53 protein-coding genes, 1 other RNA gene and 1 pseudogene (2 of these 55 running past the window's edge) are annotated in these 55,189 nt (G+C 64.3%); 21 read left to right on the top strand and 34 right to left on the bottom strand.

The window, feature by feature from the left end; translation table 11 throughout:
• The 3 genes from DU505_RS05890 to DU505_RS05880 all read right to left on the bottom strand — a co-directional run.
• Positions 1-216: the beginning of a TRAP transporter small permease gene (locus DU505_RS05890; RefSeq protein ID WP_114478066.1), read on the bottom strand. Its footprint begins 363 nt before the window's first position; only the first 216 of its 579 coding nucleotides appear in the window; it begins with the start codon at positions 214-216; the stop codon falls past the left edge of the window.
• A 181-nt stretch (positions 217-397) separates the two neighbouring features.
• Positions 398-1,414, bottom strand: a complete 1,017-nt coding sequence (locus tag DU505_RS05885) for a TRAP transporter substrate-binding protein (protein ID WP_114478065.1) — start codon at positions 1,412-1,414, stop codon at positions 398-400.
• Positions 1,415-1,516: 102 nt separating this feature from the next.
• Positions 1,517-2,107 carry a TIGR02444 family protein gene (locus DU505_RS05880; protein WP_245947785.1) on the bottom strand — a complete coding sequence of 197 codons (591 nt, stop codon included), beginning with the start codon at positions 2,105-2,107 and terminating at the stop codon, positions 1,517-1,519.
• Positions 2,108-2,293: 186 nt separating this feature from the next.
• Here DU505_RS05880 and DU505_RS05875 point away from each other — a divergent pair, with 186 nt between their 5' ends.
• Positions 2,294-4,258: an ATP-binding cassette domain-containing protein gene (locus DU505_RS05875; protein WP_114478064.1), complete on the top strand. Its 1,965-nt coding sequence runs from the start codon at positions 2,294-2,296 to the stop codon at positions 4,256-4,258.
• A 197-nt stretch (positions 4,259-4,455) separates the two neighbouring features.
• On the opposite strand, the gene dtd is transcribed toward DU505_RS05875, so the two are convergent.
• The 3 genes from dtd to thiD form a co-directional block, all read right to left on the bottom strand.
• Positions 4,456-4,893 (bottom strand): D-aminoacyl-tRNA deacylase, encoded by a 438-nt coding sequence (gene dtd, locus DU505_RS05870; protein WP_114478063.1) that lies wholly within the window; start codon positions 4,891-4,893, stop codon positions 4,456-4,458.
• A gap of 51 nt (positions 4,894-4,944) precedes the next feature.
• Positions 4,945-5,790 carry a universal stress protein gene (locus tag DU505_RS05865; RefSeq protein ID WP_114478062.1) on the bottom strand — a complete coding sequence of 282 codons (846 nt, stop codon included), beginning with the start codon at positions 5,788-5,790 and terminating at the stop codon, positions 4,945-4,947.
• Positions 5,791-5,872: 82 nt separating this feature from the next.
• Positions 5,873-6,685, bottom strand: coding sequence for a bifunctional hydroxymethylpyrimidine kinase/phosphomethylpyrimidine kinase (gene thiD, locus DU505_RS05860; protein ID WP_114478061.1), 813 nt, complete (start codon positions 6,683-6,685; stop codon positions 5,873-5,875).
• Positions 6,686-6,730: 45 nt separating this feature from the next.
• Between thiD and DU505_RS05855 the strand changes: the two genes are divergently transcribed.
• On the top strand, positions 6,731-7,162 hold the full coding sequence (locus DU505_RS05855; protein WP_114478060.1) for a YqaA family protein: 432 nt from the start codon (positions 6,731-6,733) through the stop codon (positions 7,160-7,162).
• Positions 7,163-7,191: 29 nt separating this feature from the next.
• Here DU505_RS05855 and DU505_RS05850 read toward each other — a convergent pair whose 3' ends face one another.
• The 5 genes from DU505_RS05850 to DU505_RS05830 form a co-directional block, all read right to left on the bottom strand.
• Positions 7,192-8,595, bottom strand: a complete 1,404-nt coding sequence (locus tag DU505_RS05850; RefSeq protein ID WP_245947797.1) for a TRAP transporter large permease — start codon at positions 8,593-8,595, stop codon at positions 7,192-7,194.
• A gap of 10 nt (positions 8,596-8,605) precedes the next feature.
• Complete coding sequence (locus DU505_RS05845; RefSeq protein WP_114478059.1) at positions 8,606-9,154, bottom strand: TRAP transporter small permease subunit; 549 nt, start codon at positions 9,152-9,154, stop codon at positions 8,606-8,608.
• 92 nt (positions 9,155-9,246) lie between these two features.
• On the bottom strand, positions 9,247-10,083 hold the full coding sequence (locus DU505_RS05840; protein WP_114478058.1) for an endonuclease/exonuclease/phosphatase family protein: 837 nt from the start codon (positions 10,081-10,083) through the stop codon (positions 9,247-9,249).
• A gap of 15 nt (positions 10,084-10,098) precedes the next feature.
• A complete protein-coding gene (locus DU505_RS05835) occupies positions 10,099-10,749 on the bottom strand; it encodes a thiol:disulfide interchange protein DsbA/DsbL (protein ID WP_114478057.1) in 651 nt (216 codons plus the stop codon).
• Between the two features lie 179 nt (positions 10,750-10,928).
• Entirely contained in the window at positions 10,929-11,549 is a 621-nt protein-coding gene (locus DU505_RS05830) for a c-type cytochrome (protein WP_114478056.1), read from the bottom strand.
• 262 nt (positions 11,550-11,811) lie between these two features.
• Here DU505_RS05830 and yihA point away from each other — a divergent pair, with 262 nt between their 5' ends.
• Positions 11,812-12,429, top strand: coding sequence for a ribosome biogenesis GTP-binding protein YihA/YsxC (gene yihA / locus DU505_RS05825; protein WP_114478267.1), 618 nt, complete (start codon positions 11,812-11,814; stop codon positions 12,427-12,429).
• Positions 12,430-12,510: 81 nt separating this feature from the next.
• Here the strand turns inward: yihA and DU505_RS05820 are convergent, their stop codons facing one another.
• The 7 genes and pseudogenes from DU505_RS05820 to argH all read right to left on the bottom strand — a co-directional run bounded on the left by DU505_RS05820 (position 12,511) and on the right by argH (position 18,645).
• On the bottom strand, positions 12,511-13,266 hold the full coding sequence (locus DU505_RS05820; RefSeq protein WP_114478055.1) for an HAD family hydrolase: 756 nt from the start codon (positions 13,264-13,266) through the stop codon (positions 12,511-12,513).
• Positions 13,267-13,271: 5 nt separating this feature from the next.
• Entirely contained in the window at positions 13,272-14,186 is a 915-nt protein-coding gene (locus DU505_RS05815) for a tyrosine recombinase XerC (protein WP_114478054.1), read from the bottom strand.
• On the bottom strand, positions 14,179-14,898 hold the full coding sequence (locus tag DU505_RS05810; protein WP_114478053.1) for a DUF484 family protein: 720 nt from the start codon (positions 14,896-14,898) through the stop codon (positions 14,179-14,181). Before DU505_RS05810 ends, DU505_RS05815 begins: the two co-directional genes overlap by 8 nt.
• 36 nt (positions 14,899-14,934) lie before the next feature.
• Entirely contained in the window at positions 14,935-15,768 is an 834-nt protein-coding gene (gene dapF, locus DU505_RS05805) for a diaminopimelate epimerase (RefSeq protein ID WP_114478052.1), read from the bottom strand.
• Entirely contained in the window at positions 15,768-17,051 is a 1,284-nt protein-coding gene (gene lysA, locus DU505_RS05800; protein ID WP_114478051.1) for a diaminopimelate decarboxylase, read from the bottom strand. Before lysA ends, dapF begins: the two co-directional genes overlap by 1 nt.
• A gap of 47 nt (positions 17,052-17,098) precedes the next feature.
• Positions 17,099-17,212: pseudogene (gene lptM / locus DU505_RS05795) on the bottom strand (LPS translocon maturation chaperone LptM); the annotation flags it as partial.
• Complete coding sequence (gene argH, locus DU505_RS05790) at positions 17,209-18,645, bottom strand: argininosuccinate lyase (protein ID WP_114478049.1); 1,437 nt, start codon at positions 18,643-18,645, stop codon at positions 17,209-17,211. The pseudogene lptM and the gene argH, both read right to left, overlap by 4 nt.
• A gap of 263 nt (positions 18,646-18,908) precedes the next feature.
• On the opposite strand from argH, the gene hemC reads away from it, so the two are divergent.
• From hemC to DU505_RS05770, 4 genes are read left to right on the top strand one after another with little or no spacing between them, the layout of a single operon-like run.
• The gene (gene hemC / locus DU505_RS05785; RefSeq protein WP_114478266.1) at positions 18,909-19,847 is read left to right on the top strand and encodes a hydroxymethylbilane synthase; all 939 of its coding nucleotides are present in this window, start codon (positions 18,909-18,911) and stop codon (positions 19,845-19,847) included.
• Positions 19,847-20,644 (top strand): uroporphyrinogen-III synthase, encoded by a 798-nt coding sequence (locus DU505_RS05780; protein WP_114478048.1) that lies wholly within the window; start codon positions 19,847-19,849, stop codon positions 20,642-20,644. The genes hemC and DU505_RS05780 overlap by 1 nt, the downstream gene beginning before the upstream one ends.
• Positions 20,645-20,650: 6 nt before the next feature.
• Positions 20,651-22,204: a uroporphyrinogen-III C-methyltransferase gene (locus tag DU505_RS05775; protein ID WP_114478047.1), complete on the top strand. Its 1,554-nt coding sequence runs from the start codon at positions 20,651-20,653 to the stop codon at positions 22,202-22,204.
• A complete protein-coding gene (locus DU505_RS05770) occupies positions 22,201-23,460 on the top strand; it encodes a heme biosynthesis HemY N-terminal domain-containing protein (protein ID WP_114478046.1) in 1,260 nt (419 codons plus the stop codon). The genes DU505_RS05775 and DU505_RS05770 overlap by 4 nt, the downstream gene beginning before the upstream one ends.
• Before the next feature lie 96 nt (positions 23,461-23,556).
• Here DU505_RS05770 and DU505_RS05765 read toward each other — a convergent pair whose 3' ends face one another.
• From DU505_RS05765 to ybiO, 3 genes are all read right to left on the bottom strand, one after another.
• Entirely contained in the window at positions 23,557-25,698 is a 2,142-nt protein-coding gene (locus DU505_RS05765; RefSeq protein WP_114478045.1) for an outer membrane protein assembly factor BamB family protein, read from the bottom strand.
• Positions 25,695-26,096, bottom strand: a complete 402-nt coding sequence (locus tag DU505_RS05760) for a hypothetical protein (protein WP_114478044.1) — start codon at positions 26,094-26,096, stop codon at positions 25,695-25,697. The genes DU505_RS05765 and DU505_RS05760 overlap by 4 nt, the downstream gene beginning before the upstream one ends.
• A gap of 208 nt (positions 26,097-26,304) precedes the next feature.
• Positions 26,305-28,632 carry a mechanosensitive channel protein gene (ybiO, locus tag DU505_RS05755; protein ID WP_422667001.1) on the bottom strand — a complete coding sequence of 776 codons (2,328 nt, stop codon included), beginning with the start codon at positions 28,630-28,632 and terminating at the stop codon, positions 26,305-26,307.
• Positions 28,633-28,929: 297 nt separating this feature from the next.
• Here ybiO and DU505_RS05750 point away from each other — a divergent pair, with 297 nt between their 5' ends.
• A complete protein-coding gene (locus DU505_RS05750; protein WP_114478042.1) occupies positions 28,930-29,322 on the top strand; it encodes a fluoride efflux transporter FluC in 393 nt (130 codons plus the stop codon).
• A complete protein-coding gene (locus DU505_RS05745) occupies positions 29,319-29,726 on the top strand; it encodes a fluoride efflux transporter FluC (protein ID WP_114478041.1) in 408 nt (135 codons plus the stop codon). Before DU505_RS05750 ends, DU505_RS05745 begins: the two co-directional genes overlap by 4 nt.
• Before the next feature lie 2 nt (positions 29,727-29,728).
• On the opposite strand, the gene pgi is transcribed toward DU505_RS05745, so the two are convergent.
• From pgi to pyk, 3 genes are read right to left on the bottom strand one after another with little or no spacing between them, the layout of a single operon-like run.
• Positions 29,729-31,378, bottom strand: a complete 1,650-nt coding sequence (pgi, locus tag DU505_RS05740) for a glucose-6-phosphate isomerase (protein ID WP_114478040.1) — start codon at positions 31,376-31,378, stop codon at positions 29,729-29,731.
• 49 nt (positions 31,379-31,427) lie between these two features.
• A complete protein-coding gene (locus tag DU505_RS05735) occupies positions 31,428-31,910 on the bottom strand; it encodes a methylglyoxal synthase (protein ID WP_114478039.1) in 483 nt (160 codons plus the stop codon).
• Entirely contained in the window at positions 31,907-33,373 is a 1,467-nt protein-coding gene (gene pyk, locus DU505_RS05730) for a pyruvate kinase (RefSeq protein ID WP_114478038.1), read from the bottom strand. The genes DU505_RS05735 and pyk overlap by 4 nt, the downstream gene beginning before the upstream one ends.
• A gap of 283 nt (positions 33,374-33,656) precedes the next feature.
• Here pyk and gap point away from each other — a divergent pair, with 283 nt between their 5' ends.
• Positions 33,657-34,679, top strand: coding sequence for a type I glyceraldehyde-3-phosphate dehydrogenase (gap, locus tag DU505_RS05725; protein WP_114478037.1), 1,023 nt, complete (start codon positions 33,657-33,659; stop codon positions 34,677-34,679).
• Positions 34,680-34,802: 123 nt separating this feature from the next.
• On the opposite strand, the gene DU505_RS05720 is transcribed toward gap, so the two are convergent.
• The 3 genes from DU505_RS05720 to DU505_RS05710 all read right to left on the bottom strand — a co-directional run bounded on the left by DU505_RS05720 (position 34,803) and on the right by DU505_RS05710 (position 38,639).
• Positions 34,803-36,104, bottom strand: coding sequence for an aspartate kinase (locus DU505_RS05720; protein WP_114478036.1), 1,302 nt, complete (start codon positions 36,102-36,104; stop codon positions 34,803-34,805).
• A gap of 156 nt (positions 36,105-36,260) precedes the next feature.
• Positions 36,261-37,433 (bottom strand): carboxynorspermidine decarboxylase, encoded by a 1,173-nt coding sequence (nspC, locus tag DU505_RS05715; RefSeq protein WP_245947784.1) that lies wholly within the window; start codon positions 37,431-37,433, stop codon positions 36,261-36,263.
• Between the two features lie 6 nt (positions 37,434-37,439).
• Positions 37,440-38,639: a saccharopine dehydrogenase family protein gene (locus DU505_RS05710; protein ID WP_114478035.1), complete on the bottom strand. Its 1,200-nt coding sequence runs from the start codon at positions 38,637-38,639 to the stop codon at positions 37,440-37,442.
• Positions 38,640-38,915: 276 nt separating this feature from the next.
• On the opposite strand from DU505_RS05710, the gene DU505_RS05705 reads away from it, so the two are divergent.
• Positions 38,916-39,659 (top strand): Crp/Fnr family transcriptional regulator, encoded by a 744-nt coding sequence (locus DU505_RS05705; RefSeq protein WP_245947783.1) that lies wholly within the window; start codon positions 38,916-38,918, stop codon positions 39,657-39,659.
• Positions 39,660-39,696: 37 nt separating this feature from the next.
• Here DU505_RS05705 and DU505_RS05700 read toward each other — a convergent pair whose 3' ends face one another.
• The 4 genes from DU505_RS05700 to DU505_RS05685 form a co-directional block, all read right to left on the bottom strand.
• Positions 39,697-41,151: an aldehyde dehydrogenase family protein gene (locus DU505_RS05700; protein WP_114478034.1), complete on the bottom strand. Its 1,455-nt coding sequence runs from the start codon at positions 41,149-41,151 to the stop codon at positions 39,697-39,699.
• On the bottom strand, positions 41,148-42,779 hold the full coding sequence (locus tag DU505_RS05695) for a 5-guanidino-2-oxopentanoate decarboxylase (RefSeq protein ID WP_114478033.1): 1,632 nt from the start codon (positions 42,777-42,779) through the stop codon (positions 41,148-41,150). The genes DU505_RS05700 and DU505_RS05695 overlap by 4 nt, the downstream gene beginning before the upstream one ends.
• A 36-nt stretch (positions 42,780-42,815) precedes the next feature.
• On the bottom strand, positions 42,816-44,549 hold the full coding sequence (locus DU505_RS05690) for an amidohydrolase (protein WP_114478032.1): 1,734 nt from the start codon (positions 44,547-44,549) through the stop codon (positions 42,816-42,818).
• A gap of 107 nt (positions 44,550-44,656) precedes the next feature.
• A complete protein-coding gene (locus tag DU505_RS05685; protein WP_114478031.1) occupies positions 44,657-45,580 on the bottom strand; it encodes a LysR substrate-binding domain-containing protein in 924 nt (307 codons plus the stop codon).
• A 93-nt stretch (positions 45,581-45,673) separates the two neighbouring features.
• On the opposite strand from DU505_RS05685, the gene DU505_RS05680 reads away from it, so the two are divergent.
• From DU505_RS05680 to DU505_RS05650, 7 genes are read left to right on the top strand one after another with little or no spacing between them, the layout of a single operon-like run.
• Entirely contained in the window at positions 45,674-47,278 is a 1,605-nt protein-coding gene (locus DU505_RS05680; protein WP_114478030.1) for a zinc-binding metallopeptidase family protein, read from the top strand.
• 32 nt (positions 47,279-47,310) lie between these two features.
• On the top strand, positions 47,311-48,357 hold the full coding sequence (dctP, locus tag DU505_RS05675; RefSeq protein ID WP_181872738.1) for a TRAP transporter substrate-binding protein DctP: 1,047 nt from the start codon (positions 47,311-47,313) through the stop codon (positions 48,355-48,357).
• A gap of 14 nt (positions 48,358-48,371) precedes the next feature.
• Positions 48,372-48,941 (top strand): TRAP transporter small permease subunit, encoded by a 570-nt coding sequence (locus tag DU505_RS05670; protein WP_114478028.1) that lies wholly within the window; start codon positions 48,372-48,374, stop codon positions 48,939-48,941.
• Entirely contained in the window at positions 48,928-50,250 is a 1,323-nt protein-coding gene (locus tag DU505_RS05665; RefSeq protein WP_114478027.1) for a TRAP transporter large permease, read from the top strand. Before DU505_RS05670 ends, DU505_RS05665 begins: the two co-directional genes overlap by 14 nt.
• A gap of 8 nt (positions 50,251-50,258) precedes the next feature.
• Positions 50,259-50,567, top strand: a complete 309-nt coding sequence (locus DU505_RS05660) for a cupin domain-containing protein (RefSeq protein WP_114478026.1) — start codon at positions 50,259-50,261, stop codon at positions 50,565-50,567.
• Position 50,568: 1 nt separating this feature from the next.
• Complete coding sequence (gene speB / locus DU505_RS05655; protein ID WP_114478025.1) at positions 50,569-51,519, top strand: agmatinase; 951 nt, start codon at positions 50,569-50,571, stop codon at positions 51,517-51,519.
• A gap of 10 nt (positions 51,520-51,529) precedes the next feature.
• A complete protein-coding gene (locus DU505_RS05650; RefSeq protein WP_114478024.1) occupies positions 51,530-52,477 on the top strand; it encodes a CobW family GTP-binding protein in 948 nt (315 codons plus the stop codon).
• 213 nt (positions 52,478-52,690) lie between these two features.
• Here DU505_RS05650 and ssrA read toward each other — a convergent pair.
• Both ssrA and smpB read right to left on the bottom strand, forming a co-directional pair.
• Positions 52,691-53,070: a transfer-messenger RNA gene (ssrA, locus tag DU505_RS05645) on the bottom strand.
• 87 nt (positions 53,071-53,157) lie between these two features.
• On the bottom strand, positions 53,158-53,649 hold the full coding sequence (gene smpB, locus DU505_RS05640) for an SsrA-binding protein SmpB (protein ID WP_114478023.1): 492 nt from the start codon (positions 53,647-53,649) through the stop codon (positions 53,158-53,160).
• A gap of 128 nt (positions 53,650-53,777) precedes the next feature.
• Here smpB and DU505_RS05635 point away from each other — a divergent pair, with 128 nt between their 5' ends.
• Positions 53,778-54,212, top strand: coding sequence for a type II toxin-antitoxin system RatA family toxin (locus DU505_RS05635; protein ID WP_114478022.1), 435 nt, complete (start codon positions 53,778-53,780; stop codon positions 54,210-54,212).
• Positions 54,193-54,513 carry an RnfH family protein gene (locus DU505_RS05630; RefSeq protein ID WP_422667000.1) on the top strand — a complete coding sequence of 107 codons (321 nt, stop codon included), beginning with the start codon at positions 54,193-54,195 and terminating at the stop codon, positions 54,511-54,513. The genes DU505_RS05635 and DU505_RS05630 overlap by 20 nt, the downstream gene beginning before the upstream one ends.
• A gap of 13 nt (positions 54,514-54,526) precedes the next feature.
• Here the strand turns inward: DU505_RS05630 and DU505_RS05625 are convergent, their stop codons facing one another.
• On the bottom strand, positions 54,527-54,994 hold the full coding sequence (locus DU505_RS05625; protein ID WP_114478263.1) for an outer membrane protein assembly factor BamE: 468 nt from the start codon (positions 54,992-54,994) through the stop codon (positions 54,527-54,529).
• A gap of 72 nt (positions 54,995-55,066) precedes the next feature.
• Between DU505_RS05625 and fur the strand changes: the two genes are divergently transcribed.
• Positions 55,067-55,189 carry the start of a ferric iron uptake transcriptional regulator gene (gene fur, locus DU505_RS05620; RefSeq protein WP_114478020.1) on the top strand. Its footprint extends 294 nt past the window's final position, so only the first 123 of its 417 coding nucleotides appear in the window; its start codon is at positions 55,067-55,069; the stop codon falls past the right edge of the window.

The following is a 55,189-nucleotide window of genomic DNA, read 5'->3' as shown; positions in this document are numbered from 1 at the left end:
GATCATCACGATCAGGATACGATTCACCTCTTCGGAAAAATGCAGGCTCTCGCCGAGCAGAAAGCGGCTGATCACGTTGGCCACCGTGTTGATGGCCATCAGTATCACCCCCATGGCCAGGATCGTTGACTCGGCCTTGCTGATCCAGGTATCGACCATGCCCAGGGGGCCGGGGAGCGTCGAGCGATAATTCTTCTCGGATTCTTCTTCTGTCATGCGACCGGACTCCTGAGTGTTCCCTGCGAAGGGAGTGAGTGTCCTCTCCACCGTCAAGGACAACCGTTTCACCAAACAACAAGTCATCAAACAGCACGTCACCAGGCAACCCGTCATCAAACAACGAGGGGGTAGCCGGCCGGCTACCCCCTCGCACGCTCACGATGAGTTGCCCGAAAGCTTACTCGCCGGTCACGGCTTCCAGGTCGGCCTTGAACTGCTCGAGCAGCTCCTGGCCGCGGTCACCGGTCATTTCGATGAAGCGCTCTTCGACCTGCGGAGCACGCTCGCGGAAGGCCTGGATCTGGTCTTCGTCGAGGCGGGTTACAGTAACCTCGTCGGATGCCTCCTGGATCTTTTCCAGGGATTCATCGGCGAGCCCGGAGATGTGGTCGATGATCTGTTCATAGGCCGCATCGCTGGCGTCACGCACCAGTTGCTGTTCCTCTTCGGAAAGACCGTCGAAGAAGTCCTGATTGGCCATCATGGCGGTGGTGAACCAGCCATGGCCGGTGAAGACCAGGTGCGGAGAGACCTCGTAGAGACCACCGGATTCGATCCAGAAGATCGGGTTTTCCTGGCCCTGGATGATGCCGGTCTGCAGGCCGCCGTACACTTCACCCCAGGGCAGCGGGGTCGGGGTGGCGCCGAAGGCACGATAGGTTTCCGAGAGCAGCGGGTTGGTCATGGTGCGGACGTTCTTGCCGCGCAGATCGTCAGGGCTGGTGAAGGGCTCGTCCAGCGTGACGACCATTTCGCCTTCCGGGTACATCTGCAGAAGCTCGAGGCCTTGCTCGGCATAGAGCTCCGGGAACATCTCGTTGATGGCCTTGCTGGTATTGAAGAACTCGACGACCGCGTCCTGGTCGGTGGGCAGCAGATAGGGAATGAAGAAGATCTGCGCCTCGGGAATCAGCGCACCGGTGAAGCCGGGCGACTGATTGACGAACTGGAGAATACCCGCCTGGGTCTGCTCCATGATGTCGTCGGACTCGCCCAGCTCGCCGAAGCGATAGACCTGGACGGTATGGTCGGAATTTTCCTCGATATATTCCTTGAAGGCGATAGCGAACACGTCTTGGACATCACCCTCGAATTCCTCATGCGCATAGCGCCACTCGGCGGAATGTGCGGCAGCCGACATGCCGAACATCAGCGCGCCGATACTGGCAGTGGTCAACAGCTTGGTTGCCTTCATTATTGTGTTCTCCTCGCAGGTTAGGCCTGTGAAACTCGATCACATCTCCAGGCATCGCGCAGCCTCATGGACTGCATAGCTTTTTTCAGGCTAGCGTGGCACCTAGGGGGGGTCAAGCTGGCATTCGATGGTTTGAAGCGCTAAAAGTTGTGGTTTTTTCTGCAATTGCCAGCGCGATGCAAGGAAAAATGCCAGTTTTGAGCGAGAAGTCGAATGACGGACGAGACCTTCACCGCGTTCTGCCAGGGCCTGCAGGCGGGCGAGGGTTTCCTGCTCGGCGGCAAGCTCGGTGCGCTTCAGTCGACGACGGACATCGGCCACGCCAGTGCTTTTTCCCGCCTCGCCTTTCAGGCGTCGGCGCAGGGCGCGCAGCACCGATGTGACCTCCCGCTGCCACTGGCGGATCGCCACGAGCCCCTCGGGTTCCGTTTCCAGAGCCAGACCATGATGGTGGAGCCAGCAGTGCCACAGCAGCTCACAGACGTCCACGCCGGCCTCATCCTGCAGTGTCAGGCAGGCGGCCTCCACGCCGGGGCGTGCATAGAGCGCCAGGGCAAAGTCCCACAGCGAATCCGCCGCCAGCTGGCTCCGCAGAGCCGTCTCCAATCGGGTAGAATCGTCACTCATGATCAGGCTGTCGCCACTTGCCGTTACCGCCTTCTGTTGGGAATTGCCGCCGACGGGCGACAGCATCGTTATCTGCTAAGGAAATGCTGAACAAATCGACGAGCGAGATGAAGCGCAAGGCGCACGGAGCACAGGAACCGGAGCATATGGGGTATATGTGAGGATTCCGACCGGGCTGGCGCACCAGCACCGCGCAACGAAGCGATTCGCTCGCACAGTCATTTGTGCAGTGTTTCCCTAATTGGAGTCTGCATGATTGCACTGCGCCAGGTCACCCTGCAACGCGGCACCCAGACCCTGCTCGAGGGGGCAGAGCTGACCCTGCACGCCGGCCACAAAGCCGGGATCGTCGGGCCCAACGGTGCCGGCAAGTCGAGCCTGTTCAGCCTGCTGCTGGGCAGCCTCGCACCGGACAGGGGCGAAGTCGAGATGAGCGGCGGGCAGCGCATCGCCCACATGGCCCAGGATGTGGCGGCGCTCACGCGTCCCATCGTCGACTATGTGCTCGATGGCGACCGGGAGCTGCGCCAGACCGAAGCGGCCCTGGCGCGGGCGCAAGAGCAGGGCGAGGCCCATCGAGAAGCCGAACTGCACGGTGCCATCGAGGCCCTCGACGGCTACAGTGCCCCGGCCCGCGCCGCCCAGCTGCTGATCGGCCTGGGCTTTGCCCAGGCCGACCTCGAGCGCCCGCTATCGGATTTCTCCGGCGGCTGGCGGATGCGCGTCAACCTGGCGCGCACGCTCTTCATGCCGTCGGACCTGCTGCTCCTCGACGAGCCCACCAACCACCTGGACCTGGACGCGCTGCTGTGGCTCGAGCAGTGGCTGACGCGCTACCCCGGAACGCTGCTGCTGATTTCCCACGACCGGGACTTCCTCGATGCCGTCTGCGACCATATCGTGCACTTCGACCGCTGCTCCCTGGTGCTCTACCGTGGAAACTACTCCACCTTCGAGCGTACCCGAGCCGAGAAGCTGGCGCTGCAGCAGGCCGAAGCCGCCAAGCAGCAGGCCCGCCGCGCGGAGATCGAGCGCTTTGTGGCCCGCTTCCGGGCTCAGGCCACCAAGGCGCGCCAGGCCCAGAGCCGCCTGAAGATGCTCGAGCGTATGGGCGACATCGCCGTCGCCCATGCCGATTCACCCTTTCACTTCAGCATTCCCTCCTCCGACAAGACCTCGCATCCGCTGCTGGTACTCGATGAGGCCCGGCTCGGCTATCGGGACGAGTCGGGCAGCGAGCCAGGAGGGGAGAGGGTGCAGCTCGACGGGGTGAAGGTGAGCCTGCTGCCGGGACAGCGAATCGGCCTGCTGGGCCCCAACGGAGCCGGCAAGTCGACGCTGATCAAGTCGCTGACAGGCGACCTGCCGCTGCTGGCCGGCAAGCGCATCCCGGGTGAGCACCTGGCCATCGGCTACTTTGCCCAGCATCAGCTCGAGAGCCTGGACCTGACCTCCACGCCGTTCCAGCATGTGCTGCGACTCTCGCCCACGGCAAGCGACCAGGCGATCCGCAACTTCCTCGGTGGCTTCGGCTTCCACGGTGATACCGTCTTCGCCGAGGTGGGAAGCTTCTCCGGTGGCGAGAAGGCGCGTCTGGCGCTGTCGCTGGTGGCCTGGCAGAAGCCCAACCTGCTGCTGCTCGATGAGCCGACCAACCACCTCGACCTGGAGATGCGCGAGGCGCTGACCGAAGCCCTGGCCTCCTTCGAGGGCACGGTGATCATCGTTTCCCACGACCGCCACCTGCTGCGGGCCACCGTGGATGAATTCTGGTGCGTGGCGGACCACCGGGTCGAGCCCTTCGACGGTGACCTGGAGGATTACCGCGCCTGGCTCAAGGCGCGCCTGGAGGGCGTGCGGCGTGACGCGCGGGCCGACAAGGCCGAGCGACAGGCGGAGAGCGCCGCACCGAAAGAGGATCGCAAGGCGGCCCGACGCGCCGCCGCCGAGTTGCGCGAGAAGCTACGTCCGCTGAAGAAGGCGCGCGACCGCGCCGAGCAGGCCATGGAGAAGGTCCAGGGCGAGCTCGCCACGGTGGAGGAAGTGCTGGGCGATGCCGAGCTCTACACCGACCCGGCGCGCAAGGCCGAGCTCACCGAGCGGCTGGCGCGCCAGGGCGAGCTGAAGTCGCGGCTCGATGCCCTTGAAGCAGAGTGGCTGGCCGCCGAGGAGGAGCTGGAAGCGATGGAGGCGGAGCTGCAGGAGAGCGGGGCCTGACTCACCGGCTATGTCACCGACCGTCAGCAGAGCGAGCCGTGTCTGGGTGGCCCGCGGCTGATCCGGCGTCAGGCCCCGGGGCGCCGGACCGTCGATGAGGCGCTGTGAACCCATCCCTGGGCGCTACATTTGCCATCCATGGCAAATGACCTCCTCTTCGGCCTGCCCCCGGCGCCGCTCGTTTCGGCGGCGCTGCTTCAGCTCTCCAGCAGAAACGTCACCGGCCCGTCATTGACCAGCTCCACCTGCATGTTGGCGGCGAACTCACCGCAGGCGACCTTCGGCCAGGCCGACTGGGCACGCTCGAGCAGGTAGTGGAACAACCGCTCGCCCTCGGCCGGCGGCGCGGCGCTGGAGAAGCTGGGGCGCAGCCCCTTGCGGGTATCGGCGGCCAGGGTGAACTGGGAGACCAGCAGCAGGCCGCCCTCGACCTGCTGCAGGTCGAGGTTCATCTTGTCGGCCTCGTCGGCGAAGACCCGGTAATGCAGCAGCTTGTGCAACAGCTTGTCGGCAGCGGCCTCGTCGTCCCCCTTCTCCACGCCGACCAGGGCCAGCAGGCCTCGATCGATGGCTCCCACGGTCCGCTGGTCGACCACTACGCTGGCGCGCCGTACACGCTGTATCAGGGCTTTCATCCGGCAAGCTTCCCTCTGGCTTGAGTTGGCCGAAGGGTATCACGCACCTCTCTACCAGGCGCGGCACAACATGATGTCGCAATGTGGCTCGGAGAGCAGCGCCTCGGTGATATGGCTATGGCGGCCCAGCTGGCCACGGCAGCTCAGCGCCAGCAGGTCCGGCGGCTGGCGGCGCAGCCGGGTCAGCAGCACTTCCAGGGGATCGCCCTGTTCCAGCACCAGCTCCAGGTCCGGCACGCTGTCGAGCTCGCTCATCAGCTGGTCGGTCTCGCGCTCCAGCTGGCAGCGCAGGCGTTCCACCTCCCGGTCGCGCCAGCGGGCATACTCCTTGTCCGATCCCAGCTCCCGCTCGCCGGGAATGTCCCAGGCGTGCAGCAGCGTCAGTCGCGCCTCCGGAAAGCGCTTGAGCGTCTCGCGCAGGATATGGCGGCTGCCCAGCGAAAAATCCACCGGGACGAGGATATCCTGCCAGTCGCGGTTGGCCGGCTGGCTGACCGAGAGCACCGGGCAGGGGGCGCTGCGCAGCACTCGTGCCAGGGTGGTGCCGGCGACCAGGTCGGGCTGGCCGCGCTTGCGGTGGGAGCCGAGTACGATCATGTCGACTTCACGGTCATGGGCCTCGCGGATGATCTCGGCATAGGAGGCCCCGGCCACCGTCTGCAGCAGGGTGCGCGGCTCGGGCAGGGCGTAGTCCTCGCGGATATCCGTCAGCATGGCCTGCATGTCGGCCACGACCGCTTCCTCCAGGTCATGGAGCACCCGGCGCGGCAGGTAGGGGTCGAGTACATGAATGACATCGAGCCTCGCGCCACTCTCATGGGCCAGACGAATGGCTCGTGCGTAGGCGGCGCGATTCTCTTCCGAGAGGTCGCAGGCAAACAGCAGCGTCTGGGTCATGATGTCTCTCTCCGTGACGGTGGGCCTGACGGGGACAGATTTCAGCATGGGTGGGAGCCGGCAAGCACGCAAGGCGTGTTTGCTACCACCAGCGGTGAAAGTGGTGCACCGGACCGTGGCCACGGCCCACATCAAGCCGCGAGCTCTCGGTCAGCGCCGTTTCCAGCCACTGCTTGGCATTGGCCACGGCCTCGGGCAGCGGGTCGCCCAGAGCGAGGCGAGCTGCAATGGCCGACGAGAGCGAGCAGCCGGTGCCGTGCAGGTTCGAGGTCGCGATGCGGGAGCCCTCCAGCCAACGGGTCTCGCCAGTGGTTATCAGCAGGTCGGGGCAACTCTCACCCTGCAGGTGCCCGCCCTTGAGCAGCACGGCACCGGCGCCCAGGGCGGCCAGTTGCGGAGCCATGGCCTCCATGTCGGCACGTGTCATGGGCGCACCGCAGCCCAGCAGTACCGCGGCTTCGGGGAGGTTGGGGGTGATCAGGTCGGCCAGCGGTACCAGCACCTCGCGCACCGCGGCGATGCCCACATCGTCGACCAGGACATCGCCGCTCTTGGCGACCATCACCGGGTCCAGCACCACCCAGTGCGGTCGCCTCGCCTCGAGGCCGTCGCGCAGCGTTTCGGCCACCTCGCGGGAGGCGACCATGCCGATCTTGACCGCATCGAGGGCGACATCGTCGAGCAGGGTGTCGAGCTGAAGGCGGATGAAGTCCTCCGGTACCGGGTGCACACCGCGCACGCCGCGTGTGTTCTGGGCGGTCAGGGCGGTGATGACGCTGGTACCATAGGCGCCCAGCGCGGAGAACGTCTTGAGGTCTGCCTGGATCCCGGCACCGCCGCTGGGGTCGGAGCCGGCAATGGACAACACATTGGGGATGGAGCGGTTCGAGGTCATGACGTCATCGTCTCGCAAGCGGGTCTGGGGTAGTCAGGGGGCGCCATGTTGAGCCTGTTCGTGGTGGCACTGGTCAGTGCCACCCTGCTGCCGGGTGGCTCCGAGGTGTGGCTGGCTCGCCTCTGGTGCCTAGGCGAGCCTGTCATGATGCTGTGGCTGGTGGCCACCTCTGGCAACACCCTGGGCAGCCTGATCAACGTCTGGATGGGGCGCTATGCGCGCCGTTTCCAGGACCGGCGCTGGTTTCCCGCGTCGCCCCAGGGCCTGGCCCGGGCCGAGGGCTGGTATCACCGTTTCGGCGAATGGAGCCTGCTGATCTCCTGGGCGCCGGTGATCGGCGACCCACTCACCGTACTGGCCGGCGTCTTCCGGCTGCCCTGGTGGCGGGCCATACTGCTGATCACCCTGGCCAAGGGGACCCGCTATGCCGTGGTGCTTTACCTGGCGCAGGCCTGGTTGGCGCCTCTTTGTCAGTAAACCCAGGTCAGTTTGCCGCAACCTTGCCGCTACAGTATCGAAGGCAGCCAGGTGGCCAGGCCCGGGAACAGGGCCAGCGCCACCAGCATGGCTAGCTGAATCAGGATGAAGGGGATCACACCGCGGTAGATCGCCGACGTCGGCACCGACTGGGGCGTGACCCCGCGCAGGTAGAACAGGGCGAAGCCGAACGGCGGCGTCAGGAACGAGGTCTGCAGGTTCACCGCGATCATGATGCCGAGCCAGATCGGATCGAGGCCCATCATCAGCAGTACCGGCCCGACGATCGGCACCACCACGAAGGTGATCTCGATGAAGTCGAGAATGAAGCCCAGCAGGAAGATCACCAGCATCACAATCAGGGTGGCCCCCACCACGCCGCCGGGCATTGCCTCGAACAGCCCGGTTACCAACTCCTCGCCGCCATAGGCGCGGAATACCAGCGAGAAGAGCGCCGCCCCGATCAGGATCAGGAAGACCATGCTGGTCACCTGGGCGGTGGTCCGTACCACCTCGCGCAGCATCGCCAGGTTCAGGCGGCGATTGACCAGGGCCAGCAGGAAGGCGCCCATGGCACCCACCGCCGACGCTTCGGTGGGCGTGGCGAAGCCGCCGAGTATCGAGCCCAGTACCGCGACGATCAACAGCACCGGGGGGATCAGTCCCTTGATCAACAGGGGCCAGACACTGCCGCGGTGTCCCAGTTCATCCATCAGTGATTGACGGTCGGCGGCGGGGGCGGTTTCGGGTTTCACCCAGGCCGTTATCGTCAGGTAGACGATATAGGCCACCACCAGCAGCAGGCCGGGGATCAGCGCGCCAACGAACAGGTCGCCCACCGATACCGTCTTGGGGCTCCACACGCCCATGGCCAGCTGGGCCCGCTGATAGGCGTTGGAGAGCACGTCACCCAACAGCACCAGGGCGATGGACGGGGGGATGATCTGGCCCAGCGTGCCGGTGGCGCAGATGGTGCCGGTGGCAAGCGAGGGCGAATAGCCGCGCTTGAGCATGGTGGGCAGCGACAGCAGGCCCATGGTGACCACGGTGGCACCGACGATGCCGGTGGAGGCGGCCATCAGCATGCCCACCAGAATCACTGAAATCCCGAGTCCCCCGCGCAGCGTACCGAACAGCAGCGCCATGGCGTCGAGCAGGGTTTCGGCGATCTTCGACTTCTCCAGCAGCACGCCCATCAGCACGAACAGCGGCACCGCCAGAAGGGTGGAGTTGGTCATGATGCCGTAGAGCCGGTTGGGCATGGCACCCAGCATGCGCGACTCGAAGTGAACCGGCACCCCCATGTTCTGCAGCAGCATGCCGAGGCCGGTAAACATCAGGGCGGTACCGGCCAGCGCCAGGGCTACGGGATAGCCCAGCATCAGCACCAGGCAGACGGTGAAAAAGAGAATCAGCGGCATGAAATCAAGCAGGAATTCCACGTCAGAGCACCTCCCCGTGGTCGGGGGTATTGCCCGTCGCCTTGCCGCGCAGTATCAGCACCTGCCGGATCACCTGGGCAACGCCCTGGATCAGCAGCAGGGCGACCATTACCAGGATCAGCGACTTGAGCAGAAAGACGCCGGGGATGCCAGCGTCCGGCGAGCGCTCGAGGATGGCCCAGCTGCTTCGGACGTAGCCGTAACTGCCGATGCCAATGAAGAGCACCACCGGGAACAGCAGGAACAGCGTTCCCAGCAGGTCGATCCAGGCACGGCCACGGTTTGACAGCTTGCGATAGAAGATGTCGACACGCACATGGCCATCGTCGCGCAGGGTCCAGGCGGCGCCCAGCATGAAGACCATGGCGTGCATGTACATGACCGACTCCTGCATCACGACGCTGTGGATGCCCAGGGCGTAGCGCATCACCACGATGGCAAACTGCACCAGCATCATGACGATCACCAGCCAGGCGATGAAGCGGCCCACGACCTCGGTAAAGCCGTCGAGCCATGCGAGCAGGACCGGATCACGGTTCGCGGTTGGCATGGGGGTCTCTCGTTGTTGAAACGGATAGGGGACGCATCATCGCCGATTCGGCGTGATGCGTCATCCCCGTGTCTCAACGACAGGTGACAGGGTCAGGCCGAGTGCCAGCGGGTCTGGTGCTTGAGCAGGTCGCTGAGAATAGTTCGGCAGGCCTCGGGGAGCGCCAGGTCCACGGCGATCGGCAGGTGATCGGAGAAGAGATGGTCGAGCACGCGCACGTCGCGAGCCTCCAGCGAGTTGGAGATCAAGATGTGGTCCAGGGCGCGACGCGGCTGCCAGGAAGGGTAGCTGAGCATCGGGCGCACCGGGTGCAGCGGCAGCGAGGCGCAGAAGCGGGAGTGGCTGTGCAGCTGCGCCGGGGTGCAGTTGAGGTCGCCCATCACCACCACATGACGAAGCGGCTGGATGATCTCGCTGAGGTAGTCGAGCTGGCGAACCCGACCGCGATGGCTCAGGGCCAGGTGGGCGACGAACAGGTGAAGTGCATCCGGACCATCCCCGTAGCGGGCATGGATGGCGCCTCGGCCGGGCAGCGTGCCGGGCAGTCGATGCTCTTCGACCTGCGTGGGGGCGAGGCGCGAAAGCAGCCCGTTGCTATGCTGGGCGAAGCGCCCCAGGTTACGGTTCAGCTGTTGGTAGTGATGGGGAAAGCCGCCATGGGTGGCCAGGTACTCGACCTGGTTCACATGGCTTGAACGAAAGCTGCCCCCGTCGACTTCCTGCAGCCCCACGATATCGAAGCGCCCCAGCACCTCGCTGACCATGCTGAGACGGTTCATGCGCTTGGGGTGCGGCAGCAGATGCTGCCAGCTGCGTGTCAGGTAGTGATGATAGGCCGACGTCTGAATCCCCACCTGCATGTTGAAGGTGAGGAGCTTCAGATGACCGCCATCGAGTGGCGGTGTCTTCGCGTCGGCCAGTCGGGACATCTCTTTCGACACGGTTTATTCTTCTCGTTCCTGGCGAACCTTCTCGACCAGGGCATCGGCGATCTGGGGCATATTGTCCAGGCTACCGGCGCTGCTGGGCGTCACCAGGTAGCGGCCATCCACGACCAGTGCCGGAACGCCCATCAGGCGCATGGCTCGCATGCGGGCATGGGCCTGGTTGACCTGGGACTTGACGGCAAAGGCGTCCAGCGCCTCGAGAGCCTCGTCCTCACTGACCCCGTAGTCGCTGAAGAAGGCGGCAATGCTGTCGGGATCGGTCATCTTCTGGCCATTCTGGTGGATGGCGTCGAAGATGTCGGCATGCGCCTCCTCGCGAATTCCCAGTTCTTCGGCGGCATAGAAGACCGCTGCATGGGTGTTCCAGTCGCCGCCCATGGTGGCCGGCAGATGGACGATGCTGACGTCGTCGCCGAGGGTCTCGTACCAGGCCCCGACGGAACTCTGCAGGTTGTAGCAGTGCGGGCAGCCGTACCAGAACGCCTCGGTGACTTCGATCTGGTCGTCGGCGACACGGGTCTCGACGCGCTCGGGCAGCACCTCGTAGTGTTGGCCCTCCACCAGGGTGGCGGCCGAGGCCAGCGTCGACAGGCCGAGGCCGGCCAGGGCCATCACTGCGGTCTGGATGAAGCGGGAAGACTGGGACATTGCGTTGTCACTCCTTGAAAATACCGTATTCGCCTGGCGAATGGCGTGTCAGCGCCGGTTACGCTCGTGACTTTGAGCCCTGGGAGGGGCCAGGGTTCCGATATGGCCCGAAACAGCGAAGGCGGCCATGGGCCGCCTTCCTGGATCGGTCGATGAGCCGGGCCGCGCCGATGCCGGAATCAGTGCAGGCCGAGGATGTAGTTGGCCACGGCGGCCATGTCGTCGTCACTCATCTTGGCGGCGATATCACCCATCATGTTGCCGGGGTCATTGGCTCGCTCGCCCGAGGCGAAGTCCTGCAGGGTGGCGATGGTGTACTCCGCGTGCTGACCGGAAAGCCCCGGATAGATGGCCGTGTGGATGCCATCGCCGGCAGGTCCATGACAGGCGGTACATGCCGGGATGCCCTTGGTCATATCGCCAGCGCGATAGAGCTCCTGGCCGCGGGCGATCAGCTCTTCGTCGGGGTCGGCCTGACCGATGTTGGCATCCTGTTCGGCATAGAAGGCGGCCACGTCCCAGGCGTCCTGATCGGAGAAGTCGTCCACCTGGCCGACCATCTCCGGCACCAGCCGCTCACCGTCACGGATATCCATGATCTGCTTGGCCGTGTAGCTCATCTGCTGGCCGGCCAGGTGCGGGAAGGCGCCGGAGGGGCTGATGCCACTTTCTCCATGACAGGCGGCGCAGGGCTGCGCCAGCTCGCGTCCGGCTGCCGCATCGGCATCCGCTTCCAGGTCCGCGTGGGCGGCGCCAACGGCGCCCATGGTCAGTGCCAGGCTTGCCAGTAACTTTCTCATCGCAGTTTCACTATGCCGTTGTGTTGTTTACCGGTACGCATCCTGAGCGCCACCGGGCCTGGCAGGTTCCAGGCCGGGTTCGCCCTGCTGTCCGAGCGCCGGTTGCGCCGGTCGCTGAGGGCAAGAGCGCGGTGGTACACTAGCGCGCCCAGGTCGCAGAGAAAAAGACGCTGCATTATAACGAATCAAGCCCGTCTCGGGAATGCAGGTCAAGCCCCCGGCGACGGGATACATCTACTCCTTTCGGCAGGACCTCGACGCCATGGCCCAATTCAACTACCAGACCGCGCGTTTCATGACCAGTGCGCCGACCCTCGCTCATTGTCCGCCCGATGAAGGCGCCGAGGTCGCCTTTGCCGGCCGTTCAAATGCGGGAAAATCCAGCGCCATCAATACGTTGACTCGGCAGAAGGCCCTGGCGAGAACCTCGCGCACCCCGGGGCGCACGCAGCTGATCAACCTCTTCTCGCTGGGCGACGACACCACGCGACGGCTGGTCGACCTGCCCGGCTACGGCTATGCCAAGGTGCCCGAGGAGGTCAAGCGCGAGTGGCAGCGCCACCTGGCGGAGTACCTGCGCGCACGCCGGTCGCTGAAGGGCGTGGTGCTGGTCATGGACGTTCGCCATCCGCTCACCGAGTTCGACCAGACCCTGCTGGGCTGGGCCGATGAACAGGAGATGCCGGTTCATATCCTGCTGACCAAGTCGGACAAGCTGAAGTCCGGTGCCGCCAAGAGCGCGCTTCAGCAGGTGCGAACCCGCCTTCGCGAGTGGGAGGACCTGGTCAGCATCCAGCTCTTCTCTTCGCTCAAGCGCGAAGGTGTCGACGAGGTCAGCCGGCGACTCGATGGCTGGTTGGCCGGTCCCGAGTCCTCGTGACGGTACGTTAACAGCCTTGCCCCGGCCCGGCCAGGAGCCTGTCGGGTTTAGCCGGTCGTCACGATTCGCGGTTGATCAGTGTTAAGCCCGGCAGGCTCCTAGAGTACGCAGCAGCTCGGGCAGTTCCCGCACGTGATTCAGCCGGTGGATGCCGGCGGGCAGTGGCATGTCATCGATATGCGGCGAGATCCAGGCGACCTGCATGCCCAGGCGGCGAGCCGGTTCGACGTCCTCGCGCCAGGAGTCGCCCACATGGAGGGTTTGGGCGGGCGATGTGCCGAGCCGAGCCAGGGCGGCCAGGAAGGGGCGAGCATCCGGCTTGGGAGCGAAAAGCTCGCCCGCGGCGATGGCCACCGGGAAGTGGCGGCCGAGTGGTAGCCGATGTATATCCACGTTGCCGTTGGTGATGCTGGCGAGCCGGTAGTGCTGGCCGAGCGTTGTCAGCAGCGACTCCACTTCCGGGTGCGGCGTGACCCGATGGCGCAATAACATGAAGCGATCCATGGCAGCACCGGCCCACGACCGGGCGGTGTCACCGTCCAGCCCATACGCTACCAGCAGCCTCTGCAGGGCCTGCTCACGCAGCCAGGTGAAGTCCCCGCGGCGCAGCGGGTAGGCGGCGGCCAGTTCACGGCGTTGGTCCAGGAAGGCTTCCAGCGGGAAGCGTTCGGCGAAGCGTTGTGCCGGGGCCTGGCCGCGGTTGCGCTGCCAGCCCTCCAGCGCCTCGTCGAGCCAGGCGTAGTGCCCGGTCTCGGTCTCGACCATCACCTGGTGGTTGTCCCACAGGGTGTCGTCGAGGTCGAAGGTCAAGGCCTGGAGCCGGATCGTTGCGCGCATCTCGGTCACTCTCCGGACGGATTGGCAGGGCGTCGACGCGCGCGGGGATGCGCCGCGTCGTAGGTGGCGGCCAGGTGCTGCCAGTCGAGCTTGGTGTAGACCTGGGTCGTTGAAAGGTTGGCATGCCCCAGCAGTTCCTGGACGGCACGCAGGTCCTGGCTCGATTCGAGCAGGTGGCTGGCGAAGGAGTGGCGCAGCCGGTGCGGGTGAAGATGCTCCGGCAGACCGCGATGCCGGGCCAGTTCCGCCAGGCGTTTCTGGATGGCGCGATGCCCCAGCCGGCCCCCTCGCGAGCCGACGAAGAGCGCCGCTTCCCCCGGGGCGGCCAGCGCGGGGCGCAGGCTCAACCAGCACTCGAGCGCCTGCCTTGCGCTGCCGCCTACCGGCACCTGGCGCGGCTTGCTGCCCTTGCCCATCACCCGGACCCGGCGCGGCTCCAGGTCGCCCAGGTCGAGCCCAGCTAGCTCGGCCAGGCGCAGCCCGCTGGAGTAGAACAGCTCCAGCATCGCCTGGTCGCGGGTCGCCAGCGGTGAGCCGTCGTGTGGGGTGTCGAGCAGGTGGGCCAGCTGGTCCACGTCCAGCGGCTTGGGCAGGTGGCCGGGCTGGCGCGGCGTCGGCACCAGCTCGACCGGGTTGTGGCCCAGCAGGCCGGCGTGGCGCAGGAAGTTGGCGAAGTGAGAGGCGGCCGCACGGCGCCGGGCCAGGCTGCGTGGCGCCAGCCCGCGGCTGCGTTCGGCCCCGAGGAAGCGACGGACCGTGCCGACCTTCAGCTCGGCGCCGTCCTCGATGCCCTGTGCCTCCAGGAACGCAGCCAGGGCGGCCAGGTCCTGGCGATACGCCGTCACGGTGGCGGGGCTCGCGGTGCGCGCCAGCGCGCTCAGGCACTCGTCGAGCTGGCGGCGCAGGGCGTTCTCAGCCATGGGGCGCAGGGCTCAGGCGCATCAGCAGCCGAGCCAGCACGTCCCCGAGGTACTCGGTGAACAGGGTATCCATGCTGGCGCGAAAATGGTCCGGGTCGGGGCTGGCCAGGACCAGGTATCCCATTGGCTCCCCCAGGGTCAGGCGTGCCAGGGCGCAGGAGCCGGCCTGGCGGGGTGCCTGGACGTGGGGCAGCAGCCGACTCCAGTCAGTCTGCGTCAACCGCGTGCAGCGGCTGGCACGGCCGTCGAGCAGGGCGGCCAGGCGAACGCCGGCATGGTCGTCGAGTACCTGGCGCGGGGCCTGGGGAGGCATCGGCTCATGGTCGGTGAGCTCCGCCGGGCACCACAGCGCCACCGCCGGAATCTGGAATCGTTCGGCCATCTGGGTGGACAGGGCCTGGCCCAGGGCGTCGGCATCCTCGGCTTCCAGCAGCGCCAGGACCAGCTCGCGGGTGCGGCGGAACTGGGCCTCGTTGTGACGCGCCGACTCCAGCAGCTGCTCCAGGCGCCATTCGGCCTGCTCGGCACGCCTGCGCAGGTCGTAGACCAGGCGCTCCAGCAGCGAGGTGGTGCCCTGGGCCTCGGGGTGCGGCACCTTGAGCTGCTGCAGCAGCCCTTCGCGGCCGACGAAGAAGTCCGGATGGCGTGCCAGCCATTCTGCTACCCGATCGGGATCCAGGGTCTTGCGCGGTTCAGGGGCGGCTCGGGTCATGCGGGTGCTCCTTCGGGGTGATGGGCTTCAGGCCGGTCAAGCCAGGGCGACGCGCCCGTCGAAGACGCGCTCGGCGGGGCCGGTCATGCGCAGCGGGGCCTCCTCGGCCGGCCACTCGATGCGCAGGTCGCCGCCACGCAGGTGCACGGTGACCGGACTCTCCAGCAGCCCCTGGCGAATGCCGCAGGCCACCGCGGCGCAAGCGCCGGTGCCACAAGCCAGCGTTTCCCCACTGCCGCGCTCATGAACCCTGAGGCGGATCTCGTGGGGCGACACGACCTCCATGAAGCCTACATTGACCCGGCGTGGAAAGCGCGGATGATGTTCGATGGCGGGGCCGAGGCGCTCGACGGGCGCCCGCTCGACGTCGTCGACCCGCAGTACCGCATGGGGGTTGCCCATGGAAACCACACCCAACTCGACGCGCTCCCCTTCCACATCCAGCCCATGGCGCAGCCGGTCCTCGTCGGCCTCGAAGGGCAGCGCCTGGGGGGCGAAGCGCGGGACGCCCATGTCCACCGTCACCTGGCCGTCGTCCTCGACCAGCAGGGTCAGGGGACCGCCGCTGGTTTCCACATGGATCTCGTGCTTGTGGGTCAGGCGCTGGTCGCGCACGAAGCGGGCGAAGCAGCGCGCCCCGTTGCCGCAGTTCTCCACTTCACTGCCGTCGGCATTGAAGATGCGGTAGCGGAAGTCCATGTCCGGGTCTCGCGGCGGCTCGACGACCAGCAACTGGTCGAAGCCGATGCCGAAACGGCGATCGGCCAGCTGGCGAACCTGCTCGTCGCGCAGCCGGGCGCGCTGGGTTACCAGGTCGATGACCATGAAGTCGTTGCCGAGGCCATGCATCTTGGTGAAGTGGAGCAGCATCAGCGTGTCTCCCCGGACGCGGCGTCGGGCAGCAGCGACTCGCCGGCCCACAGGTCCTCGATCGACTCGCGTCGCCGTACGATATGGTAGCTGTCGCCATCCACCATGACCTCAGCGGGGCGCGGGCGGCTGTTGTAGTTCGACGCCATGGTGAAGCCGTAGGCGCCGGCCGAGCGTACTGCCAGCAGGTCGCCCGCTGCGATAGCGAGTTCGCGATCCTTGCCCAGGAAGTCGCTGGTCTCGCACACCGGGCCCACCACGTCGTAGAGGGCGCTGTCCCGGGGGTGACGCGCATCCACCGGAATGATCGCCTGCCACGCCTGGTAGAGGGATGGGCGGATCAGGTCGTTCATGCCGGCATCGATGATGGCGAAGTTCTTGGTCTCGCCGTGCTTGAGGTACTCCACCCGGGTCAGCAGCACGCCGGCGTTGGCGGCGATCGAACGGCCCGGCTCGAACAGCAGGGTCAGATTCGCGCCATGGGGCCACTGCGCCAGGCGCTCCAGCAGCGAGGCCGCATAGTCGAAGGGCTGGGGTGGGCGTTCGTCACGGTAGGGCACGCCGAGGCCGCCACCCAGGTCCAGGTGCTGCACCGTGATGCCGCGCTCGCGTAGGCGCTCCAGCAGCAGTAGCAGGCGGTCCAGGGCATCGAGGAAGGGGGCGAGCTCGGTGAGCTGCGAACCGATATGACAGTCCAGGCCGACGATCTCGATGCCGGGCAGGGTGCTGGCCAGTTCGTAGACCGCGAGCGCCTCTTCCACCGGAATGCCGAACTTGTTGCCCTTCAGGCCGGTGGAGATATAGGGGTGGGTGCCGGCGTCGACGTCCGGGTTGACCCGCAGCGACACCGGGGCCACCTTGCCCAGCCGTTCGGCCACGGCGCTGAGGCGCTCGAGTTCCGGCCGCGACTCCACGTTGAAGCACTTGATGCCCACGTCCAGCGCCCGCGCCATCTCGGCTTCCTGCTTGGCCACGCCGGAGAAGACCACCTTGGCGGGGTCGCCGCCGGCCGCCAGTACACGCTCCAGCTCGCCCAGGGAGACAATGTCGAAACCGGCACCGAGGCGGGCCAGCAGGCCCAGCACCGCCAAGTTGGAGTTGGCCTTCACCGCATAGCAGATCAGGTGCGGATGGCTGCCCAGCGCCTCGGTATAGGCGCGGAAGTGTCGCGCCAGGGTCGCCTTGGAGTAGACGTAGCAGGGGGTGCCGACCTCGTCGGCTACCCGTGAAAGCGGGACTTCCTCACCGTAGAGCACGCCGTCGCGATATTCGAAGTGGTCCATGTTCAGCTCTCGTCTTCGGAATTTGCCGCATCGGAAGGGGCCGGGCTGCCGAAACGCTCGGCGGCCTGCTCGTCGTCCGGCAGGTAGAGCGGCCCTTTCTGGCCGCAGCCTGCCAGCAGCAGTGCGGCCAGCAGTGCGGCCAGGGCCAGTCGGCGCCTCATGTCCGGCCGTCCTGGCGACCGTGGGAGGCGAGTGCGGCCAGGGCGTCGCGGGCCCGCTGGGCGGCGGCTCGCACCTGGTCCGGCGCGGTGCCGCCGATATGGTTGCGCGCCGCCACCGAGCCCTCCAGGGTCAGCACCTCGAAGACGTCCTCGTCGATGGTGTCGGAGAACTGGCGCAGCTCCTCGAGGGTCATCTCGGACAGGTCCCGCCCTTCACGCAGGCCGAAGGCCACCGATTGGCCGACGATCTCGTGGGCGTCACGGAAGGCCACGCCGCGGCGCACCAGGTAGTCGGCCAGGTCCGTGGCGGTGGAGAAGCCGCGGCGGGCGGCCTCATACATGCTCGCCTTGCGCGGCGTGATGGCCGGCGCCATGTCGGCGAAGGCCTTGAGGCAGTCGCGCACCGTATCGAGGGTATCGAACAGCGGCTCCTTGTCCTCCTGGTTGTCCTTGTTGTAGGCCAGCGGCTGCGACTTCATCAGCGTCAGCAGGCCGATCAGGTGACCATAGACGCGACCGGTCTTGCCGCGCACCAGCTCGGGCACGTCGGGATTCTTCTTCTGCGGCATGATCGAGCTGCCGGTGCAGAAGCGGTCGGGCAGGTCGATGAAGTCGAACTGGGCGCTGGTCCACAGCACCAGTTCCTCGCTCATGCGCGAGAGGTGCATCAGCAGGATGCTGGCGAAGGCGGTGAATTCGATGGCGAAGTCGCGGTCGCTCACGGCGTCCAGCGAGTTCTCGGCGGGGCGTTCGAAGCCCAGCAGCTCGGCGGTGACATGGCGATCGATGGGATAGGTGGTGCCGGCCAGCGCCGCGGCGCCCAGCGGCAACACGTTGACGCGCTTGCGGCAGTCCAGCAGCCGCTCGTGATCCCGGGCCAGCATCTCCTGCCAGGCCAGCAGGTGGTGCCCGAAGGTCACCGGCTGGGCGGTCTGCAGGTGGGTGAAGCCGGGCATGATGGTGTCGGCCTCGCGGTCGGCCAGCGCGATCAGGCCCTCGCGCAGCCGGATCAGCTCGGCCTCCACCACGTCGATCTCGTCGCGCAGGAACAGGCGGATGTCGGTGGCCACCTGGTCGTTGCGCGAGCGGCCGGTATGGAGCTTCTTGCCGGTGATGCCGATCTTGTCGGTGAGCCGTGCCTCAATGTTCATGTGTACGTCTTCGAGCTTCACCGACCACTGGAACTCGCCGCGCTCGATCTCGGCGCGGATTTCACCCAGGCCGGTGACGATGGCGTCGCGCTCCTCGTCGGTCAAGACGCCGACCCGGGCCAGCATGGTGGCATGGGCGACGGAGCCCTGGATGTCCTGCAGGGCAAGGCGCTGGTCGAACGTGACCGAGGCGGTGAAGCGCTCGACGAAGGCGTCGGTGGGTTCGCTGAAGCGACCGCCCCAGGACTGGTTGGTGCCAGGGGTTGTGGAACGAGGGCTCATCGGCGTGGGCATCCTGCTTGGTGCGTGCTATGTATTCACGGAGGGGGCTGCGCGCGGCGGCCCCGGATCATGGTTTTGCAGTGTACCAGAGTGGGCGAAAGTGGCGAGGGGCGCCATTGGCGCAGCCGTGCGACATGACAGCAGTTTTTCCTGTACCGCCAGGTGCTTTATGATGACGGGCAGTGACTATCATTGGCCGCGACTGTCTGCGGCGCCAACAGCAGAACAAGGCCCGCCAGGGCCCGCTGCATGGGGAGAACCACGTGCGATCCATCAATACGCTGCGCATTGCGACCCGCAAGAGCCAACTGGCCATGTGGCAGGCCGAACACATTCGCGACCTGCTCATGGCCCAGCATCCCGGGTTGGAGGTGGAGCTGGTGGCGATGTCGACCCGTGGCGACAAGATCCTCGACACGCCGCTGGCCAAGATCGGCGGCAAGGGGCTGTTCGTCAAGGAGCTGGAGGAGGCCCTGCTCGACGGTCGGGCCGATATCGCCGTGCATTCGATGAAGGACGTGCCCATGCACTTTCCGGAGGGGCTCGGGCTGTCGGTGATCCTGGCCGGCGCCGAGCCTACCGACGCCTTCGTCTCCAACCACTACGCCTCCCTGGACGAACTGCCCCAGGGTGCGCGCATCGGCACGGCCAGCCTGCGGCGCGGTCTGCAGATGCGCGAGGCGCGTCCCGACCTGGAAATTCTCAACCTGCGCGGCAACGTCCAGACCCGCCTGGGCAAGCTCGATGCCGGCGACTTCGATGCCATCCTGCTGGCGACCTCGGGCCTCAAGCGGCTGGGTCTCGAGGCGCGCATCACCCAGGAGCTGCCGCCGGAGGTATGCCTGCCGGCCTGTGGCCAGGGCGCGCTGGGCATCGAGTGTCGCATCCACGACCCCGAACTGGTCAGCCTGCTGGCCCCGCTGGACGACCCCATCACCGCCACTCGGGTGCGCGCCGAGCGCGCCATGAACACGCGCCTGGAGGGGGGCTGCCAGGTGCCGATCGGCGGCTACGCCGCCTTCGAGAACGACGGTGAAACCCTGTGGCTGCGCGCGCTGGTGGGCAACCCCGAAGGCACCGAGGTGCTGCGTGCCGAGGGGCGCGGCTCCATCCACGAGCCCGAGGCGCTGGGTATCCGGGTGGCCGAAGAGTTGCTCGAGCGGGGCGCAGGCGAGATCCTGGCGCAGGTGTACGGCGGCTGATGCCTGCCACTCGGCCGGTATTGATCTGCCGCCCGGGGGAGCGCTCCCGGGCCCTGGCCGGGGCCATCGAGGCCCTCGGCCTGCCGGTGGTCAATCTCGACGTCATGACGCTGGAGCCGGTGCCGGAAACGCCGGCGCTACGCAGCGCCTGGCTCGATTTCGACCATTTCCACAAGGTGGTGGTGGTGAGTCCCTTTGCCGCCGACTGCCTCTACGAGGCGCTCGATCGCTACTGGCCAGCTCTCCCTCTGGGAACGGCCTGGTATGCGGTGGGTGCGGCCACGGCAGAAACACTGCACGACCGGCTTGGCGTGCGGGTGCACGTGCCGCCGGTGCGGGCCGGCGAGGATACCAGTGAAGCGTTGCTGCAGCTGGCATCGCTGCGCGACCTCCAGGGGCAGCGAATCCTGCTGGTGGCCGGCGAGGGTGGCCGTACGCTGCTGGCCGACACCCTGGCCGCCCGGGGCGGCCGGGTGACTCGCCTCTCCCTCTATCGGCGCCGTCTCCACCCTCCTGCACCCGCCATGCAGGCCAGGCTCGCCAAGGGCGATTACCGTGCCCTGGTGATCAGCAGCGGAGAAATGCTGGAACATCTGGCAAGATGGTGTAACGAGACCACCTTGAACCAACCGCTAATCGTGTCCAGTCGCCGTTTAGCTACACTGGCCAACGACTTGGGGTTTTGTACTCCTGTGGTGGCATCAGGTGCCACACCGGCTGCCTTGGCCGCTGCCGTGGCTGAGACCTGTGACCTGGAGGATGCCGATGTCGATCACGACGATCTCGAAAAGGGCTAGCGACAGATGAGCAAGCAGACTAACGAGCAGGACGAACAGAAGTCGCCTTCCGGTGAGGCCCAGGACGGCAGTCGCCGTGAGGCCGACTCCACCGGCAATGCCGGCGGCTCCGCAGAAAAACAGCGCTCGAAGAACCGCGGCAAATCGTCGCAGCCTGGGGGTGGCGGCGACAAGCCGGCCACTGCGCCACCGGATCGTTCGGCATCGACAGGCGGGGCGGCGTCGTCGCCCGAGACACCGCCAGCCAAGCCAGCGGATAGCGGTGACGCCAAGGTTGCCGGTGCCGGCGACAAGCCGGCCGGATCGTCTGCCGGGAGCGCCACGAGCACCGACAAGGCCAAGCCCGATGCCAAGCCGACCCTCGGCAAGCCAGATGACAAACCGGACGACAAGCCTGCCGGTGGCAAGGCCTCGGCCGGCAGTACGAGCGACAGGCCTGGCGAGGCCATGCCGGGGACGGCCGCTTCCGGGGCGAGCCCGGGCACGCCGCCGGCCACTGGCAACACCAGGGGCGGCCGCAACGGTGGGGGCAAGGGCACCCTGGCCCTGGTGCTGGTGCTTTTCCTCGGTATCGGCGCGGGGCTGTTCGCCTGGAAGGCCTGGGAGCGCATGGACAGCCAGCAGCAGCGGCTGGCTGAGCTCGAGGAGCGCGCCGGCACCGCGGCCTCGGCCGACGAGTTCGCCGAGCTGGAAAGCCGTGTGGAGAGCCGCCTGGAGACAGCCGAGGGCGAAAGCACCGATGCCGTCGAAGCGATGCGCAGCGAATTTGCCAGCTATCGCAGTGAGGTCGATTCCGCATTGGACCAGGTTCTCGACGAGCTCTCCCGCGAGCAGGAGCCCGACGAGCGCGAGTGGCTGCATGCCGAAGCCGCCTACCTGCTGCGCCTGGCCAATCAGCGCCTTCAGCTGGAGCGCGACGTTGAAGGCGCGGCGGCCCTGCTGCGAACCGCCGACGACCGCCTGAACGAAGCCGACAACCCGGCGCTGCTCTCCGTTCGCCGTGCCATTGCCTCGGAGCTGTCGGTGCTGGACAGCGTCCCTCAGGTCGACCGCTCCGGGCTCTATCTGGCGCTGAACGCCCAGCAGGAGCGCCTGGCACAGCTACCGCTCTCCCGTGAGCTGGAGGAGATCCCGGCCCGTTCCGGCATGCAGGAAGCCCCTGCCGGTGGCTGGCAGGATCAACTCTCGCGCTTCGGCCAGGAGCTCAAGGACCTGGTGGTGATTCGTCATCATGACGAAGCGCTGGAGGCCCTGGTCACCCCCGAACAGGAGTCCTACCTGCGCCAGAGCGCCCGCCTGATACTGGAGCAGGCCCAGCTGGCCCTGCTGCAGGAGGAACAGGAACTCTACGAAGCCAGCCTCGACAAGGCGTTGACGCTGATCGAAAGCTATTACGACACAGAGCGCAGCGAAGTCCAGGCCGTCATCGAGCGCCTGACAGCGCTCAAGGGAGAGACCATTCGCCCCGAGCTGCCCGATATCAGCGGCTCCCAGCAGGCGCTGGCCCAGTTCATCGAGCGTCGATTCGGTTCGCGTGGCGAGCGGGGAGATGACGCATGAGAAAACTGCTCCTGATCGTACTCCTGGGGCTGGCGCTGGGGGCACTGTTCGGCCAGTTGATGGTCTCGGTGCCCGGCTACTGGCTGGTGCGGGTCGGTGACACCTCCTACCAGACCTCCTTCTGGTTCGGTTTGATACTGCTGCTGGCGCTCTTCCTGGTGCTTCATTTTGTGCTGCGGCTGCTGATGCGCATGAGTCATCCGGTCAGCCGGCTGAAGGTGTGGAACAGCCGGAACCGTCACCGCAACGCCATGAGGCGGACCGTGCAAGGGTTGGTGGCCCTGGCCGAAGGACGCTGGAAGCGAGCCGAGAAATCGCTGGTGAAGGCCGCCGACGACTCCGGCACGCCGCTGGTCAACTACCTGTCAGCCGCGCTGGCTGCCCACTACCAGGGCCGCTATGAACAGGCGGACACATTGTTGAAGCGGGCCCATCTCAGCACCGACGGATCCGACACCGCGGTTGGCCTGATGCAGGTGCAGCTGATGCTGGACCGCCAGCAGTACGAGGAGGCGCTGGCGATCCTGACCCGACTGGATCGACAGCTGCCCAACCATCCGCAGGTGCTCAAGCAGCTCAAGCAGGCCTACCTGAGCGTCAGCGACTGGGAGGGGTTGCGTCGCCTGATGCCCCGGCTCGCTTCGCGGCAGCTGATCTCCCCCCAGGAACGTCAGCAGCTTGAGCTGCGCGCCTACAAGGAGCTGCTGATTCACGAGGCCCGCGACCCGGGCAACGTGGAGCGGGTACGCAGCCTGTGGGCCGACATGCCGGACCCGCTGCGCAACAACGTCGAGCTGGTGGTGCTCTACACCGAGGCGCTGGTGCGCGGCAATGAGGAAGGCATCGCCGAGCGCCTGCTGCGCCACTCGCTCAAGGAGCATTGGGACAGCCGCCTGGTGCTGCGCTACGGCCTGCTCAACGTGGACCCGGCGCGTCAGTTGGTGCATGCCGAGAAGTGGCTGCAGGAGCGCCCCAATGATCCGGACCTGCTCCTCACCCTGGGTCGTCTTGCGCTCCGCAATGCCTACTGGGGCAAGGCACAGGAGTATTTCGAGACGAGTCAGCGGCAGCGTCCCAGCGGCGTGGTCTGTGCGGAGCTGGCGCGGCTTTTCGCCAACCTGGGCGAGCACAACAAGAGCCAGCTCTACTATCGGCAGAGCGTCGAGCTGCTCGACAAGTCACTGCCCTCGCTGCCACAACCGGCCGAACCGCCCCCTCAGGACGAAGCCGGCAAGGGAGGCAAGAAGAAATCGTAATGCCAGGCTGGAGCCCTGCCGCCTAGGCGGCCGGTAACAGATTGAAGGGCGCCGCAAGGCGCCCTTCTGTTTTGCGGCCTGTCGCCGGCTCGAGTATCAATCGGGCAGCGCGAAAGAAACCACCTGGTCGCTGACCTTGGGCAGCAGGATGGAGTTGCCGCCCACTGCGAAGGTGACGTACTGCCTGCCCTCGTAGGTATAGACCGCCGGCATCGAGACGGCAGGGGCTTCCACCAGGTGTTTCCACAACACCTCGCCACTCTCCAGGTCGAGCGCACGCACGCGCGAATCCATGGAGGCGCCGATGAAGATCAGCCCCGAGCGGGTAATCACCGGTGCGCCGATGGTCACCGAGCCCCACGACTCTGGCATGTAGAAGCCGTGCTTTTGCACCTGGCCGAACGGCTCGTTCCATAGTCGTTCCCCGGTATTGAGATCGTAGGCGGCGATGGTGCCGTAGGGTGGTTTCCAGCACGGCATGCCGGCCCAGTTGAGGAACGTCTCGAGATGGAAGCCGTAGGCCGTATCGCCCTGGGCGTAATAGCCGCCCGTTTCTCCCGATTGTCCCAGCTGTTCGAACTCGTCACGCGGGATGAGGCGATAGATCTGCACCACGCTGTTGGAGTTGATCACGAACACGCCCTTTTCCGGGTCGACGGCGCCGCCGCCCCATTGGGAGCCCCCCGTGGTGGGCGGATAGGTGAGCGTGCCCTCGAGGCTCGGCGGCGTGAAGCGCCCCTCGTAACGCAGGCCCTTGGCCTTGCGGCTGCACTCGCCCAGTCCCACCATGTCGGCGAGCCGGGAGATACCCGGCCAGTCGTCGGGAATGACCGGCTCGGGGACGTCGACGAAGGGCTGCGTCGGGGCGGCTTCCTCGCCCTCGACGTCCGAGGCCGGAACCTCGCGCTCCTCGATCGGGTAAACGGGCTCGCCCGTCTGACGGTTCAGCACGAACAGGAAACCCTGCTTGGACGGCTGCACCAGGGCAGGCACGCTCTCGCCATCCTTTTGGATGTCGACCAGGGTGGGGGGCGCCACGGTGTCATAGTCCCAGATGTCGTGATGCACGAGCTGCCGGCTCCACACCACCTCGCCGGTGTCGGTGTTGAGCGCCGTCACCGAGGTGGCCAGGGGCAACTCCTCGGTGCGCTCGCCGCCGTAGTAGTTGGGGCTCGGTGAACTGACCGGAATGTAGAGAAGCCCGCTTTCGGGGTCTAGTGACATCGACGCCCAGACGTTGGCCGTGCCGGTTCTATCGACGACTTCCTCGGGTAACGCATGGAAGGTCCAGCGGCGCTCGCCGGTGCGCGCGTCGAGCGCAAAGACCGTTCCCGGGGGCGCCACGGCGTCCGTCCAGTCCTTGCCGGCCCAACCGAGGAACAGCGTATCGTTATACACGGTGGGGGGCTGCAGCAGGGACAGCGGCCACTTGTCGTTGATGGTATTCCACTGGTTGACGTCGAGCATGCCGTTGTCGCCGAAAGCGGCACAACGCTCGCCGGTGTCGGCATCGACGCCATAGAGCTTGGCGTCCATGGTGCCGATATAGACGATCTTCTGGCAGGCCTCGCCCGCCTGGGGTTCGTCGGCTTCCCAGTAGGCGACGCCGCGACTCTTCATCATGGGCTGGGTCAGGGCTTCCAGGCGGGCGTCGGGGTCGAAGGTCCACTTTTCTTGGCCGTTGCCCGGGTCCAGGGCGATGATGCGATAGAAGGGCGTACCCAGGTATAGCGTGTCGTTGACGAACAGCGGCGTGGCCGACCAGACCGACATCGGGATATCGTCGCTGCCATCCGAGACGTCGCCGGTATGGTACTCCCAGGCCTGCTCGAGTTCGCCGACGTTTTCCGGCGTGATCTGGTCGGCGGGCGAGTACTTCTGGGCGCGCAGGTCGCCGTTGAAGGTCGCCCAGCTATCCGGCGACTCCATCCAGGCATCCGCCCCCGGTTGGGGCATAGAGGTCTCGCCGCCGCCGCTGGGGGCTTCTCCCGCAGGCCCGGTGTCGACGCGCCCGCCGGGGCCGGTCGGCGTGACCGAGGACGCCTCGGAGTCTTCCTCGTCCGCTTGCGGTTCATCGCTGCTGGCGTCCTGCTCGGACTCGTCGCCCTGGGTTTCGGAGATGCCCTGTGGCTGGCCGCCTTCCTCATCGGTAGACGTGTCCTCCTGTGCCAGTGCATTGCCGACGGAGCCCGCCAGCAGCAGCGAGACGACCAGGGTGATGGCGTCATTACGGTTCATGAGGCGGCCTCCTGGCGCAGCGTCATGGTGCGGTCGCGCTTGCCCGTAGCGGGGTCGGCAATCGCATGAACGAGCCAGGCAACGAGCCCGATCCCGATGGAGACGAGCAGCCACTCGGCCTGCAACAGATAGGCCGCCAGGCCCGTACCCAGCAGGTCGAGCAGGAGCAGGAAGGCAATGAGTCCGCCCAGCCAGCGGGGCATGCCGCGGGCGAAGGTCAGCAGCAGCGACCCGACCAGCATCAGCGCGGTGGAAATCAGCACCAGGTAGGTGCCCGGGGTGTAGGCAATGCCATTGCCTTCGTTGAACGTGGCGACTGCCGCAAGGATCAGTGCAATGATCGAAATAGCGAGCAGCAGCCAGGCACCGTAGGCGGTGCCCTGTGCTTTGTTTGTCATGGTAGTCCCGTCCCTGAGCGCCTTCGAAGCATGGATGGCCGCACCAGCGTAACGCAGGCAGCGCTACGCCGGAGCTCAGAAACAGTATAGGCACGCCCCGCGATTCTTCCTGCGGGCGTTCGACTCGAACCAGGAGCCTAGACGCCAACGCCTCCCACCATGCGGTGGGAGGCGTGTCATGATGCGCGCGCTCATGGGCATGTGGCGCTCAATCCCGTTCCTCGTAGTCGCCCTTGAATGTCGGGTTGGGCTTCGAGCGGGGATCGTCCTCGCCGGAACGACTGCTCTCGCCGGAACTCGGCTGGCCGCCCGGGCGTCCGTTGATGTCGAAGGGCTGCTGCATGACACGCAGGTTGGCCGGCGGCGCCTCGCCCTCCTTGCCAACGCCGAAGTAGAGCGTGGTGTGGGGGAAGGGGATCTCGATGCCCTTGCCGTCGAAGTGCAGCTTGACCAGCCGGTTGAAGGCCCGGCCGGTGCTCCATTGGGTGCCGGGAGTGGTCTTGATCCGCACGCGGATATTCACCGAACTGTCGCCGAGGCCGGTGACCCCGGCCACTTCCAGCGGCGCCAGGATGTTCATCTTGTGCTCCTCGTCGGCCGCCAGTTCATCGAAGGCCTCGCGCAGGGCGACGATGGCGTCGTCGATGCTCTCGCGGTAGGCGATGCCGTACTCGCCCACGTGGTAGCCGAACTCGCGCATGTAGTTGGAGACGGTATCGACGCTTGAGAAAGGCACGATATGGTAGGTGCCCGAGAGGTCACGAATACCCACCGAGCGGATGCTGAGTCGCTCGGCGGTGCCAGTGATGCCGCCCACGGTGACCACGTCGCCGGTGTTCATGGCGTTCTCCACCTGAATGAAGACCCCGGTAATGATGTCCTGTACCAGCTTCTGGGCGCCGAAACCGATGGCCAGGCCCAGCACGCCGGCACCAGCGATCAGCGGGCCGATGTTGATACCGATCTCGGCCAGCACGATCATCATCGTCATGGTGATCAGGGCGATGGCCAGGGCGTTGCGGAACAGCGAAAGCAGGGTCTTGGCGCGAGCGGTGGGTTCGCCGGCACCGGTCTCCGGATTCAGCTTGTGCTCGATCAGGCTGGCCAGGCCCAGCCAGACGCCGATGGCGACAACCAGGATCGTCGCGACGCTCGCCAGTTTACCCACCAGGCCGCGGCCCGGCTCGGAGGCGTACCAGGCCATCAGGTCGAAGGCTCCCCAGGCGTTGAGCACGAGCAGGACCACCACGATCAGGATGATGGTACGGATGACGCGCAGGGCGTTGGGCACATAGCTGTTGAGGCGAGGCTCCAGCAGCGGCAGCTTGCGGCGCAGGTCGTCGGAAAGGTGAATGCGACGCCCGATGGTCTGGGTCAACAGGCTCGACAGGAGCATGCCCACCACCACGATGGCCAGCGTCTTGAGCGTTGCAAGTAGCACGAAGGGCAGGGCATCGGCCGGCCGGGTCAGGGTCAGTACCAGCACCATCAGGAAGTACGCCAGGGCGAACAGGTGCCAGGTGCGGGCGAACAGCTGGAGGGAGACCCGGGTCGCGGTCAGGTCGCTGCGGGCCGCCAACTGGTCGAGATTGTCGCGGATGCGCACCCGATTCTTGAGCACCACCGCCACGGCATAGAAGAAGGCGCCGAAGATGATCAGAGCGCCGATGCCCTGTCCCAGGGTCGGTGCGAAATAGGCGCTGGCCAGCGGCACCACCACCATCAGGCCATAGCCCACCAGCCCGATGAGACGGGCGATCCAGCGGTTCCAGTAGGAAGCTTCGCCAGCCGAGATGGGCAGCAGGCGCAGCCCCTCGTAGCGTGACGAGAACAGCATTCGCACGGCGGCCTTCAGCAGCTCGATGATGAGGAAGGCGTTGAGGAACAGCGAGGCTCGAGTGGAGAGCTCGCCGGCCTCGCCGATGGCGAAGGTGGCGATCAGGTTGCCGGCCATGTAGGCCATCACCACGATCAGTGCGTCTGCCAGGGCGGCTAGGGCCACGCAGAGCACCAGGCGCACCACCGGCGTGAGGCTGCTGGCCTGCAGCGACCAGCCGCTGATGCGGGTGAACAGCGGCCTGGCCAGATGGCGGAACGCGATAAAAAAGAGGAACGTGGCCAGTATCACCAGCCCCAGGTTGATCGCCGCGGAGGTGAAGGCCGCTGTGTCGAAGGCGGTGGCGGTAGTGTCACCGGTGAACAGGCCGGTCACGATGCTCACCAGGTTGCGGAACTCTCCCCCGATATCGCTGACAACGCGGCTGGTCAACTCCGCCAGCTGCCTTGGCAGCGATACCTGTTCCGGCTGCTGCCCTTGTTGTACGGCTTCGGCCCCCGCCAGAGCGCCCTCATCGATTGCCTGTCGCCGCAGGTGGTCGATCAACTGCTGGCGGGATGACTCGTCCTCCAGGAGGTCGGCCAGCGTCGAGTAGGCGGGCTCATTGGCGGCCTCGATCGGCTGGGCCAGGACGGGTGTCGCAGCCAGGCAGGCCAGCAGCAGCCAGCCAAGCAGCCAGGGGATGAAACGTGTGGGCATCACGCAGTGACCTCCATCTCGGGCGTGTCGTCAGGGATCCGTCATGTCTCGTGCGGCATATGATACGGACTTTGTCACCACGGGACGAACCGCTGGGCGGACGTGTCGAATTATCGATGCAGTAATTGTACATGTAACGAGGTCTGTGTCATATTCCGTGCGTGCCTATCTCTTGGCACGATTCCCTGCAACATGCTCGATCCTCTTGCCATCCGCCCTGCGGGTGGCTTTTCTTTGTGTGCTCGCAACGACTTCGTTAGCATCGGTTGTTATAACACTTGCCGCTGGGGAAGCAGCATGAGCGTCGGATGGGTCGCGGTATTGCTGGTGGCGGCGGGAGGGGCCGCGGGGGGCATGGCCCGGCTGGCGGCTTCCCGGCTTCTGGCCCGTTGGCTGGGCACCGGTTTTCCCTGGGGGACGCTGGCGGTCAATCTCAGCGGGGCGCTGCTGGCTGGTTGGATCGCCGGCCGCCTGGGCGTACCGCAGGGTCTCGATCTCTCTTCGGCCTGGCTGGGCCTGATGGTCGGCGTGCTGGGTGGCTATACCACGGTTTCCTCTCTCAGCCTGCAGACGCTTGCGTTGTGGCAAAGCGGCCGGACGTTGATCGCGTTGGCCAATGTCGGCACGACCTGCCTGTCGGGGCTGGCGCTGGCCTGGCTGGGTTGGTGGCTGGCAGGAGGCGCGCCATGAGCGGCTGGCGCGACTATGCGGCGGTGGGGGTGGGCAGCGCCCTGGGCAGTGTGCTGCGCTACCTGGTGTCGGTCGCTTCGCTGACGGCGCTGGGCCCGGCCTTTCCCTGGGGCACCCTGGCGGTGAATCTGGCGGGCTCCTGGCTGATTGCCGCCTTCGCCGCCTATGCGGCCTGCCGCGAGGGAGGGCGGGTGGCACGCTGGCAGCCCTTCCTGGTAGCCGGCTTCTGTGGCGGCTTCACGACCTTTTCGCTGTTCAGCCTCGAGACCCTCTACCTGGTGGAGATCGGCCTGCCATGGCTGGCACTGCTCTATGTGCTAGCCAGCGTGCCACTGTGGCTCGCTGCCGCCTGGCTGGGCGACCGCACGGTCCGGGCGCGGCTGGCGCCCGGTCGTCCCTGGTAGGTTCAGCTCTCCTTCCTGCGTGCCTTTTTCTCACTCCTTGCCGGTGCCGGGGCGGCCGAGGGCATGGCGTGGAAATGCTCACGCACCAGGGCCAGCAGCCCCTGGGTGGAGGCATCGAAGTCCTGGGTCTGGGTGTCCAGGCGCTCGCTGATCTCGCCGGCGATGCGCTTGCCCAGCTCCACTCCCCACTGGTCGAAGGAGTTGATGTTCCAGATCACTCCCTGAACGAAGACCTTGTGCTCGTAGAGCGCGATCAGCGCGCCGAGGTTCTTGGGTGTCAGCTCGTCGAGCAGCAGCACGCTGGAGGGGCGATTGCCGGGGCAGCTGTAGGGGTCGAGTCGGCCGCCGGTCTGGCTGCCCTCCATGAAGGCGTTGGCCTGGGCCAGCATGTTGGTGAGCAGCGCGAAGTGGTGCTCTTCGACGCCGGGCTCCGGCTTGAGTGAGGCGATAAAGTCGATGGGCACGTAGCGGGTGCCCTGGTGCAGCAGCTGGAAGAAGGCGTGCTGGCCGTTGGAGCCGGTCTGCCCCCAGACGATGGGGCCGGTCTTGTAGTCCACCGGGTGTCCGAAGATATCCACCGACTTGCCGTTGGACTCCATGTCCAGCTGCTGCAGGAAGGCGGGCAGCTGATGCAGCGCCTGGTCGTAGGGCACGATGGCCTGGGTCTCGGCGCCGTGGAAGTTGAGGTTCCAGATGCCGACCAGCGCCATCAGCACCGGCATGTTCCGGTCGAAGGGGGCGGAGAGGAAGTGCTGGTCCATCTCGTAGGCGCCTTCGAGCATCTCCATGAAACCGTCGAAGCCCACGGAAAGGGCGATCGGCAGGCCGATGGAGGACCACATGGAGTAGCGTCCGCCGACCCAGGCCCAGAACTCGAAGACGTTCTCCTCGCGCACGCCGAACTCCATGGCGGCGCGGCGGTTGGTCGAAGCGGCGACGAAGTGGGCGCCCACGTCGGCGTCTTCGCCGGCCTGCTCGACGAACCAGCGGCGTGCCGTCTTGGCGTTGAGCAGCGTCTCCTGGGTGGAGAAGGTCTTGGTCGAGACGATGAACAGCGTGGTGGCCGGGTCGAGACGGGAGAGCACCTTCTGGATATGGGCGCCGTCGACGTTGGAGACGAAGTGGAAGGCGAGTTCCGGGTGCCGGTGCTTGAGCAGCGCCCGGCTGGCCATGTTGGGACCCAGGTCCGACCCGCCGATACCGATGTTGACCACGTCCTTGATGCGCTTGCCGCTGTAGCCCTTCCACTCGCCGTTGCGTACGGCGTCGGCGAACTGGCGCAGCTGTTCCCAGGAGCGGCGGATCTCCGGCATCACGTCCTTGCCGTCGACCATCACCGGGCTATCGCCCAGGTTGCGGAGGGCGGCGTGGAGTACCGGGCGGTCCTCGGTGACATTGATGATGTCGCCGGAAAACATCTGGGCGCGCCGCTGGACCAGCGCCGAGTGGTCGGCGAGCTCGAGCAGCTTGGCCAGCACCGCATCGGAGATCTGGTGCTTGGAATAGTCGAGAAACAGGCCGCCGACGCGCAGGCTCATCTTCTCGAAGCGCTGGGGGTCGGCGGTGAAGTAATCCTTGATCCGGTCGTTGGCGGTTTCCTGCTGCAATCGCTTCAGGGCTTGCCAGGTGACGCTGCGGGTAAGTTGGAACATGCGGTTTCCTCAGGCGCGATAGTCGGGCGAGGCTGGCGCGGGCCGCCTGTCAGCCCTGTGAATTGCGTGATGCCACCCATGCCTGGGCATCGGGAATGGTCATCTCGTAGGGCTGTGACAGCCAGGGAGAGCTGATCAGGAAGTCGGCACTGGCGGCGTTGCAGGCCACGGGAATGTTCCACAGGGCAGCGAGCCGCAGCAGTGCCTTGACGTCGGGATCATGGGGCTGGGGTGCGAAGGGGTCCCAGAAGAAGACCAGCAGGTCCAGCCGCTGTTCCGTGATGCGAGCGCCGATCTGCTGGTCGCCTCCCAGTGGGCCGCTCATCATGCCTTCCACCGTTAGGCCCAGCTGCGCCGAGATGCGTCCGGCAGTGGTGCCGGTGCCGACCAGTTCGTGGTCCGCCAGGGTTTGCTGCCAGCGTGTGGCCCATGCCAGCAGCTCCTCTTTCTTGCCGTCATGGGCGATCAGCGCGATGCGCTTGCGGGCCGGGAGGGTGCGCTGCACGGTGCGCCGTGGACGCGGATCGGTCATGGTGTTCCCACCTCGAGTATCTTCAGGGTGTTGGTGCCGCCGTGGGCGTTCATGTGATCGCCCCGGGTCAGAATGACATGTTCCCCGGGCAGCGCAATGCCCTGCTCGACCAGCAGCGCCAGCGCTCGCTCATTGAGTTCGGTGGGCGTCATCCCGCTGGTGTCGAAGGGCAGCGAGACCACGCCGCGGTAGAGCGCCATGCGCCGCTGCGCCACCGGGCTGTGGGCCAGGCCGACGATGGGCAGGCCCGAGCGGATGCGCGAGGCGATCAGCGGCGTATAGCCGGTGGAGGTCATGCAGGCGATGGCCGCCACGCCGGTGAGGTGGTTGGCGGCGTACATTGCCGACAGGGCGATGGTCTCGTCGATCCGCGAGAAGCCTTCGTGGATGCGGTGACCGGACTCCTGGGCGATCCTCTCGCGCTCGGCGCCGAGGCAGACGCGGTTGATCGCCGCGATGGTCTCCACCGGGAAGTCGCCGGCGGCGGTCTCGGCGGAGAGCATCACCGCGTCGGTGCCGTCGAGCACCGCGTTGGCCACGTCGAACACCTCGGCCCGGGTGGGCAGCGGCGAGGTGATCATCGACTCCATCATCTGCGTTGCCGTGATCACCGCCCGGTTCAGGGTGCGGGCACGCTTGATGATGCGTTTCTGCATGCCGATCAGCTCGGCGTCGCCGATCTCCACCCCCAGGTCGCCGCGGGCCACCATCACCGCCTCGGAGGCCTCGATGATGCCGTCGAGTGTCGCCGCGTCGGCCACTGCCTCGGCACGTTCGAGCTTGGCCACCAGGCCGATCTCTTTCCCCGCCTCGCCCAACAGCTCCCGCGCCTCGTGCATGTCGGCGGCGCTGCGCGGGAACGAGACCGCCAGGTAGTCGACGCCGATGTCGATGGCGGTCTTGAGGTCGGCGCGGTCCTTGTCGGTGAGCGCCGGGGCCGAGAGGCCGCCACCCTCCTTGTTGATGCCCTTGTTGTTGGAGAGCTTGCCGCCTACGGTGACAAGAGTGTGAATCTCCTGCCCCTGGACCTTGGTCACTTCCAGCACCAGCCGGCCGTCGTCGAGCAGCAGCCGGTCGCCGGGGACGACGTCGTCGGCGAGGGTCTTGTAGTCGCAGCCGACCCGGGTCACGTCACCGGCATCGGAGTCCAGCGCCATGTCGAGCAGGAAGGGCTGCCCCTCCTCGAGCGTCACCGGGCCATCCTTGAAGCGGGCGATGCGGATCTTGGGGCCCTGCAGGTCGCCCAGGGCGGCCACGGCCCGGCCCAGGCGGGCGGCGATCTCGCGCACGCGCTCGAGGCGCTGGCGGTGATCGTCGGCGGAGCCGTGAGAGAAATTGAGGCGCACCACGTCGACGCCGGCCTCGATCATCGCTTCCAGCACGCCATCGCGGTCGCTGGCCGGCCCCAGGGTGGCGACGATCTTGGTGCGGCGAAGGGGGGAGCGAGGTTGGCTGTGGGGCATGGAAGAGTCCTCCTGATGGCGGCGGCCGGGTGATTTCCTGGAATGTGACTACCTTAGCGGCGAGGACGTAATATTACTACAGAATTCTGCTTTGCTCGTATCCCGCACGATGCACGCTGGAAGGCCAACCATTCCTGAGTAATATGCATATGTTGCGGCGCGATGAGGAAGCAGAGGAAAAGGGAAGCGCAAAAAATGTTGTAATATTACCAAAAAAACTTGAGACTCAGCGGTAATTGCACCACATTGAAAAAATGCTGCCCACTTTCGGGAGGAAGATGCCATGACACTCAAGATCGCTATCAACGGTTTCGGCCGTATCGGCCGGAACGTACTTCGCGCGCTCTACGAAAACGGCTACCGCAACCGTATTCAGGTGGTCGCCATCAACGACCTGGGGGCGCCCGCCCTCAACGCCCACCTGCTGCGCCACGACACCGTGCATGGTCATTTTCCGTTTTCCGTGGAGCACGACGAGGAGAGCCTCACCGTGGACGGGGATCGCATCGCCATCCTGTCGGAGCGCGATCCGTCGGCCCTGCCCTGGAAGGCTCTTGGGGTCGACCTGGTGATGGAGTGCACCGGCCTGTTCACCAAGCGCGAGGCCGCCGGCAAGCACCTGGAAGCCGGCGCCGAGCGGGTGCTGATCTCGGCGCCGAGCCCGGATGCCGATGCCACCATCGTCTTCGGCGTCAACGAGGGCGTGCTCAAGCCCGAGCACAAGGTGGTCTCCAACGCCTCCTGCACCACCAACTGCCTGGCGCCGATCGCCCAGGCGCTCAACGAGTCGGTGGGCATCGAGAACGGGCTGATGACCACGGTGCACGCCTACACCAACGACCAGAACCTCTCCGACGTCTATCACAGCGACCCCTACCGGGCCCGCAGCGCCACCCACTCGATGATTCCGACCAAGACCGGCGCCGCCGCCGCGGTGGGCTTGGTGCTGCCGGAGCTGGCCGGCAAGTTCGACGGCCTGGCAGTGCGCGTGCCGGTGATCAACGTCTCGCTGGTGGACCTGGTGTTCACCGCCGGCCGTGACACCACCAAGGAAGAGATCAACGCCATCGTCGCCAAGGCGGCGGAGGCCTCACCGGTGCTGGCGGTCAACGCCCAGCCGCTGGTCTCCATCGACTTCAATCACGACCCTAACTCCTCGACCTTCGATGCCAACCACACCCGGGTGAATGGCCGCCTGGTCAAGGTAATGGCCTGGTATGACAACGAATGGGGCTTCTCCAACCGCATGCTCGACACCGCCCTGGCGATGCAGGCGGCGAGTGAATCCAAGCGCGACGCCGCCTGATGCGGTGAGCTTGTCATAAGACGAAACCAATAAACGCCGGGGTGATGAATTGCCCCGGCGTTTTTGGTGCCACCTGACCCGCGGCCTTTCGGTGGCGGGATTGTCGACTCTTCCGAGCCCCGCTCAGTCGGGGATATGCCAGGTCTCCGGGCACTCGTCGGTGCGGAACAGCCGCTGGGTGGTCGTGGCATTACGGCGCTCGGCAAGGATGTCGCGACCTTCGCTGAGCCGCTCCAGCAGTGATTCGCTGGGGTGCCTCACGGTGAGCAGCGTCAGGCCTTCCTGTCGCTCGAGCGCATAGTCGGCGTCCAGCGAGTCGGTCAGCGGCTGCAGCCGCTCGGGCTTGTTGTCGCAGCAGAGCGTGAACTGCATGGCGCTACCGTCGATCAGGTTGGCATGAACGCCGGCTTCCACCAGTCGGCCGAGGATGTCGTGCTGGCGCGGCTCGTCCATGAAGGAGAAGTCCTTCGACTTCACCTCGAGCAAGACCTGGTCGTCGCGCAGGATGCAGGAGGGGTGCTCGGTATCGAATCGGGTATCCGCGTCGATGACGCTGGGTGGCGCGTCCGGGGTCTCGAAGGAGCGGACCGTCAGCGGAATGGCCTTCTGCTTCAATGGCCCCAGGGTCTTGGGATGGATGACCTTGGCGCCGTGCCAGGCGAGTTCGATGGTCTCGGCGTAGGAGAGCCGTTTCAGTTGCACGGCGTTATCGAAGCGCCGGGGGTCGGCGTTGAACAGTCCCGGTACGTCCTTCCAGATCACCACCTCCGCGGCATCGAGGCAGTGGGCGAAGATCGCCGCGCTGAAATCCGAGCCTTCCCGGCCGAGGGTGGTGGAGGCGCCACCAGAGGTGCCGCCGATGAAGCCCTGGGTCAGCAGCACCCGGTCCTCACCCCCCGCTCGCTTGCGGATGGCATCCGTGGTGGCTGACCAGTTCAGGTTGGCGTCCTGATGCTGTTCGTCGGTGATGATCAGCTCGCGGGCATCGAGCCACTCCGTTTCCACGCCCTGACGGTTCAGCCACTCGGCAACCAGGGTGGTGGAAAGCAACTCTCCATAGCAGACCGTCTGGTCGTAGTGCTCCGGATAGGGGCTGTCACGATAGTGCCGGTGCTGTTCGTCCAGCTCGTCGAACAGGGCGTCGAGGCGCGACTTCAGCGAATCGGCTTCGCCACCGAAGAGCGCGTCTGCCACCTCCCGATGGCTGGCCTTGAGCGACGCGAGCCGCTCCTGATAGCCGTCGCCGCCACGGTTGCCGTCACGGGCGTCGGCCAGCAGTGCCTCGAGGGCATTGGTCGTCTTGCCCATGGCGGAAACCACTACCACCAGTGGCCTATCCCTGTGGGCCTCGATGAGGGGCGTCAGGTGGCGTATGGCATCGGCATTCTTGATCGAGGCGCCGCCGAACTTGAAAACGGTGGTCATCGCTGCTCTCCCTGGCTGGTGATATCGGGCTCCTTACCATGCGTGAAAGCGTAGCAGGGGAAAAGAGGGGCGGGGCGAGGAGGAAAGAGGCGGTGCAGAAACGCAACAGGCACCCTTGGGTGCCTGCTGCGCGGTGAGTGGAACCCATGAAGGGGCCTAGCTCAGGCGCTGCTTGTAGTCCTCATAACCGAAGGTCTTGACCGTGCGTATCTCGCGGCTTGTCTCGTCAATGCGGCAGATCGAGGGTAGGCGCATGCCGTTGAAGGTGGTGGTCTTCACCATGGTGTAGTGGGCCATGTCGGTGAACACCAGACGGTCGCCGATGGCCAGCGGCGCATCGAAGCTGTAGTCGCCGATGACATCGCCGGCGAGACACGTCAGGCCGCCCAGGCGATAGGTGTGGGCCTTCTCGCCGGACTCACCGGCACCGATGATCTGCGGCCGGTAGGGCATCTCCAGCACGTCTGGCATGTGTGCGGTGGCGGAGGTGTCGAGGATGGCGATAGGGCCGTCATTCTCGACGATATCCAGTACCGAGCAGACCAGGTAGCCGGTGTTGAGCGCGATGGCCTCGCCGGGCTCCAGGTAGACCGTCAGGTGCGGATGGCGTGCCTTGAAGTCGCGGATCACCCGCACCAGCCGTTCGACGTCGTAGTCCTCGCGGGTGATATGGTGTCCGCCGCCGAAGTTGACCCACGCAAGGCTTGCCAGGTACTGGCCGAACTTGGCCTCGAAGGCGGCCAGGGTCTCCTCCAGGGCGTCGCTGTTCTGCTCGCAAAGGGTGTGGAAGTGCAACCCCTCGAGGCCTTGGAGATCCGCAGGCAGCAGGTCCGCGGCCCGGGTGCCGAGGCGTGAGCCCGGCGCGCAGGGATCGTAGAGCGGCACCGCCCCGGTGGAGTGCTCCGGGTTGACGCGCATGCCGCAGGAAATCCGACGTGGTGCGGCCGCGACGGTGTCGCGGAAGCGCCGCCACTGGGTGGGGGAGTTGAAGCTGATGTGGTCGGCATAGCGCAGCACCACCTCCATCTCCTCCTCGGTAAAGGCCGGCGAGTAGCAGTGCACCTCTCCGCCGAAGGTCTCCGCACCCAGCCGTGCTTCGTCCTGGCCGCTGGCGGTGGTGCCGACCAGGTACTCCCGGGCCATGGCGAAGGTATCCCACATGGCGAAGCCCTTCAGGGCCAGCAGGATACGCGCACCGCTCGCTTCCTGGACCTGCTTGAGCAGGACCAGGTTCTTGCGTAGCAGGGCGTCGTCGACCACGTAGGCCGGCGACGGGCAGGCCTGAACATCAAAGGGATAGACCGGCGTTTCCATGTTCTGCGATGCCATCTACGTTCAGGCCAGCGGGTCGGCTTCGGGGTCGAGCTCGACCACCTGCCACGGCAAGCCCATCTCGCCGATGCGCGCCATGAAGGGGTCCGGGTCGAGCTGCTCGACGTTGAACACGCCGGCACCCTTCCAGATTCCTTCCAGCATCAGCATGGCCCCGGTGACGGCGGGCACGCCGGTGGTATAGGAGATCGCCTGGGACTGCACCTCCCGGTAGCAGGCCTCGTGGTCGCAGATATTGTAGATATGCACCTTGCGCCGCTTGCCGTCCTTGATGCCGTCGGCAATGATGCCGATGTTGGTCTTGCCCTTGGTGCGCGGGCCGAGCGACGCCGGGTCGGGCAGCACCGCCTTGAGGAACTGCAGCGGCGTGATCTGCTTGCCCTCGAACTCGATCGGCTCGATGCTGGTCATGCCGACGTTCTCGAGCACCTTGAGGTGGGTGATGTACTTCTCGGAGAAGGTCATCCAGAAGCGGATCCGCTTCAGCCCCTTGATGTTCTGCGAGAGGGATTCCAGCTCCTCGTGATAGAGCAGGTAGAGGTCCTTCTCGCCGATACCGTCGAAATCGAACGTGCGCTTCTCGGCCAGGGGAGCGGTCTCTTTCCACTCGCCCTCTTCCCAGTAGCGGCCGTTGGCGGTGATCTCGCGGATGTTGATCTCGGGATTGAAGTTGGTGGCGAAGGGATAGCCGTGGTCGCCGCCGTTGGCGTCCAGGATGTCGATCTGGTGGATCTCGTCGAACAGGTTCTTCTGGGCGTAGGCGCAGTAGATGTTGGTCATGCCCGGGTCGAAGCCGCAGCCCAGGGTGGCCATGACGCCGGCCTTGGCGTAGCGCTCCTGGAAGGCCCACTGCTCCTTGTACTCGAACTTGGCCTCGTCGGGATGCTCGTAGTTGGCGGTGTCCAGGTAGGGCACGCCGGTACGCAGGCATGCCTCCATGATGGTCAGGTCCTGATAGGGCAGCGCCACGTGAATCAGCAAGTCGGGCTTGAACGACTCGATCAGGGCAACCAGTGCCTCGACGTTGTCGGCGTCCACCTGGGCGGTCTGGATCTGGCGATCCAGCTGGTCCGCGATGGCGCGACACTTGTCTTCATTGCGACTGGCCAGGCAGATCTCCGAGAAGACTTCGGGATGCTGTGCACACTTGTGGGTAACGACGCCGCCGACGCCACCGGCGCCGATAATCAGGACTTTGCTCATTGGCTCACGAATCCAGGTCAAAAATGTCTTTCAAATATAGGGTCTTATCGGAACGAGGGCCAACCTGATGTGCCCGAACCCGATGCCACCCCGGTCTCGCTCACGCGCTGGGCGCGATGATGGCGCGGTGGGCCCCCGGTATCAAGCAATTTTCATGGCGCATACTCGACCAAAGCAGGGGGCGCCGGACGTGAGCCGCCTATAACCTATGTTATGAAGTGCTACTTAAGAACTTGGTTAGAATGCTATCGTCTAACTGAGCCCGCCGGAGTGGCTGTGACCCTACTCAATAGCATTGTGATTCAGCAACTTAAGCGGCACGGTGCGCTTTCGGAAGTCGATGAGACGCTTCTGATCGAGCTGGAGCATAATTCCAGACGGGTGACCGCCGGGGAAATCCTCTGGCAAGAGGGCTCGGATGTGGAGCTGTTCTGTGTTCTCAAGGCAGGGTGGGCCTACTCCTTTCGCTATCTCGACAACGGTTCCATGCAGATCCTCAAGGTCTATCTGCCTGGCGACATCATCGGCATGCGCGATTTCGGCTTCTCCAAGCGGCTGGCCGGGGTGGCGATGATCAACGCGGGGGTGATCTGCCCATTCTCGCCTCAGCACCTGTGCCAGCTGATTCGCACGTCGCCGACCCTGGCGGCCGGGATGGTCGCCATTGCCGTTCGCCAGCAGGCCATGCTCACCGAGCGGCTGGTCTACATCGGCCGCCACACCGCTCAACAGCGCCTGGGGCACTTTCTCTATGAAATCTACCTCCGCCTGCGCAGGATAGGGGCGGTCGAGGAGGGGAGATTCCAGTTGCCGCTGTCCCAGGAGCAGTTGGGCGATGTGCTGGGCCTGAGCGCCGTCCATGTGAGCCGGACCTTTTCCATGCTCCGCGAAGAAGGGCTGGTGCTGAAGGAGCGGCAAGAGGTGTTCTTCCCCGACCCCGGGGCCCTGGCGAAGATGGTGGAGTTCAACACCACCTACCTCGACGAAGCCCTGCCTCCCGCCTTTCTGAGCAGTGACTGAATTCGAGGTGCTGCTTGGATCCGGGAGCTGCCAATTTTCAACCAAGATCACCGGGCCCAATAACATGCTTGACCTCTAGAAACGCTTGTAGGCCCCATGGACCTAATTCTCGGCCGATACCACTGCGTTTGAAACCGCCCCAGCCGGTCTGAGGCAATACCAGCTGCTCGCTGTTGTACCAGATACTTCCGGACTTGAGCTGTCGGCCGATCCGCCGCGCTCGCTGTGGATCCCAGCAGATCACGGTAGCGGCCAGTCCGAAGACGGTATCGTTGGCAAGAGCGATCGCTTCCGCCTCGTCGGCCACGCTGCGTGCGCAAAGCACGGGGCCAAAAATCTCCTCCCGCCAGAGGCGACTGCTCGTGGGAACATCGCGATACAGTGTCGGTGCCAGGAAGTATCCTTTCTTGGGTAGCGTACGGTGGCGCGCGTCGCGGACCACCACAAGACCCTCCTGATCGGCGATAGTCAGGTAGCCCCGAACGGCGTCGCGCTGTCGTGCGCTAGTCAGGGGGCCCATGTCGATGCCCTCGGCCAGCGGATCACCCAATTCGAGTGCATCGATGCGGTGTGCCAAGGCTGCGTAGAGTGGTTCTGCTACGTTCTGGTGAACCAGCAGACGGGAAGTCGCCGAGCAGATCTGCCCTGCATTGTAATAGATACCCGCCATCACCCAGTCGGCTGCCTGATCGGGGTCGGCATCCTCCATCACCAGAATGGGCGATTTACCGCCCAGTTCGAGCGATACGCCAATCGTGCGTTCGGCCGCGGCATGCATCACGGCTTCGCCCACCCGGTTGCTGCCGGTGAAAGAAACCTTGTCGATCCCGGGGTGTGCGCTGAGTGGGGCACCGATGCCGTTGCCGTCGCCAAAAAGCAGGTTGAGCACCCCCGCCGGCAGTTCCATCTCGAGGGCGATCTCGGCGATGGCCCGCTCCGGCAACGGTGTCACTTCCGAGGGCTTGAGTACGACGGTGCAGCCGGCGGCCAGTGCCGGGGCGACTTTCCAGGCGCTGGTCACCAGCGGGAAGTTCCATGGGGTGATGAGCCCGACGACACCGACAGGATCGTGATAGCACCGCGCCTCGACGCCTTCCACCTCGAGGCGAACCCGCTCACCCTGGCGCTCGTCCAGGGCTCGCGCCTGTTGGGCGTAGTAGCGGTAGCAGGCAATGGCGTCGTCCAGGTCGAGGTTCGCTTCCGCCAATACTTTTCCGTTATTGGTCACCGATAGCCGTGCCAGCTCGTCTCGCCGGCGCGACAGTATCTCGGCGAATCTCTCGAGGTACCTGCCGCGCTCGGCGCCGGTAAGCCCCTGCCAGCCGGGGAGTGCACGCTGGGCAGCGCCCACGGCGTCATTCACGTCGTATGGATGGCCGGTCGTCACCTCGGTGATGAGCGCTTCCGTGTAGGGATTGGTCACGGGCAGACGACGATCGCTTGCCGAGGCGACCCATTGGTTGTCGATGAATTGATGGATCAGCGGAGTCATGCAGGCTCCTTGGCAGCGAGTGTGTTGTCCTGGTACCAACCCATCCAGGCATTGGCGTCTACCTCGACGAGAAACGGCCCGTCGGCCGGGCGGCTTTCGAGCGCCGTGGCCAGTTCGGGGGGAGAATCGACCCGTGTAGCCAGGCAGCCAAACCCATGGGCTACCGTGATGAAGTCGGGCGCCTGAATGTCTACGCCTAGACGCTCGACGCCGTGGTTGTCCATGTACCGACGAATCTCCTCGTATCCCTGGTTATGCCATAGCACGATGACCACGGGCAGCCGGTATTCGACGGCAGTGGCCAGCTCCGAGAGGGTGAACATGACGCCCCCGTCCCCGACCAGGGCGATGACGGGTAGTTCCGGCTGACCAAGCTGGGCCCCCAGCGCTGCCGGCAGGCCATATCCCAGCGTGCCGTAGCCAGTGGAGGCATTGAAGAAGTGCCGAGGGGCCGGCAGCGCCAGCAGATGGTTGGCAGCGTAGACCGGGGCCGTGGAGTCACCCACCCAGATGGCGTTAGGCAGTGCCTGGCGCAGGGTTTGGCACAGCGGTACGAAGGGGGAGAGAGCTGGATCCTGGGCAAGGTTAAGCGCTTCTCGCGTCCTGCTGGCGCGTGCAAGGCCATTCTTGTTCAGCGGGAGCTGGAAATGCTCGAGTAGCCCTTTCATTGCCTGCGCCGCATCCCCGATCAGGCCCAACGATAGGGATTGGTTGCGCACCAGTTGCTGCGCATCCAGGTCGATACGAATCAGTCGGCCGATGAGGGTGAAACCGTCATCGAAGACCACGTCATAGTCGGTCTCGCCAAGCTCGGTGCCGATGGCCAGGATGATATCGGCCTCGCGCGCCAGCTTGCGCACGGCCGGCAGTCCCGTATTGGCACCGAGATCCAGCGGATGCGCATCACCTAATAGACCCTTGGCGTTGATGGTGGTAGCCGTCGGTGCGTCCAGTCGGGTGACCAGCTCTCTGGCCGCGTCGGGCGCCTTGACGCAGCCGCCACCAAGCAGCACAAGCGGATGCTGGGCGTCACGCAGCCATTGGGCAGCTTGGGCCAGTCCGGAGGGGTCGGGTGCCGGGGGATAAATGGTCGGGGCAGTCCACTCCGCGGGTGGGCTAACGGGGGCGTCGAAGAGATCGATGGGAATCTCGATATGTACCGGTCCCGGCCGCTGGCCCTGGAAAACGGCGAAGGCTCTGGCCAGTACTTCGGGCAGGCCAGCGGGATCGAGCAAGGTGTGGCTGAATCGCGCCACGCCCGCTACCAGACCCTGCTGGCTCTCCAGCTCATGTAGCCGGCCCTGGCCGAGGCCCAGGGTATCCCGACGGTTGACGCTGGAAATCACCAGCATGGGTACCGAGTCGGCCAGCGCCTGGCCCATGGCGGTGGCAATGTTGGTCATGCCGGGCCCGGTGATGATCAGGCAGACGCCGGGCCTTCCCGTCGCCCGGGCGTAGCCATCGGCCATGAAGCCGGCGCCCTGCTCGTGGCGCGGCGTGACGTGACGCACGCCGCTCTCTTCGAGGCCGCGATACAGCTCCACCGTATGTACACCGGGAATGCCGAAGAGCGTATCGACGCTATAGCGGTCGCGCAGGAGACGAATGAGTAGTTCGGCACAGGTCATGTCAGGACTCCGTAATGCGGTCGTTGTGGTGGTGTCTCATGAGGTCAGCGAAGGAGGCTGGCCCTGCCAGGTGGCCTCCAGGCCGAACCTCGTCAACATACGGTCGCGGTCGTAGACCGGCTGGCCCTGGAGAAAGCTCATCTCGACTTGGGTGCGATGCAGGTTGCCTCGTACCTCCCGCGAAAAGGGATCATGGTCCAGCACGATGAGATCGGCCGACTTGCCCACTTCGAGCGAGCCGGTTTCGTCCTCCAGCCCCATCGCATAGGCGCCGTTGATCGTGGCGACGCGAAGTGCCTCTTCGAGGCTGATCGGCGTGCCGAAGCGCTCCTCGCCCGGCTCCCAGGGATTCTGGCGCGTCACCAAGGTTTCCAATGCCAACCAGGGGTCGATGGAAGCCACCGGGAAGTCGGTTCCGAAGACCGCAACGCCTCCCGCATCCAGCACACCGCGTAGGTTGTAGGCGCGCGACAGTCGATCCTCCCCGTAGCCGGCCCGTGCGCCCGAAGTGAAGCGCGAGGGATACCAGGCCGCCGGAGAGAATTCGGCGATGACGTCCAACTCGGCGAAGCGGGCGAGGTTAGCGTTATGCAAGATGGTGCTGTGTGCGCACTGGTGGCGTACCCCGCTGGGCCCATTGATGCGTCGGGTGGTTGCCACGGCATCCAGGAAAAGGTCGGAAGCGCCGTCGCCGGTGCAGTGGGCAATGACCCGAATGCCGCGGCGATCCATGTCGACCAGCATGTCGCGCAGGTGCTCGGGCGTGAGGTTGATCTTGCCGCGCCAGTCGTCCCCGCTCTCCCAGGGAGTGAGCAGGAAGGAAGAGCGCGGCTCCACGGTACCGTCGAAATGGAATTTGACGGCATTGGCGCTCAGGCGGCTGCTGGCGTAGTAGTGTCGTTCGCCGCAGAGCAGCTCCCAGCGTCGCTTGACCGGAAAGATGTCATCCTGCCAGCTGATGGCCGCTTCTACGCGTAGACTTAACTTGCCGGCATCATCGAGCTGCTTGAGGGCGGCCAACCGCTGTTCGCATACGTGCACGTACTTGGTCGCCGTAACCCCGCGGCTGGTCTGAAAGTGCAAACCTTCTTGATAGGCCTTGCGTAGTACCTCCACAGGTGTGGGGGGCATGGCGGCGTGGATCATGGCATAGGCGCCATCGATCATCAGACCAGTGGGCTCGCCGGTCAGCGGGTCGCGCTCCATGTAGCCATTGCGCGGGTCTGAAGTGTGACGGTCGATACCGGCCAGGGACATTGCCTTGCTATTGACCATCATCGTCCCCCACATCCGGTCGAGGATGGCCACTGGGCGGTCGGGCATGAAGCTATCCAGCCATTCACGGCCTGGGGTCAGCCCAGCCTGACGGAAGGTGTAACGCACGAAATAGGCGCCATGGATCCAACCGTCCCCGGGGTGACTCGCGGCATAATCGAGGATAGCCTGCTTGACCTGCTCGGGGCCGGGGTCCTCGATGCCGATCTTGAGCGAATCGTCGTACTTGGCGGCCAGCCCCAGGTCGGGGTGGGTGTGCATGTCGTGCAGACCGGGCATGACGAAGCGGCCGCCCAACGGGATCACGCGCGTATCGGGTCCGATCCATTCTTGCACTGAACTGTCGTCTCCCAGCGCGCATAGACGCCCTCCGGCCATGGCCAGCGCCTCGGCCCAAGGGCGAGCAGGATCGAGCGTATAGATCTTCCCCTCTTGCAACACGATATCGGCATGGCGTGGGGAGGGCGCATGGCTTGAACGCCAGGGATCGAACATGGGTTTCACCTCTATTGTTGTGCAAGATTCACCTTAAACCAGTAAAAAAGGCCGTGAGGTGTTAATTTCTTGCGCCTGAGGTGAGCGTTCTTGCCATTTCTATTCGATCAGCCGGACACGGCTGAAGCGCCTAGCAATCCTTCCAATAGCTTCTTCATCCAGTCGCTGAAGGCCTGGACGTTGGGGTCTTCCAATCGGCTGTGCGGGGTGACCAGATAGTAGGCACGATCACTGGGAATTTTCTCGCCGAAAGGGCGAACAAGTTGGCCGTGACGCAGGCTATCTCCGCACACCACGTCGTCGCCGATGGCGACGCCCTGGCCGGACAGTGCCGCCTGTAGCACCAACAAGACATTCGAGAAGTAAATACCAGACTCGAACTTGACTTGATTCTTTCCCGCACAGCCTGCCAGCCAGAGCTGCCAGTCATGTACGTCGTGCAAGTGCAGCAGGGTGGCACGATCCAGGTGGCGTGGATGCGTGATGTTGAGTTCGTTAAGCAGAGTCGGGCTGCACACGGGGTGGTACATCGGTTGCGCCAATAGTTCGACATGCTGATCGGTGTGCACGCCGTCGCTGAACACCACGAAAAGGTCGAAGTTGGGCTGATTGATCGTTTCGTCTTCACGATTGGTGCTCAGGTGGAGACGAATGGTGGGATAAGCAGCGTAGAAATCATTGATATGACGGCTTATTACACTGGCAGCGAAGCCAGGTGGCATGCAGACATGTAAATGTCCGTTATATTCCTGGTCCGGCAGGTTGGCGTGGATCCGCTCCAGGTTCTGGAGCACCTCGCGAACCTCTCCGGCATAGAGCTGACCGGCCGGGGTCAGGATCACGCCACGTCCGCGCCGCTCATAAAGGCGTATGTTGAGCTGACTTTCCAGAAGCCGCAACTGATGACTGATGGCGCTGCGGGTGAGGCTGAGATAATCGGCAACCTCGGTCAGGCTGCCGAGCCTTGCTAATGCCTCAAAAGCGCGCAGGGCTTGCAGCGAGGGAAGGTGGTGCGCTTTTTGTTGAACCATTTTGACCAATCAGATGATTATTTTTGACTTTTGATGAGTTGAGTTTGCTCTATAGTGGTTTTCAAAGCAATAACACTCCTGAGAGGAGCCTGGATGACCACGCAAACTCAACGTGATTCCCTCACCCAGCGCGTCGATGCGCTGATGCCCAAGCTTTCCGTTTGGAACCAAACCATCTGGCACTACGCTGAAACCGCGTGGCGGGAATACCGCTCGGCGCGTTTCTATGTCGACCTGCTGCGCGAACACGGCTTTGAGGTGGAGGAGGGCTCGGGCGGCATGCCCACGGCCTTCTGCGCCACCTGGAGCAACGGTGAGGGCCCTACCCTTGGCGGTTATGCGGAGTACGATGCGGTGCCCGGCAATTGCCAGGCGGCTGACGTGGTGAAACGCCCCCGCGACAACCTGAGTCCCTGGGCCGGCGGCCATACCGATCCGCATTCCGCGCTGGGCATGGGTTCCTTGGGTGGCTTCCTGGCCATGCAGGCGTTGATGAAGGAGCACGGCATCGGCGGCACGCTGAAGTTCTTCGGCGAGCCGGCCGAAAAAGTGCGTGGTTCGAAGCCGATCCATGCGGCCCGTGGCTATTACGATGACTTGGATGCGGCGATCAGCTTCCATCCTTTTTATATGCTGCCATTGTGCAACACCACGCGCTGGGACACTCACTGCGGCGCTGCCTATGGGGTGATCTACACATTTCTGTGCGATAGCCCCGAGACCTGGATGACCCGCGGGAGCCATTCTCCCATTGCGGCCTCCCATGCCAGCGCTCGTGCCCCGGGGGCCAACGACGCTGTCACCCAGATGTACATCAACGCCAAGGCCTTGCGCGAGCATGTGCTGGCCAGCGGCCTGAACTGGTCGATGAACGAGGCGATCCTGAATGCCGGCCAGGCGACCGCCGACAATCTGGCGGCCCAGATGTCCCAGATCCAGTATTTCATTCGCGTCTCGTCGGTTGAGCAGGCGGAACATGTGGTCAGGGGGCTGGACCATATCGCCGAATCTGTGGCCAAACTGACCCACTGCCGGGTCGAGCGTCACTGGGTCGCCAAGTCGCGCCCCGGCTTGGCTAACCATGCCCTGGCAGAGCTGACGTACGCCAACCTCGAACGGGTCGGAGCGCCGCAGTTGGGCGACAAGGCTGTGGAACTGGCCCGCCAGATCCAGGCCAACCTGGGCATGACGCCGATGGAGAAGCCGTTCTTGTCCGATATCGAGACCCTGCGCAAGCCGCAGGACGCGGAGCGCGAACTGCGCCAGATACTTCCGTCCAACCAGACCCACTTCACCTCCGACGACTACACCGAGTACAGCTGGCATGCCCCGACCGTGCGCCTCTATATCGGACGTCCCGCGCTGGCGCCCCGCGACGATGGCGGTGCATACCCGGATTGGGTCATGAACGCCCTGGGTGGCTTGGCTCCGTGTATTGACCCGATGATCGAAACGGCGGCGAAAACGGTTGGGCTGACGTTGCTTGACCTATTCCAGGAGCCGGACGCACTGAACGCGGCGAAGGCTGAGTTCGAACAGCGTACCGGTGGGGGTATCGGTGGAGTGAAGTGGATGGCCCCTCTGTGCGACTACGAACCTCCAATTTATTTCCGCTGGCCTGAATACATCACCACGCCACGAGGTGAAAACGACTGGGTGATTCCGGCACCCACTGAGTGCTCCCAGGCACCCCGGTAGACATGACGCTTCCTATACAGCAGGAGAACTCCATGCATAACAACAAGTTAACCACTCGGTCCGTTGCCATCTCCGTCAAGACTGGCCTGGCTTGCCTGGCGCTGGCCGGGAGCGCCCTGGCCTTTCCGGTAGCCGTGCTGGCCCAGGACGGCGAGGTTATCGAGATCCGCATGCAGCGTTACACCGGTACCGAAGAAGACGCAATCTTCGAACGCCTCCAAGACATGCTGCATACAGCCAGCGATGGCCGTATCAAGCTCAATATCTTCCGCGGTGGCGAATTGGTACCCAATGACCAGATGTTCGCCGCACTGCGTAGCGGTACCCTGCAGGCTATCTATGGCTACGGCGGTTACTGGGGCGGGCAGATGGATACTGCCGTACTCGAGTCCGGCATTCCCATGGCCTGGACCGATCTCGATGAGGCCAAGGAACTCTGGAACGAGCGTGGCCTCGGCGAACTGCTGGCCGAGAACTATGCCGAGCAGGGCGTGCACTACACCGTGCCGGTCTTCGGCGGCAAGTTCGACTTGCTCACCAAGGAACCGGTCGAGTCTCTGGCCGATATGAGTGAGCTCAAGATACGCGCGACCCCGTCCGTATCGGCGGTACTCAATCACTTCGATATTCCTACGGTCTACATTCCGCCTCAGGAGTTCTATATCGCACTGAGTACCAATGCCATCGACGGGCTGATTTATGGAGGCCCCTATGACTATTCGGTACTCAAGCTCAACGAAGTGGCTACCAGCTACACCGAAATGAACATGCTTTATCCGGGCTTTGTGGACAACGTGCTGGTCAACCAGAACGTCTGGAACCGCATGCCGGAAGATCTCCAGGAAACATTTATGGAGGTCACCGCCGAGTGGGCTGACTACCGTCACCAGAAGTTCGTGGAGTGGAACGAGGAGGCGGCTCACCTGTTCGAGATTACCACCTTGCCGGAGAACGATGTGCTGGCGATGACCGAGGCAGCCCAGGAAGTTTGGGATGCCGAAGCCGAAAAGTCGCCACGTGCCGCCGAGGCCATTGAGATGATTCGCGAAATGGCACGTGACAAAGGCCGCCTCGAGTGACTGGGAGCCAAGCGATGCACCTGCTTCACGCCTGGATCCGCTGGCAGGACCGCCTGAGCGAATGGCTCGGGCGGTTCGTCGCCTGGCTTGGTTTTGCTCTGGTTTGCGTACTGGTATATGAGGTGGCGGCGCGGCAATTGCTGCGCTCGCCCACCAACTGGGCGCATGAGGCCTCCACCCTAACCTATGGCGTCTATGCCATCCTTGCCGGGGCCTATACAGAGAAATGGCATGGCCATGTGCGGATCGATATTTTTTATCAGCGTCTTTCGATGAAAGGCAAAGCGCTGGTTTCCTTTACCATAGGCTTGCTCACGCTGATCCTGTTAGCGCTGCTGCTAGAGAGCGCCTACGACTTCGCCATGCAATCGGTGGCCATGCAAGAACGCTCCTTCCGCAGTACTTGGGCGCCTATCATCTGGCCGGTGAAAGTCATGATCCCTCTGGCCGTGCTGCTGATCATGCTGCAAATGCTGGCCAACACCTTACGCCACCTCTGTACCTTGCTTGGACATCCTCTGGATAACGATCCCTCGACCGGTTTAGGCACCGACACCCAGGGGGATTCTCATGGTAAGCATTGATCCGATACTGCTGACGCTGCTGATGTTCGGCGCCATGCTTACTCTGATGTTTTTCGGCGTGCCGCTGGCGTGGACCCTGATGGGAGTGGGCGTCGGCTTCGGCTTCTGGATATGGGGTCCCGACAGCCTCGGCATCATGATGCCTTCGGTCTTCGGCCTGATGAATGAGTTCATTCTCGTAGCTTTGCCGCTTTTCATCCTTATGGGGATGCTCTTGGAGCGGTCAGGCATTGCCGATGACCTCTTCGAAATGATTTACAAGATTATGGGAGGCATTAGAGGCGGTCTGGGCATGGGTACTGTGGTGATCTGCGCCTTGATTGCGGCTATGGTCGGCATTACTGGTGCCGCTACTGTAAGCTTAGGACTGATAGCGTTGCCTGCCATGCTCAAGCGGGGCTACAGTAAACAGCTTTCCGCCGGCACGATTATGGCGGGAGGTGCATTGGGCTTTCTGATACCGCCATCCCTGGTCATGATCCTTTATGCTTTTCTGACCCGAGAATCAGTCGGTAAGCTCTTCGCTGCGGGCATCATGCCTGGCTTGATGCTAGCAATCATCTACATGACCTATATTGGTATACGCTGCTACCGTAACCCATCAATGGGGCCGCCCATCGATTCTGCCGATCGTGTCGATTTCTTGGGTAAGGTTGTAGCGCTTAAGGCTGTTCTGTTACCGGGAGCTCTCATCGTCACGGTGCTGGGGACCATGGCGGGTGGAGTTGCGTCGCCGACAGAGGCCTCAGCCCTGGGTGCTTTTGGTGCCATGCTGTGTGCACTGGCACGTGGCAAGCTCAACCTGCCCATGCTCAACAGTGCACTCTTCAGTACAGCACGCATCATGGGCATGCTGATGTGGATCATGATTGGTGCGGTGATCTTCTCGAAGATCTATATCGCCCTTGGAGCTGGCCAGGCGATTATGAACCAGATAATGGTCGCTGACTTGAGCCCTTATCTCATCCTAACCGTGATCCTGCTCAGCTACCTGATTCTGGGGATGTTTCTGGATGACTCGGCCATCCTATTCATCACTGTGCCGCTCTATGTGCCTATCATAAAAGCGTTGGGTTTTGATCCTATCTGGTTCGCCACGCTATTTGTGCTGGCAATGCAAACTGCCTATCTGACGCCACCTTTCGGCTACAACTTGTTCTATATGCGCTCTGTCGCTCCGCCGGAAGTGACGACCGGGGACCTCTATCGATCGGTAGTGCCCTTTCTTGCCATGCAGGTAATCGGCATCGTGCTGCTGGTGATGTTCCCGCAAATTGCCTTGTGGTTGCCCGAACTCATTTTCAATTAGGAGGTTACATGACCCGCCAACCGTTGCCGGCCGAACCGACAAGTCAGCTTGAGGATGACAAGGTCATCGTGACGCGCTGGGATTTCGCGCCAGGGGCGGAGACCGGCTGGCATCGTCACCCTCATGATTATGTCGTCGTTCCGCTCTTGGATGGCGTGATGCGACTACATACCGCTGAAGGGTACCATGAGAGCGAGGTCAAGGCGGGCGTTTCTTATCGGCGCCTGGCTGGCGTGGAGCACAACGTCATTAACGCTGGCAAAGGCCATTTCGCCTTCGTCGAGATCGAGCTCAAGGCGAGTCAGGAGCGCAAATAATATGGCGAGTTTTAACCAGCCTCTTGGTGGCAATGAGATGCCTCGGTTCGGCGGGTCCGCGACAATGATGCGCCTGCCTGCCCATGATAGTGCAGAGGGGCTCGATGTGGCATTCATCGGAGTGCCAATGGACATCGCTACCTCTAATCGCCCGGGCACCCGACTGGGGCCCCGCCAGATTCGTGACGAATCGCGCATGCTACGGCCTTACAACATGGCTACGCGGGCCGCACCGTTCGAAAGCCTTCAGGTGGGTGACATCGGCGATGTGCCGATCAACACCTTTCATCTGCCCAAATCGGTAGAGATCATCGAGAAGTATTACGAGGACGTGTTGCAGCACGCTTGCATCCCGTTGACCCTAGGGGGCGATCACCTCATTACTTTACCCATCCTGCGAGCAATGGCGAAGAAGCACGGGCCAGTAGGGCTAATCCATATCGATGCTCATGCCGACGTGAACGAGCACATGTTCGGTGAGCCGCTGGCTCACGGTACGCCATTCCGCCGTGCTCAGGAGGAGGGGTTGCTGGCCCACGGCAAGGTGGTACAGATCGGCCTGCGCGGGACCGGCTATGCGGCCGAGGATTTCGACTGGTGCCGTCAACAGGGCTTTCGGGTGGTGTCGGCGGAGGAGTGTTGGTACCACTCGCTGGCGCCGCTGATGGAGGAGGTGCGTGCGCAGATGGGCAATACCCCCGTCTACATCACCTTCGATATCGACGGTCTCGACCCTTCCGTGGCACCTGGCACGGGTACTGTAGAAATGGGAGGTTTGACCTCAACCCAAGGGCTCGAGATCGTGCGCGGTGCGGCGGGGCTGAATATCGTCGGAGGTGACTTGGTTGAAGTCTCCCCGCCGTATGATCCCAGCGGCAACACCGCTCTGATGGGCGCGACGCTACTGTACGAAATGCTGTGCGTGCTGCCTGGCGTCCTACAGCGTGATTAAAGGAAGTTTCATGCGTGACATGACGGCTGAACTCGGCGTCACCGTTGTGGCTGGCTTCCTGGGGGCCGGAAAAACGACCCTGGTGAATCACCTGCTGCAACATTCCGATGGACGTCGACTGGGGGTCATGGTCAACGATTTTGGGGCGCTAAACATCGACGAGGCGCTTGTCGATAATCGTCGCGACGACCTGATCACCCTTAGCAATGGCTGCGTATGCTGCAGTCTGCAGGGCGAGCTCTCTTCTTCTATTGAATCAATGATCAAGCGACGAGGAGGGGAGCTCGATCATCTGCTAATTGAATGCAGCGGCGTGTCGGACCCGGAGCGGGTGGTGAATGTGCTGGGCTATCCGCGCATTCGGGCTAGAGCCCGGCTGGACGCCGTCATCACCTTGGTCGATGCAGCTCTCGATCATGCCGACCTGAGCCCGGCCCTGCGACATCTTGTGTCTTCACAGATCGATAATGCCGACCTGGTGGTGATCAACAAGACGGACCTGGTGGACGAGCAAACCATTGCTCAGCTCGAACAGGCCATTCTGCTTCCCGGCTCCCGTCATGTAAGGGCGACTCAGGCAGCACTGCCGGCGGATTTCGTCTTCTGGCCGGCATCGAGCGAGGCGCCAATGTTTCGCCGAGTGCATTCTGTTTCCTCCCCGGCGACCAGCATCGAAGCCCTAGGGCTCGAGACGCTCAGTTGGAAGCGCGAGGGTGTCGTGGATATGAACGAGCTAAGTGCGCTACTGCATGATATGCCCCAGCAGATACTGCGCTTCAAGGCCATTGTTCGCCTGGAGGACGGTCGCGTACTGGCGCTGCAACGTGCCGCTGGGAGATTGACCAGCTGGGAACTAGAGAACTGGCAGAAGGGAGAGAGTCAACTGGTATTTATCGGCGAAAATTCTCCATCACTTTGGGAATGGCTTACCTTACGCCTAGATATGCTCAGTGAGTAAAGATTCGAATTTTCCTGCCTGCATGGTCTCGCACCTGTTTACCAAGGATGCTCAGGTAGGATGCTTGAGGAGGTGTTAAGGACGCGAAGATTCAGCCCGGCCCCTCTGTGCCAGCGATAGTTAATGCCCTAGGAAAAGCTGGCCAAAATAGAGGCCAAATCATGCCAATGAAACGAAAAAAGCACCCGTAGGTGCTTTTTTCGTCTAGCTAATTGGTGGAGGCGGCGGGAATTGAACCCGCGTCCGCCGGTACTCGCTCTTCGGCTCTACATGCTTAGGTCCGTTTTTTGGTTTAACGCAGCTGGCTCCAACGGGCAGGATCCAGCAACGCGATTCCTCAAAGGTTTAGCGATTGACGTGAGGACGCCGTCAACCGCGATCCCATCATCTTTAGCTCATATCCCGTCCGCGATGAATGGGCACATCGCTTCGGGGCCGGGCTAGAAGCTAACAGCTATTAAGCTGCCAGCGCGCCCTGAGCGTAGTTGTCGTCGTTTGCGACTATTTAGTCGTGATGTTGGATTTACGAGATACATCACGCTCTCGGCATGCACCTAGGAGGTTGTCACCGGCGTCGAAGCCATGTCGCCCCCGTAGCAGGCCCATCATATCAGCATGGGCAGTACTGTGACACCTGTTTGCTGAGTGGGTTCAATCGATTCACGCAGCCCAGGAACCCGTCAGGCCTTGGTCTGCTCCCGCATGATGCGGCCCTTCTGGCGCTGCCAATCCCGGTCCTTCTCGGTGGCGCGCTTGTCGTGGAGCTTCTTGCCGGTCACCAGGGCCAGCTCACACTTCACTTTGTTGCCCTTCCAGTAGAGCTTCAGCGGCACGCAGGTGTGCCCTTTCTCCTGGGTGCGCGAGAAGATCTTGGCGATCTCCTTGCGATGCAGCAGCAGCTTGCGGGTGCGCGTAGGGTCGGCGAGCACGTGGGTGCTGGCGGTGTTGAGCGGCATGATGTGACAGCCGAGCAGCCACGCTTCGGCATCCTTGATCAGGATGTAGGTGTCGGTGAGCTGGGCCTTGCCGGCGCGAAGGCTCTTCACTTCCCAGCCGGCCAGCACCAGGCCGGCCTCGAAGGTTTCGTCGATATGGTACTCGAAGCGCGCCTTCTTGTTCTGGGCGATGGTGCTGCTGCCTGGGCCCTTGCCCTTGGCTTTCTTGATGGCCATGGTACCTCGTATCGTGTTCTGCCTTTGGCGACCTCCCCTTCGATATGGGGGGAAGCGTGATACCATTCAAGGCGTGAAATAACCGCTCATGATACGCCCTGGGCACTGTGAAGTCAGCGGAGAGCTCCATGCCATCGGTCAATCGTTCCGCCCTGGTGCGGCACACCCCTCAGGACATGTTCGATCTGGTCAACGATTTCGAGCGCTACCCGGAGTTCCTGCCCGGGTGTCGGCGGGCGCGGTTGGTCGAACGAGACGAGTCGCACCTGATCGGCGAGATGACCCTGGGGCGGGCCGGTATCGAGCAGAGCATCATGACCCGCAACGACCTGATCGAGCCGGATCGCATCGAGATGTCGCTGGTGAGCGGCCCCTTCAAGCGCCTGCGCGGCCGCTGGTTGTTCATCCCCATGGGTGAGGACAGCTGCAAGGTCTGCCTGGAGATGGAGTTCGAGTTTGCCAACCGCCTGCTCGGCATGGCGTTCGGCAAGCTGTTCCAGCAGGTGGCCGGGCAACTGGTGGATTCCTTCACGCGGCGTGCCGATGACGTCTATGGCCGCTAGTGGGGGGGGCATTCATGTCGAGGTGGCCTTTGCCCTTGCCGAGAGGCAGCGCATCGTCGCCCTGACGGTGGCCGAGGGTACGACTGTGCGCCAGGCGGTGGCCCAGGCCGAGCTGGCCAAGCATTTCCCGGAAGTGGCCCCCGAAATCTTCGAACGGGCCGACCTGGGCATCTTCGGCAAGCCGGTACGCGACCCCGACGTTCAGGCGCTGCGGGAAGGGGATCGAGTCGAGGTCTATCGCCCGCTCACGATCGATCCCAAGGCGGCGCGTGCCGAGCGCGCGGCACGCGCTCGGCAATAACCCGGCCTACGAGCTAGAGCGGCTCGGTCGAAGCCGGCTCGCCACCTTGCGGCAGGGTGCCGCCCGCTTCAGGCGTGGTTTGTGGCTGGGTCTCCGGTATCGCGTCCATGGGGTTGGCGCCTTCGACGGCAGGGCCCGCGCCATCCTGTGCACGAAGCTGGATATCCTCGGAGAAGTCGCCACGCCGTTGGATATCGACCAGCCGCTCATTGTCAAAGGTCAGCGTCACGCGACGCTGCTGTACGCCGCCATAGGCCTCGTCGAGCCGGAAGATGTAGTCCCACTGGTTGGCATCGAAAGGCGCTTCCAGCAGCGGGCGCCCCAGAACTCCCACGACCTGGTCGCGGCTCATGCCGGGTTGCAGCTGTTCGACCATGCCCTCGGTAATGTAATTACCCTGGGTCAGGTCGCGCTTGTACACACAGCCGCTGACCAGGGTCAGGGCGAGGATAAGAGTGGCGGTCTTGATCAGCTTTTGCATTTGGGTCCGTTCTTCACTATCGTGGATTCGGTCGATCATACCCGACCCTACCTGATACTGCGAAGAGCTAACATGGCCGACCAGAACCATGAACTGCGCAAGGCGGGCCTCAAGGTCACCTTGCCCCGCGTGAAAATCCTGCAGATTCTCGAGAATGCTACGGGCCAGCACCACCTGAGCGCCGAGGATGTCTAC

It is taken from the genome of Billgrantia montanilacus, from assembly GCF_003336675.1.
GTDB classification, from domain to species: Bacteria; Pseudomonadota; Gammaproteobacteria; order Pseudomonadales; family Halomonadaceae; genus Halomonas; species Halomonas montanilacus.
Note: the sequence above shows the minus strand (reverse complement) of the source record. Positions and strands in the feature narration are given on the sequence as shown.

Excerpts from the sequence above, each read along its gene's own strand:
- DU505_RS05885 (WP_114478065.1), bottom strand. The coding sequence starts at position 1,414 with ATGAAGGCAACCAAGCTGTTGACCACTGCCAGTATCGGCGCGCTGATG.
- DU505_RS05880 (WP_245947785.1), bottom strand. The coding sequence starts at position 2,107 with ATGCTGTCGCCCGTCGGCGGCAATTCCCAACAGAAGGCGGTAACGGCA.
- DU505_RS05875 (WP_114478064.1), top strand. The coding sequence starts at position 2,294 with ATGATTGCACTGCGCCAGGTCACCCTGCAACGCGGCACCCAGACCCTG.
- dtd (WP_114478063.1), bottom strand. The coding sequence starts at position 4,893 with ATGAAAGCCCTGATACAGCGTGTACGGCGCGCCAGCGTAGTGGTCGAC.
- DU505_RS05865 (WP_114478062.1), bottom strand. The coding sequence starts at position 5,790 with ATGACCCAGACGCTGCTGTTTGCCTGCGACCTCTCGGAAGAGAATCGC.
- thiD (WP_114478061.1), bottom strand. The coding sequence starts at position 6,685 with ATGACCTCGAACCGCTCCATCCCCAATGTGTTGTCCATTGCCGGCTCC.
- DU505_RS05855 (WP_114478060.1), top strand. The coding sequence starts at position 6,731 with ATGTTGAGCCTGTTCGTGGTGGCACTGGTCAGTGCCACCCTGCTGCCG.
- DU505_RS05845 (WP_114478059.1), bottom strand. The coding sequence starts at position 9,154 with ATGCCAACCGCGAACCGTGATCCGGTCCTGCTCGCATGGCTCGACGGC.
- DU505_RS05840 (WP_114478058.1), bottom strand. The coding sequence starts at position 10,083 with ATGTCCCGACTGGCCGACGCGAAGACACCGCCACTCGATGGCGGTCAT.
- DU505_RS05835 (WP_114478057.1), bottom strand. The coding sequence starts at position 10,749 with ATGTCCCAGTCTTCCCGCTTCATCCAGACCGCAGTGATGGCCCTGGCC.
- DU505_RS05830 (WP_114478056.1), bottom strand. The coding sequence starts at position 11,549 with ATGAGAAAGTTACTGGCAAGCCTGGCACTGACCATGGGCGCCGTTGGC.
- yihA (WP_114478267.1), top strand. The coding sequence starts at position 11,812 with ATGGCCCAATTCAACTACCAGACCGCGCGTTTCATGACCAGTGCGCCG.
- DU505_RS05820 (WP_114478055.1), bottom strand. The coding sequence starts at position 13,266 with ATGCGCGCAACGATCCGGCTCCAGGCCTTGACCTTCGACCTCGACGAC.
- DU505_RS05815 (WP_114478054.1), bottom strand. The coding sequence starts at position 14,186 with ATGGCTGAGAACGCCCTGCGCCGCCAGCTCGACGAGTGCCTGAGCGCG.
- DU505_RS05810 (WP_114478053.1), bottom strand. The coding sequence starts at position 14,898 with ATGACCCGAGCCGCCCCTGAACCGCGCAAGACCCTGGATCCCGATCGG.
- dapF (WP_114478052.1), bottom strand. The coding sequence starts at position 15,768 with ATGCTGCTCCACTTCACCAAGATGCATGGCCTCGGCAACGACTTCATG.
- lysA (WP_114478051.1), bottom strand. The coding sequence starts at position 17,051 with ATGGACCACTTCGAATATCGCGACGGCGTGCTCTACGGTGAGGAAGTC.
- argH (WP_114478049.1), bottom strand. The coding sequence starts at position 18,645 with ATGAGCCCTCGTTCCACAACCCCTGGCACCAACCAGTCCTGGGGCGGT.
- DU505_RS05780 (WP_114478048.1), top strand. The coding sequence starts at position 19,847 with ATGCCTGCCACTCGGCCGGTATTGATCTGCCGCCCGGGGGAGCGCTCC.
- DU505_RS05775 (WP_114478047.1), top strand. The coding sequence starts at position 20,651 with ATGAGCAAGCAGACTAACGAGCAGGACGAACAGAAGTCGCCTTCCGGT.
- DU505_RS05770 (WP_114478046.1), top strand. The coding sequence starts at position 22,201 with ATGAGAAAACTGCTCCTGATCGTACTCCTGGGGCTGGCGCTGGGGGCA.
- DU505_RS05765 (WP_114478045.1), bottom strand. The coding sequence starts at position 25,698 with ATGAACCGTAATGACGCCATCACCCTGGTCGTCTCGCTGCTGCTGGCG.
- DU505_RS05760 (WP_114478044.1), bottom strand. The coding sequence starts at position 26,096 with ATGACAAACAAAGCACAGGGCACCGCCTACGGTGCCTGGCTGCTGCTC.
- ybiO (WP_422667001.1), bottom strand. The coding sequence starts at position 28,632 with ATGCCCACACGTTTCATCCCCTGGCTGCTTGGCTGGCTGCTGCTGGCC.
- DU505_RS05750 (WP_114478042.1), top strand. The coding sequence starts at position 28,930 with ATGAGCGTCGGATGGGTCGCGGTATTGCTGGTGGCGGCGGGAGGGGCC.
- DU505_RS05745 (WP_114478041.1), top strand. The coding sequence starts at position 29,319 with ATGAGCGGCTGGCGCGACTATGCGGCGGTGGGGGTGGGCAGCGCCCTG.
- pgi (WP_114478040.1), bottom strand. The coding sequence starts at position 31,378 with ATGTTCCAACTTACCCGCAGCGTCACCTGGCAAGCCCTGAAGCGATTG.
- DU505_RS05735 (WP_114478039.1), bottom strand. The coding sequence starts at position 31,910 with ATGACCGATCCGCGTCCACGGCGCACCGTGCAGCGCACCCTCCCGGCC.
- pyk (WP_114478038.1), bottom strand. The coding sequence starts at position 33,373 with ATGCCCCACAGCCAACCTCGCTCCCCCCTTCGCCGCACCAAGATCGTC.
- gap (WP_114478037.1), top strand. The coding sequence starts at position 33,657 with ATGACACTCAAGATCGCTATCAACGGTTTCGGCCGTATCGGCCGGAAC.
- DU505_RS05720 (WP_114478036.1), bottom strand. The coding sequence starts at position 36,104 with ATGACCACCGTTTTCAAGTTCGGCGGCGCCTCGATCAAGAATGCCGAT.
- nspC (WP_245947784.1), bottom strand. The coding sequence starts at position 37,433 with ATGGCATCGCAGAACATGGAAACGCCGGTCTATCCCTTTGATGTTCAG.
- DU505_RS05710 (WP_114478035.1), bottom strand. The coding sequence starts at position 38,639 with ATGAGCAAAGTCCTGATTATCGGCGCCGGTGGCGTCGGCGGCGTCGTT.
- DU505_RS05700 (WP_114478034.1), bottom strand. The coding sequence starts at position 41,151 with ATGACTCCGCTGATCCATCAATTCATCGACAACCAATGGGTCGCCTCG.
- DU505_RS05695 (WP_114478033.1), bottom strand. The coding sequence starts at position 42,779 with ATGACCTGTGCCGAACTACTCATTCGTCTCCTGCGCGACCGCTATAGC.
- DU505_RS05690 (WP_114478032.1), bottom strand. The coding sequence starts at position 44,549 with ATGTTCGATCCCTGGCGTTCAAGCCATGCGCCCTCCCCACGCCATGCC.
- DU505_RS05685 (WP_114478031.1), bottom strand. The coding sequence starts at position 45,580 with ATGGTTCAACAAAAAGCGCACCACCTTCCCTCGCTGCAAGCCCTGCGC.
- DU505_RS05680 (WP_114478030.1), top strand. The coding sequence starts at position 45,674 with ATGACCACGCAAACTCAACGTGATTCCCTCACCCAGCGCGTCGATGCG.
- dctP (WP_181872738.1), top strand. The coding sequence starts at position 47,311 with ATGCATAACAACAAGTTAACCACTCGGTCCGTTGCCATCTCCGTCAAG.
- DU505_RS05670 (WP_114478028.1), top strand. The coding sequence starts at position 48,372 with ATGCACCTGCTTCACGCCTGGATCCGCTGGCAGGACCGCCTGAGCGAA.
- DU505_RS05665 (WP_114478027.1), top strand. The coding sequence starts at position 48,928 with ATGGTAAGCATTGATCCGATACTGCTGACGCTGCTGATGTTCGGCGCC.
- DU505_RS05660 (WP_114478026.1), top strand. The coding sequence starts at position 50,259 with ATGACCCGCCAACCGTTGCCGGCCGAACCGACAAGTCAGCTTGAGGAT.
- speB (WP_114478025.1), top strand. The coding sequence starts at position 50,569 with ATGGCGAGTTTTAACCAGCCTCTTGGTGGCAATGAGATGCCTCGGTTC.
- DU505_RS05650 (WP_114478024.1), top strand. The coding sequence starts at position 51,530 with ATGCGTGACATGACGGCTGAACTCGGCGTCACCGTTGTGGCTGGCTTC.
- smpB (WP_114478023.1), bottom strand. The coding sequence starts at position 53,649 with ATGGCCATCAAGAAAGCCAAGGGCAAGGGCCCAGGCAGCAGCACCATC.
- DU505_RS05635 (WP_114478022.1), top strand. The coding sequence starts at position 53,778 with ATGCCATCGGTCAATCGTTCCGCCCTGGTGCGGCACACCCCTCAGGAC.
- DU505_RS05630 (WP_422667000.1), top strand. The coding sequence starts at position 54,193 with ATGACGTCTATGGCCGCTAGTGGGGGGGGCATTCATGTCGAGGTGGCC.
- DU505_RS05625 (WP_114478263.1), bottom strand. The coding sequence starts at position 54,994 with ATGCAAAAGCTGATCAAGACCGCCACTCTTATCCTCGCCCTGACCCTG.